Raw genomic sequence first — 56952 nt, 5'->3', positions numbered from 1 at the left:
GGCGGACCCGGTCCTCGTGCACTGCGTACGCAACGAGAAGGTCCGCAAGCTGGAGGGCGTCACCGGGGACGTCGTCCTGCGGGAGTCGATGTACGACCCGGTGGCCGATCTCCCGGTGCGCTCGGTGGTGGAGATCACCATCGGCGAGAAGACCACCGACCAGCAGGGCCGCGTCGTCGAACGCGTCAGCGCCCAGGCCCTGCTGCCCTACGTCCACCAGCGCTACGACGACCCCGCGCAGATCCTGGACGGACCGCCCGAGGGGAGCGTGTGAGATGGAGCTGCGCGAAGGGCAGGTCGCCGTCGTCACGGGCGCGGCGAGCGGCATCGGGCTCGCCCTGGTGCGGCGGTTCGCCGCCCAGGGGCTGAAGGTGGTCCTCGCGGACGTCGAGGAGGGCGCCCTGGAGAAGGCGGCCGCGTCGCTGCGCGAGGACGGGGCGACGGTGCACGCGCGCGTGGTCGACGTCGGCTCGCGCGAGCAGGTCTTCGCGCTCGCCGATGAGGCGTACGAGACGTTCGGCGCCGTCCACGTGCTGTGCAACAACGCGGGCGTCGGCTCGGGCGCCGAGGGCCGCATGTGGGAGCACGAGCCCAACGACTGGAAGTGGGCCTTCGAGGTCAACGTGTGGGGCGTCTTCCACGGCATCCAGGCGTTCGTGCCCCGCATGATCGCGGGCGGTGAGCCGGGGCACGTCGTCAACACCTCCTCCGGCGACGGCGGGATCGCGCCGCTGCCCACCGCTTCCGTGTACGCGGTCACCAAGGCCGCCGTGGTGACGATGACCGAGTCGCTGTACGCGCACCTGAAGGCCGAGGGCGCGCGCGTGGGCGCGTCCGTGCTCTTCCCGGGCCCGCACATGCTGCGCACCGGCCTGTGGGAGTCGCACCGCAACCGTCCCGACCGCTACGCCAAGTCCCGCCCCCGCAAGTCCCCCTACCGCAGCCTCGACCAGTGGGAGGCCGCGATGAAGGACGCGGGCCAGGAGGCCGAGTTCACGCCCGTCGAGCAGGTCGCGGACTTCGTGGCGGAGGGGATCGGGGCCGGGCGTTTCTGGCTGCTTCCGGAGAGCGAGCACAGCGACCGGCAGATCAGGGCACGGTCGCGCTCGATGCTGGAGCGGGCCGACCCGGCGTACCTGGAGAGCTTCATCCTGGACTGAAGGGGCGTGTGACCGATGACCGACCAGGACCGACAGAACCCGCTCGATCCGTACCTGATCATCTCCTCCGACTGCCACGCCGGGCTCCCCACCGAGCGGTACCGGCCCTATCTCGACAGCCGATTCCACCGTCAGTTCGACGAATTCCTCGGCCAGGCGCAGGCCCGTCGCGAGGAGTCGACCCGCCTCGGCATCCGCAACGACGCCTTCGCCGAGAAGTGGTTCCACGACAACGAAGAGGGCCTGCGCGGGGGTTGGGACGCCGCGCAGCGCGTGAAGGAGCTGGACGGCGACGGGGTGGCCGCCGAGGTCGTCTTCCCCGACGCGGACGCCGTGGACAGCCAGACGGCCGCGCCCTTCGGGGTCGGCCTCGGCCTCTCCGGAGACCAGGACCCCGAACTCGGCATGGCGGGCGCGCAGGCGCACAACCGCTGGCTCGCCGACTTCGTCTCCGAGCACCCCGAACGGCACTGCGGCGTCGCCCTGCTGCCCCTCACCGGCGAGGTCGACCGGGTCGTCGCCGAGGTGCGCCGCGCCAAGGAGTCGGGGCTCGGCGCGCTGATGATCCCCTCCATGTGGGTCGACAAGGCGCCCTACCACGACCGGCGTTACGACCCCGTGTGGGCGGCGGCCGCCGAGTGCGCGATGCCCGTGGTCACCCACTCCGGAGCGGCACCACGGCACGAGTACGGCGATCACCTGGGGATCTACGTCTCCGAAGTGACGTGGTGGCCCGCGCGGCCGCTGTGGTTCCTGCTCTGGTCGGGCGTCTTCGAGCGCCACCCGGGCCTGAAGTTCGGCGTCGCGGAGTCCGGTTGCTGGTGGCTGCCGAACCTCCTGTGGTTCATGGACCGCCTCTACCTGGGCGCGCACGGCGGCAAGAAGCTCTCCCCGTTCGCCGAGCTGAAGCGCCCGCCGCACGAGTACCTGGACCGTCAGATCTTCGTCTGCGCCACCAACACCAAGCGCCGCGAACTCGCCCAGCGCTACGAGATCGGCGTCGACAACATCCTCTGGGGCAGCGACTTCCCGCACCCCGAAGGCACCTGGCCCGACACGCGCGCGTGGCTGAAGAGGACCTTCCACGACATCCCGGTGACGGAGACTCGCAGGATGCTGGGCCTGGCGGCCGCCGAGGTCTTCGGCTTCGACACCGGGAAGCTGGCGCCGCTGGCCCAGCGGATCGGCCCGACGCCCGCCGACCTCGGCCAGTCCGCCGATGCCGCGGCCCAGGCGGCCGTCGAGGCGTCCTGGGCGCGCTCGCGCGAGGTGGGCCGCCACTGGCTGACCGACCACGACTTCCCGGTACTGGGGGCGGACGCATGAGCGCACAGGACACCACTGAGGACCGTTACACCGTCATCTCCGCCGACTGCCACGCGGGCGCCGATCTCCTGGACTACAAGCCGTACTTGGAGTCCCGCCACCACGACGCGTTCGACGCGTGGGCGGCCACCTACGTCAATCCGTACGAGGACCTGCTCGCCGACACCGCCGACCGCAACTGGAACTCGGAGCGCCGCCTCGCCGAGCTCGAAGCGGACGGCATCGTCGCCGAGGTCGTCTTCCCGAACACCATCCCGCCGTTCTTCCCCTCGGCCTCGCTGATGGCCCCCGCGCCGACCCGCGAGGAGTTCGAACAGCGCTGGGCGGGCCTGCGCGCCCACAACCGCTGGCTCGCCGACTTCTGCGCGGCGGCCCCCGGACGCAGGGCGGGCGTCTTCCAGATCCTCCTGAACGACGTCGACCTGGCCGTCGAGGAGATCCGCCGGTCGGTGAAGGCGGGCCTCACCGGCGGCGTCATGTTGCCGGGCACCCCGCCGGGCTCGGGCCTCCCAGAGCTCTACTCCTCGGCGTACGACCCGATCTGGGCGGCCTGCGCCGAGCTCGGCGTGCCGGTCAACCACCACGCGGGCTCGGCGTCGCCGCCGCTGGGCGAGGAACCGGCCGCGCGCGCGGTGTTCATGGTCGAGACGACGTGGTTCTCGCACCGGGCGCTGTGGCACCTCGTCTTCGGCGGGGCCTTCCGCCGCCACCCCGAGCTCAAGCTGGTCCTCACCGAACAGGGCTCGGGCTGGATCCCCGGCGTCCTCGACATGCTGGACTACTACCACGGGCGCCTGGTCGCCGCGGCCACCAAGGCCGACACCGCGGAGTCCAAGTTCGGTGCGGGGCTCGCCGATTCGATGGGCAGGGGACCCTCCCAGGTGTGGCGCGAGAACTGCTTCGTGGGCGCCAGCTTCATGCGCCCGCACGAGGCGGCCCTGCGCGACCGCATCGGCCTCGACAAGATCATGTGGGGCAGCGACTACCCCCACGACGAAGGCACCCACCCGTACTCCCGCGAGGGCCTGCGCCTCACCTACGCGGGCCTGCCGAGGGACGAGATCGCGGCCATGGTCGGCGGCAACGCGGCCCGCGTCTACGGCTTCGACCTGGACCGACTCGGCGAGATCGCCGCCCGCGTCGGCCCGACGGTCCGGGAACTGGACGAACCCCTCAAGGAGGCACCGGCCGACGCGACGAGCCCGGTGTTCGCGCAGGGAGGGTCGGTACGCATCTGGTGACCCCTGTGGTGCGATGCTCCCTGCGTGACTGACGCAACGCACGACGAAGCGCACGGCGGCGCCCTCGGCTCACGGCTCAACTGGCTGCGGGCCGCCGTGCTCGGGGCCAACGACGGCATCGTGTCCACCGCGGGCCTCGTCGTCGGTGTCGCGGGGGCCACCGACGACCGGAGCGCCCTGCTCACCGCGGGCCTCGCCGGGCTGCTCGCGGGCTCCATGTCGATGGCCGCGGGCGAGTACGTCTCCGTGTCCACGCAGCGCGACTCGGAGAAGGCCGCCCTGGCCATGGAGAAGCGCGAGCTGCGCGAGCAGCCCGAGGCGGAACTCGCCGAGCTGACCGACCTGTTGGCCGAGCGCGGGCTCAGCCGCGAGGTGGCGCGCGAGGCCGCCGAGCAGCTCACCGAGCGGGACGCGCTGCGGGCCCACGCGCGCGTGGAGCTCGGCATCGACCCCGACGCGCTCACCAACCCCTGGCACGCGGCCTGGGCCAGCTTCGTCGCCTTCACCGCGGGCGCGCTGCTCCCGCTCCTCGCGATCGTGCTGCCGCCGCCGGACTGGCGCCTTTGCGTCACCGTCCTCTCGGTCCTCGGCGCCCTCGCGCTGACGGGTTGGAGCAGCGCCCGGCTCGGCTCGGCGGACGCGCGCCGCGCGGTCCTGCGGAACGTGGCGGGCGGCGCGCTCGCGATGGCGGTGACCTACGGGGCGGGGGCGCTCCTCGGCGCGGTCGGCGTGTGAGGGGCCGCCTCCTGCGCCGCCCGGGTCCGCGGTCTTTGGTGAGGATCACCAACAACCAGCCCCGTACCGCCGGTAATACTTGTCGGTAACAACCCCTAGTCGCGAGCAACCAGCCGTTCTACGGTGCACGCATGTCCCCGAACCTGCCCGATGTCGTGCTGTGGTCCATACCTGCGTTCGTGCTGCTCACCGTGGTCGAGATCGTGAGCCACCGGATCCATCCCGACGAGGACGCGGCGGGGTACGAGACCAAGGACGCGGCCACCAGCGTCACCATGGGGCTCGGCAGCCTCGTCTTCGACTTCCTGTGGAAGATCCCCATCGTCGCGATCTACTCGGGCGTGTACGCGCTGACCCCGCTGCGCGTGCCCGTCCTGTGGTGGACCGTCCCGCTGATGCTGCTCGCGCAGGACTTCTTCTACTACTGGTCGCACCGGGGCCACCACGTCATCCGCATCCTGTGGGCCTGCCACGTGGTGCACCACTCCAGCCGCAAGTTCAACCTCACGACGGCGCTGCGCCAGCCCTGGACGAGCCTCACGGTCTGGCCGTTCTACCTGCCGCTCATCGCCTGCGGCGTGCACCCCGCCGCGCTCGCGTTCTGTTCCTCGACCAACCTGGTCTACCAGTTCTGGGTCCACACCGAGCGCATCAACAAGCTGCCAAGGCCCTTCGAGTACGTGCTCAACACGCCCTCGCACCACCGCGTGCACCACGCCTCCCAAGGCGGCTACCTGGACCGCAACTTCGGCGGCATCCTGATCATCTGGGACCGGATGTTCGGCTCGTGGGTCGCGGAGACGGACCGCCCCGTGTACGGCCTGACGAAGAACATCGCGACCCACAACCCGCTGCGCGTCGCCACGCACGAGTACGCGGCCATCGCCAAGGACCTCAAGGCGGCCACGAGTTGGCGCGTGCGGGCCGGACACGTCTTCCGTGGACCGGGGTGGCGGCCCCAGGCGTCCGAGGCGGCAGAGGCCGCCACGGCGCCCGCGCTGACCGCCGACGCGACGGTCCCCGAGCGTGCGGCGTGACGCGGCCGCCCGCCTCCCCCCTGCTCATCGGCGCCTTCGCCGTCGCCGCGGCCGGCGATCTCGGCGCGCTCCTCGCGGACTTCGACCCCGGCCACGCCGTCTGCAAACCGCTGCTCATGCCGCTGCTCGCGGCGTACGTCGCGGTGCGCGGCGGACCACGGCTGCTGGTCGCCGCCCTGCTGTGCGGCTGGGGCGGCGACACCTTCCTGCTCCTGGACGCCGACCCCGCCTTCCTCGCGGGGATGGGCTCCTTCGCGGCCGGGCACGTCTGCTACCTCGTGCTCTTCAGGAGGCACGGGGACTTCAGGAGGTACGGCGACCTCAGGCGGTACGCGGACGGGAGCGGGGCCGCACGCGCGCGTGGCACCGCGCTCGTGGCCGGGTACGCCCTCGCGCTCGCCGTCACCGTGGCGCTCCTCTGGCCCGACCTGCCCGCCGACATGCGGGGCCCCGTCGCGGGCTACAGCCTGCTGCTCACCGCGATGGCCTTCGGCGCGACCGCCATCGGCCCCGCGGCGGCCGCGGGAGGGGCGCTCTTCCTGCTCTCCGACACCCTCATCGCGACCGGCGTCGCCGAGTGGCCGCAACTGCCGAGGCCCGACTTCGCGATCATGCTCACCTATATCGCGGCGCAGTTCCTGCTGGTCAGGGGCGTACTGACGGTGACCGGTGGACGACAGGAGTCCGGCCGGGCGTACGGTGAAAGGCGTATGACCAGTACGACCTCCTGAACCGCACGACCTCCTGAACCGCACGAAGGATCACCCATGCGCGCCACCACCATCCACGCCCCGTTCGACATGCGCGTGGAGGACGTGCCCGAGCCGGTGGTCCAGCTCCCCACCGACGCGGTCGTCCGCGTCCTGCGGGCCTGCATCTGCGGCAGCGACCTGTGGGCCTACCGGGGCGAGGCCAAGCGGCAGCCCGGCCAGCGGATCGGGCACGAGTTCCTCGGCATCGTCGAGGAGACCGGGTCCGAGGTGAGCGGGGTGCGCCGCGGTGACCTCGTCGTGGCGCCCTTCATGTGGTCGGACGGCGTCTGCGACTACTGCGCCGAGGGCCTCACCACCTCCTGCGAGCACGGCGGGTTCTGGGGCTCCGTGGGCTACGACGGCGGCCAGGGCGAGGCCGTCAGGGTGCCGTTCGCCGACGGCACCCTGGTCCGGCTGCCCGCCGAGGCCGCGTCCGACGAGCACCTGCTCTCCGGCCTCCTGACCCTCTCGGACGTCCTGGGCACGGGCCACCACGCGGCGCTCGGCGCGGGCGCCCGCCCGGGAGCCACGGTCGTGGTCGTCGGCGACGGCGCGGTCGGCCTGTGCGCGGTCCTCGCGGCCAAGCGGCTCGGCGCCGAGCGGATCATCGCGCTCGGCCGCCACACGGCCCGTACGGACATCGCGCGCCGCTTCGGCGCCACGGACGTCGTCGCCGAGCGCGGGGACGCCGCGGTGGCCGCCGTCCGCGAGCTCACCCGCGGCCAGGGCGCGCACTCCGTGATCGAGGCGGTCGGCACCGAGCAGTCGATGCGTACGGCCGTGGACATCACGCGCGACGGCGGCGCGATCGGCTTCGTCGGCGTCCCGCACGGCAGCGGCACCGGTCTCGACCTGGGCGTCATGTTCAACAGGAACATCGCCCTGCGCGGCGGCGTCGCGCCGGTGCGCACCTACATCCCCGAGCTGCTGCCCGACGTCCTGGACGGCACCATCGACCCCTCGCCCGTCTTCGACCTGACGATCGGCGTCGAGCACGTGCCGCAGGGCTACAAGGCGATGGACGAGCGCACCGCGCTCAAGGTCCAGATCGCCTTCTGACCGGGCGGCGCGGGAGCAGGCGGCGGGTCACCAGCGGATCGGCACCGGTACCGCGGTGAGCAGCGCCGAGAGGGCCACGACGGCAGCCAGCGCGACCACCTCCCCGCGCGCGGGGACGTAGGCGCCGACGCGGTCCCCGGCGCCCCGCAGCCGCTGTCTGGCGCACAGGGCGAGCACCGCGACGACGGCCACCACGAGCACCTTGGCGAGCAGGGTGCGGCCGTAGGCCGTCTCGGTCAGCTGGTCCACGACCGTGCCCGGCGGCATCCGGCGCAGCGTGCTGACGACGCCGGTCGCCGTGATCGCGGCGAACAGCACGGCGGCCACGCGCGCGTAGAGCCCGAGGACCGCGATGCCCGCCTCCGGAGCGGACGTCCGCCATCGCCGCAGCAGGCGAAGGACGTACAGCAGACCGCCCGCCCACAGTGCCGCGCAGGTCAGATGCACCAGCGTGAGGCCGCTGCCGATGAGCGCGGAGTCCTCCGCCGGAGGGTGTGCCCGCAGCGCCTCGGCGACGATCACCGCCGCCAGCGGGAGTGCCGCTCCCGCCGGGCGCCGCGAGCGGGCGCACAGCGCCGCCGCGATGAAGGCGTTGACCTCCAGGAGGGCGAGCCTGCCGTCCCGTGTGTCGTACAGGCGCCCGATGTCCAGGTCGGAGAGCTGCTGCGGGACGAGGTTGCCGTTCGCCACGATCGCGGCGAGCCCGAGCGCCGCGGCGAACCCCGCCCACGCCGCGTAGGGACCCCAGCCGCGCGGTTCGCCCGCCCTGCCGCGCGGCGCCCCCGGTACCCGGCGGGCGAGCCGGGTCGCGAACACCTCGCCCAGCTGCACGCAGAGCGCGCCGAACAGGACCCCGCGCAGCAACGTGATCCCCGCCGTGCCGGGGGCCTCCGCCTCGCCGGTGCCGTCCAGTACGGCCGAGGGGCCGAGCAACGGGATCAGCGCGGCGACGGCCACGAGGACGAGCACGGCCGCGGCACGTCCCACCGAAGGGCGGCGGCGCGGCGCGCGGTGCGATGCGGCGGCGGTGGCCGGTATGCCGGCGGCATCGCCTCCGGGCTCGGCGGACGGTCGTATGGAGCTCACCACATGATCTTCACCAGGGGTCCCCTCGACGGGCAAGTCCTGGGGGACAACTGGTGCAAAGGCGTTCCGATCGGACCGTAACGCTCGCCGCCGTGCCCGCCGCCTCACCGCCACCGGGGCCGGTCGGTGCCCCAACGCCCGGGCGGGTACGCCCAGTTGGCGGGCCCGCCGGTGAAGGAGACGGGCGGCAGGGCGTACCGGAGCCGCCCCAGCGGGCTGTCGCTCTCGGTGAGCCAGGGCGCGGGGCCGTCGTAGGCGTCCTCGCACCGCCCGCCGGATTCCGCGGCGCCGAGCGACATCAGCCATGCCGCCGTACGGGCGAGGGAGAGGCGTACGCACCCGGTACCGCCCCGCGACGCCTGCTCGCTCACGGTCCGCAGCACGGCCGCCGCGAGCAGATATCCGGTGCCGTGGTCCAGGGCCTGCGCGGGCAGCGCGCCCGGCCGGTCCGGTTCCCCCTCGACGGCGGCGATCCCGGTGGCCACCTGCACGAGACTGTCGAAGCCGCGCCGTCGCGCCCACGGGCCCGCCGCGCCCCACGCCGACAACTGCGCGACGACGAGGCCCGGCCTGCGCGCGGCCAGTTCCCCGGGCGAGAGCCCGAACCGGTCCAGGGCGCCGGGCCGGTACCCCGTGACGACGACGTCGGCCGCGGCGAGCAGGCCGTCGAAGACGCGCCGGTCCGCACGGTCCCCGAGGTCGAGCGTCGCCGACCGCTTCCCGAAGCCGGTGTCCGCGTGCTGATCGGCGAGTTCGGGCAGCCCCGGCGGGTCGACGCGCAGCACGTCCGCGCCGAGCAGCGCCAGCGTGCGGGTCGCCACGGGCCCCGCGATGACCCGGGTGAGGTCGAGCACGCGCAGTCCTTCGGCGGGCCGCGCGGGGGAGCCGGTGAGCCGGGCGAGGCCACGCGCGGGCGCGGGCCCGAGCCGTTCCCTGTGCACCAGCGGCTGCCCGGCCGACGCCGCCCCCTGTGGATGCGCCGCCCACTCCTCGGGCGTCCGCAGCGCGACGGCGAGCCCACCGGCGGCGTACACCGCGTCCTCGACGTACCTGGCGGGCAGTTCCGCGAGGCGCGCGGCCACCGCGTCCTCGGACCCGGGGGCGTCGAGGGCGGCGAGCAACGCCGCCCTGTGGTGCGGATAGTTGGCGTGGGTGCGCACCCAGCCGTCCGCGGTGCGCCAGAACCGGGACAGCGGGGCGAAGTTCACCGGCTTCCCGCCGTCCACCGACAGGTGCCGCTCGCTGGTGAAGGCCGTGGCCACCGCGCCGTCGTCGACCAGGACCCGGGGCACGTCGCCCCCGGTGCGCAGCGCGGTCAACTCGGCGGCGGCCAGCGCGCAGGCGCCCACGCAGGCGCGGGCGAGTCCGCCGACGGGCAGACGTCCTGGCAGCGCGCCGGCACGGGTGACGGCGGAGAGCCGGTCGAGGAGGGCGGGCGCGCCGTCGAGCGCGGCCCATGCGGCGTAGGTGGCGCGGGTGGCTTCCACTCCTCGCGGCGGTATGTGCGTCATGCGTGCACTATGCCGCGCGCGCGAGGGCCGGGCGACCCTCGGCCGCCCGGCCCTCCCGTGCGCCACTCACACCTGGATGAGCGCTACTTCCGTACGGCGTCCAACGCGTCGGCCATGCCCACGCCGTAGAAGCCGTTCTTGTTCTTGCCGCCCTCGCAGACCGCGTCGACCTTGCCGTCACCGTCGAAGTCGTACGGATCGGTGCACGCCATCCGGTCCGCCTGGCGGTACATGAGCTCCTTGACCCGTGCCGCCGAGGCGTGCGGGTGCGTGGACTTGATCAGCGCGGCGAGGCCCGCGACGTGCGGGGACGCCATCGACGTGCCCGCCTTGTAGCCGAACTTGCCGCCCGGCAGCGTCGACAGGATCCGGCCGTCGACGGCCGGTGCCTGCGGAGCCTGGTACTTGGTGGAGTCGCCGCCCGGCGCCGCGATGTCGATGACGCCCTTGCCGTAGTTCGAGTACGACGACTTGATGCCCTTCGCGCCGGTGGCGGAGACCGTCACGACGCCCGGCAGCTGCGACGGGATGTCGAAGCAGTCCTTGGTCTTGACGGTCCGCGGCACCGGAGTGGTGTCGTCGGGGCTGGATTCGTCGAGTATCTCGTCCTGGGCCAGGTCGGTCTTGGCGTTGCCCGCGGCCGCGACGTTCACCGCGCCCTTGCGCTCGGCGTACTTCGTGGCCCGCCCGACGGCGTCGACGAGCGCCTTCTGGTCGTCGTCCGTCGTGCAGTTGAACAGCCACGGGTCGGTGTAGTAGCTGCTGTTGGTGACGTCGACGCCGTGGTCGGCCGCCCACATGAAGCCGCAGACCACGGCCTCCGTGTAGTACATGCCGGTCGCCGGCTCGGCCACCTTCAGGCTCGCCACCTTCACGCCGGGCGCCACGCCCGTGACGCCGGTGCCGTTCTTCGCGGCGGCGATCGTGCCCGCCACGTGCATGCCGTGGTCGCTCTCCTTGGCCACCGGACGCCACGCGGCGTCCTTCTGCACCGGCACGCCGCCCAGGCAGCTCGCCGACGCCGCGCGGTCGAAGTTCGGCGCGATGTCGGGGTGCGTGTCGTCGACCCCGGAGTCCAGGACGCCGACGGTGACCTTCGGGCTGCCGAGCGAGACCTCGTGGGCCTTGTCCGCCTTCATGGCGGGCAGGTCCCACTGCAGCGGCTCCAACTCGTCCTGCCCCGCCGACGCCTTGCCCGCCGCGGCCTTCGCCTCGGCGGCGCTCAGCGGCCGCTCGGACTCGATCGCGTCGTCGGACTGGGCCGACAGCGGCGCGGTGCGCGTGGCGCCCGCCGACTGGACGCCCTTGGCCTTGCGGATCGTCTGCGCGAACCCGGCCTCCGAGGAGTGGACGACGATGACGCCGATCTTGTCGTACGCGATGACGACGGTGCCGCCCGCCTTGGCGATGGCCTTCTTCGCCCACGCGGAACTCGCCGTGCCGGGGCGGACGTTGACGACGTAGCTCATCGGTGTGCCGTCCGCGGCGGGCGCGGCCGACGGGCTCGCGCCGGGCAGGTCGGCGGGCCTTGCGGAGGCCGTCGCGGGCAGCAGGGCGACGGCCGCGACCACCGCGACACCGAGCGGAAGGGCCAGCGCGCGCCGCGAGCGCGCGCCGGGAGCGGCACTCTTCAGGGACCTGTTCACGTTCGTTCTCCCCATCACTTCTTCACGGCGGCGAGCGCGTCGACGAGACCGCTGCCGTAGAAGCCGTTCTTGTTCTTGCCGCCGTCCTGGCAGATCGCGTCGACGTCGCCGTCACCGTCCGGGTCGTAGGACTCGGGGCAGGAGAGCCTGTCGGCCTGCTTCTTGAGCAGCCGCTGGAGTTCGGCGGGGCCCGCCTTGGGGTGCGTGGACTTGATCAGCGCGGCGACGCCCGCGGCGTGCGGCGATGCCATCGAGGTGCCCTGCAGCCAGCCGTACTCGCCGCCCGGCATCGTGGAGAGGATGCGGCCGTTCTTGGACGGGGTGTCGGCCGGGATCTGGAACTTGTCGCCGCCCGGCGCCGCGACGTCGATGACGCCCTTGCCGTAGCTGGAGTAGATCGACTTCAGGTCCTTGACGCCCGTCGCGCTGACGGTGACGACGCCGGGGAGCTGGGTGGGGACGTCCAGGCACTCGTGCGGGTCGATGGTGCGCGGCACCGGGGTGGAGTCGTCCGGGCTCGACGTGTCGACGATCGCGTCCGAGTCCAGGTCGTGGTTGGAGTTGCCCGCGGAGGCCAGGCTGAGCGTGCCCTTGCGCTGCGCGTACAGCTGCGCGCGGTTGACCGCGTCGACGATGGCCCGCTGGTCCGGGTCGTCCTTGCAGTTGTACAGCCACGGGTCCACGTAGTAGCTGTTGTTGGTGATCTCCACGCCGTGGTCGGCGGCGAACACGAAGGCGCAGACCACGCTCTCCGGGTAGAACAGCTCGTTGACCGGGTCGGCCACCTTGATGCCCGAGACCTTGACGCCGGGCGCCACGCCCGCGACGCCGACGCCGTTGCGCGCGGCGGCGATCTCACCGGCCACGTGCGTGCCGTGGTAGGAGTCCTTGTTCGCCGGGCGCCAGGCGCCGGGGGAGGTGTCGGCCTTGCCGCCGACACAGCTCGCCGACTGCGAGGCCGAGAAGTTGGGCGCGAGGTCGGGGTGGGTGTCGTCCACGCCCGTGTCGATCACGCCGACGGTGACCTTCCGGCTGCCCGGGTTGATCTTGGCGGCCTTGTCGGCGCCGATCGCCCGCAGGTCCCACTGGTCGGCCTCGAGCGGCTCGTCGCCCGGAGCGGCGGCGGCCTTCAGGGACTTGGCGGCGGCCTTGGAGAGGGGCGTCGGCGCGCCGTCCTCGGTGGTGCCCGCGGCGGTGAGCGGCGCGGTGCGGGTCGCGCCCGCGGTCTGCACGCCGCGCACCTGGCGTATCTGCTTGCCGAAGTCCGGGTTCGACGAATGCGCGACGATCACGCCGATCTTCTCGTACGCGACGACCACGGATCCGCCGTTCTCGGCGATCGCCTTCTTCACGTACTGGATCGTCTTGTGGTCCGCACGGGTGTTGACGACGTACGCGAGGGCGGGGGCGTCCTTCGCGGCCTGTGCCGACACGGGGGCGGGCGACTCGTTCGAGGCCGCGGAGGCGGCGCCGGGCAGGAACCCGACCGAGGCGGCGAGGGCGATGCCGAGCGGCAGGGCGAGCGCCGTACGACGTCTGGAACGCAGATGAGCCATGGGATCTCCACATCATCCGGAGACGGAACCGCACACGGAATCGCATACGGAACTGCCCGAACACAGGTGGTGCTCGGGCAGGTACATGACGGGTGGTTCAGGGTGAAGCTAACCCGGGAAGTCCCAGGCCAGCAATGACTTGCCGAAGAAACCGGGGAGTTGGGCCGCGTCGCACGTGTCGCCCCGACGTTGAGTACGTCACAGAAGCAACATCAACCCCCTGTCGGATCACGCCTCCATGGCCTTAGCATCGCCATCCGTGGCTCACGTGATCCGCGTCACTGTCGGAGCGAGAGATCAGAGCCCATGGAACAACTGTCCGTCCCCACCCCACCCGCACCACGAGGAGACTCCGTGGCCACCGACGCCCCGCCACCTTCGAAGGGCGGCTCAGAACCCACTCCCCACGCGCCCTCCACGGAGGAGTTCATCGAGGTGCAGGAGAGTGCGGAATTCGGTGAACTGCGCCAAGCGCACCGCTCGTTCGCCTTCCCGCTCACCATCGCCTTCATCACCTGGTACCTGGTGTACGTCCTGCTCTCCAACTACGCGGGCGACTTCATGGGCACCAAGCTCTTCGGCAACATCAACGTCGCCCTCGCGCTCGGCCTCGGGCAGTTCCTGACCACGTTCCTCATCGCCTGGTTCTACTCCCGCCACGCCGCGTCGAAGCTCGACCCCAAGGCCGAGGCGATCAAGTCCCGTATGGAGGGAGCGGCATGAGCCCCGCGCACACCGCCGTCATCGACCTCGCGGCGGCCTCGGACGCCTCCGAGCACCGGCCACTGATCATCAGCCTCTTCGCGGCCTTCGTCGTCGCGACGCTGGTCATCACCGTCTGGGCGGGACGGCAGACCAAGAGCGCCGCCGACTTCTACGCGGGCGGGCGCCAGTTCACCGGCTTCCAGAACGGCCTGGCGATCTCCGGCGACTACATGTCCGCCGCGTCCTTCCTCGGCATCGCGGGCGCCATCGCGCTCTTCGGGTACGACGGGTTCCTCTACTCCATCGGCTTCCTCGTCGCCTGGCTCGTGGCGCTGCTCCTGGTCGCCGAGCCGCTGCGCAACTCCGGCCGCTACACGATGGGCGACGTCCTCGCCTACCGGATGCGCCAGCGCCCGGTCCGTACGGCGGCGGGCACCTCCACCATCGTCGTGTCGATCTTCTATCTGCTCGCGCAGATGGCGGGCGCGGGCGTCCTGGTCTCGCTCCTCCTCGGCATCACCTCCGACGCGGGCAAGGTCCTCATCGTCGCCCTCGTCGGCGTCCTGATGATCGTCTACGTGACCATCGGCGGCATGAAGGGCACCACCTGGGTGCAGATGGTCAAGGCCGTCCTGCTCATCACCGGCACCATCCTCATCACCTTCCTGATCCTGCTGAAGTTCCACTTCAACGTCTCCGACCTGCTCGGCTCGGCCGCCTCCAACAGCGGCCATGGCTCGAAGTTCCTCGAGCCCGGCCTCAAGTACGGCGCGAGCGGCACCTCGAAGCTGGACTTCATCTCGCTCGGCATCGCCCTGGTCCTCGGCACCGCGGGCCTGCCGCACATCCTGATCCGCTTCTACACGGTGCCCACGGCCAAGGCCGCCCGTAAGTCCGTGAACTGGGCGATCGGCATCATCGGCGCCTTCTACCTGATGACGATCGTCCTCGGCTTCGGCGCCGCCGCGCTGCTCAAGCCCGGCGACATCATCGCCTCGAACAAGGCGGGCAACACCGCGGCGCCGCTCGCCGCCCTGGAGATCGGCGGCGGTGGCGACTCGACCGGCGGCGCCATCCTGCTCGCGGTGATCTCCGCGGTCGCCTTCGCCACCATCCTCGCGGTCGTCGCGGGCCTCACCCTCGCCTCGTCGTCCTCGTTCGCGCACGACATCTACGCGAACGTCATCCGCAAGGGCAAGGCCACCGAGAAGGAGGAGATGAAGGCGGCCCGCTGGTCGACCGTCTTCATCGGCATCGTCTCCATCGCGCTCGGCGCCCTCGCCCGCGACCTGAACGTCGCGGGGCTCGTCGCCCTCGCCTTCGCGGTCGCGGCATCGGCGAACCTGCCGACGATCCTCTACAGCCTGTTCTGGAAGCGGTTCACCACGCAGGGCGCGCTCTGGTCGATCTACGGCGGTCTGGTCGCCGCCGTCGGGCTCGTGCTGTTCTCGCCGGTGGTCTCCGGCAAGCCCTCCTCGATGTTCCCCGACGCGAACTTCGACTTCTTCCCGCTGGAGAACCCGGGCCTGATCTCCATCCCGCTGGGCTTCCTGCTCGGCTGGATCGGCTCGCTCCTGTCCAAGGAGGAGCCGGACAAGGGCAAGTACGCCGAGCTGGAGGTCAAGTCCCTCACCGGCGTCGGAGCCCACTGACCGGTAGGTGTTCACGTGCTCGTAGCGGCCGCGTCGTAGAGTCCTACGACGCGGCCGCGCCGTTCCTCGTGTCAAATGGCCCATGGCGTTGTCAGAGGTCTGGCGTAGGGTCGTAGACGTCGGGAACATCAGCATCCAACCGCCGGGGAGGGGGCCGCAGTGCTCATCGATACCTTTGGCCGAGTAGCCACTGACCTGCGCGTTTCACTGACCGACCGCTGCAATCTGCGCTGCACGTACTGCATGCCCGAAGAGGGCCTCCAGTGGCTTGCCAAGCCGGATCTGCTCACCGACGACGAGATCGTCCGGCTTGTCCGCATCGCCGTCACCCAGCTGGGCATCACCGAGATCCGCTTCACCGGCGGCGAGCCGCTGCTCCGTCCCGGCCTCGTCGGCATCGTGGAGCGCTGCGCGCAGTTGGAGCCGCGCCCCAAGATGTCCCTGACGACGAACGGCATCGGCCTCAAGCGCACCGCCAAGGCCCTCAAGGCGGCGGGCCTCGACCGGGTCAACGTCTCCCTGGACACCCTGCGCCCCGACGTCTTCAAGACACTCACCCGTCGTGACCGCCACAAGGACGTCCTCGAAGGACTCGAAGCGGCCCGCGACGCGGGCCTGACCCCGGTCAAGGTGAACACCGTCCTGATGCCGGGCCTGAACGACGACGAGGCCCCGGACCTGCTCGCCTGGGCCGTGGAGAACGACTACGAGCTGCGTTTCATCGAGCAGATGCCGCTCGACGCCCAGCACGGCTGGAAGCGCGACGGCATGATCACGGCCGGTGACATCCTGGAGTCCCTGCGGACGCGCTTCGAGCTCACCGAAGAGGGCTCCACGGAGCGCGGCTCGGCCCCCGCCGAGCGCTGGATCGTGGACGGCGGCCCGCACCGCGTCGGCGTCATCGCCTCCGTCACCCGCCCCTTCTGCTCGGCCTGCGACCGTACGAGACTGACGGCCGACGGCCAGGTGCGCACCTGCCTGTTCGCCACCGAGGAGACCGACCTGCGAGGAGCCCTCCGCGCGGCCCCCGAGGACAGCACGGACGGCTCGGACGAGGCGATCGCCCGCATCTGGAAGCTGGCGATGTGGGGCAAGAAGGCGGGCTCGGGCCTGGACGACCCGTCGTTCCTGCAGCCGGAGCGGCCGATGTCGGCGATCGGCGGCTAGCGGGCAATGACTCTTATGACTTAACCCAGGGGCGCCGCGACCTGTAGTATTTCCAGGGTCATGAGCGGTTGTCACCGGGCATGACGAAGGGCCCCAACTCCTGCCAGAGTGAGGCCCTTCGCGCAGTAGTTCACGAGCCCGGTCGCCTAAGACTCGACCGGGCTCGCTGCTTGTGCAGCAGGACCGGCGCGACCGCGTCTCTCGTGGGTGGGCGCCCTACTGGACGAACTGCCCCACACATCCGGTGATCGTTGCGAGTAAGCCGAGCAATCCGATGCAGACCTGCCACTTCTCGGGACCGGTCCAGCGCTTGCGCGGCTGCCACTGACGATCATTCATTTATCCACCCCCCTTCGTCACGGAAATGACCGCACGGAACCACGCGCAGGGGTGTTGGCTTGTGGGTCCGTCGCTCCGACGGGGGATGCGGAGCGCGTACGAAGTATGTCACGGGGGGCCCGGCAACCGGCACCGGAACTACATGATTGATCTGAGGTTTTCTTGAGGTTTGCCAGGTCAGGAAGGTCCTCAACGGGCCTTGAGGGGTGGGGAGTTGGTGAGAACGGGCCCGGAAACGGCTGCTCGCTCGAGTTGCTCGGCGCTCCGGAGCGGATTCCGCTCGGCGGACCATGGCAGGTTCGACCCAGTGGTCCACGGAGGGTGCCGCTCAGCACTCGACGGAAGCTTCCGCTCAGTGGTCGGCGGCCGAGCCGCTGTCGCGGGACTCCCATTCGGGCAGCGTCACGACGTCCTTGAGCATCCCGCGCACCCCCAGGAACTGGGAGAGATGCTCCCGGTGCTCCTCGCACGCGAGCCACGTCTTGCGGCGCTCCGGGGTGTGGATCTTGGGGTTGTTCCAGGCGAGCACCCAGACCGCGGCGACGCGGCAGCCCTTGGCGGAACAGATGGGGGTTTCGTCACTCACAGTCGCGTCCAAGTGCTTCGCAGTCGTGGTCAACTGCCCATGGAACAAGGCGACGCCGAGCAGCCACGGGGGGAGCTGCCCGGCGTCGGTCTGTCGCTCCGACGGGGGATGCGGAGCGCGTACGAAGTATGTCATGGAGGGCCCGGCAACTGGCACCGGAACTACATGATTGATCTGAGGTTTTCTTGAGCTTGGCGGAACGTCGACGGTCAGTTCTGATCACGCGATGAGCCGCGCCGCTGGTCGTGGGCGGGCCCCAGGGGATCTTCCGGGACGGATTCCGCGGCGGCCGCGGGAGCGGGCGGCGCGAGCATTGGCCGAGAAGGAGCGGGTACGAACGTCGAAGGAAGCGCGGGATTGCTCTCGCGACCGGCGTTGGCGATCACCACGGAGATGTACGGGAGGAGAACTCCGAGTACCAGAGCGACGAGGGCGACATGCCGCTCGACGTTCCACAGCGTCGCCGCCGCGACGACCGACAGGGTCCTGATCGACATCGAGATCACGTACCGCCGCTGCCTGCCGCGGACGTCCTCGGCGAGCCCCTGCCTGGCTCCCGTGATCCGGAAGACCTCGGCGCCGCTCCGCTTCCGCATCACGTTCCACCACCTGCCCGTTCCGCCGAGCTCTCCCCGGCCCGGACCGCGTTCCACGTTACGCCGGGGCTCCGTCGCCTACGAGACCGGGGGACGCCCCACCTCGGTGTACTTCCTGCGCCTCGCCACGTATGGCGGTGCCCGACATGCGCCGTACGGGGGACGGACAGACACTTGCGTTACTGCTCATGTCGAGCCGTACGAGGAGGCAGTGATGGGCTGGTTGTGGGCGATCATCGTGGGATTCGTGCTGGGGCTGATCGCCAAGGCGATCCTGCCCGGCAAGCAGCACAGTCCGCTCTGGCTGACCACCGTGTTCGGCATCATCGGCGCGGTCGTGGGCAACTGGCTCGCGACGAAGTTCGGCATCAACGAGACCCGGGGCATCGACTGGGGCCGGCACGCGTTGCAGCTGGTCGCGGCGGTCGTCGTGGTCGGTGTCGGTGACGCGGCGTACAAGATGATCAAGGGCAACAGACAGACGACCTGAACCACGCGGACGGCGAGGGCCCGACCCCCTGGTGAAGGGGGCCGGGCCCTCGCCGTCGTACGCAGGCCCTCGCCGTCGTACGGAACGCTCCGGACGTCAGCCCGCGGTGACCTCGACCGCGGCCAGGTTCTTCTTGCCGCGGCGCAGGACGAGCCAGCGGCCGTGCAGCAGCTCGTCCCTGCCGGGGACGGCGTCCTCGGCGGCGACCTTGACGTTGTTCACGTAGGCACCGCCCTCCTTCACCGTGCGCCGGGCGGCGGACTTGCTCGCCACCAGGCCGACCTCGGCGAGCAGGTCCACGACCTGGCCGAGCTCGGCGACCTGGACGCGCGGCAGCTCCGAGAGCGCCGCGCTCAGCGTGGCCTCGTCGAGATCGGTGAGGTCGCCCTGCCCGAAGAGGGCCTTGGACGCGGCGATCACCGCGGCGCACTGGTCGGCGCCGTGCACCAGCGTCGTCAGCTCCTCGGCGAGCGCGCGCTGCGCGGCCCGCGCCTGCGGACGCTCCTCGGTCTGCTTCTCGATCTCCTCCAGCTCCTCGCGGGACTTGAAGGAGAGGATCCGCAGGTAGGTCGAGATGTCCCGGTCGTCCACGTTCAGCCAGAACTGGTAGAACGCGTACGGCGTGGTCAGCTCGGGGTCGAGCCAGACGGCGCCGCCCTCGGTCTTGCCGAACTTGGTGCCGTCCGCCTTGACCATCAGCGGCGTGCCCATGGCGTGCACCGTGGCGTCCGGCTCCAGGCGGTGGATCAGGTCGATGCCCGCCGTGAGGTTGCCCCACTGGTCGCTGCCGCCGGTCTGCAGCGTGCAGCCGTACCGCCGGTAGAGCTCAAGGAAGTCCATGCCCTGGAGGAGCTGGTAGCTGAACTCCGTGTAGGAGATGCCCTCCTGGGACTCCAGGCGGCGGGCGACCGACTCCTTGGTGAGCATCTTGTTCACCCGGAAGTGCTTGCCGATGTCGCGCAGGAACTCGATGGCGGAGAGGCCCGCCGTCCAGTCCAGGTTGTTGACCATGGTCGCGGCGTTCTCGCCCTCGAAGGACAGGAACGGCTCGATCTGGGTGCGCAGCCTGCCCACCCAGTTCGCGATCGTCTCGGGGTCGTTCAGGGTGCGCTCGGCGGTCGGTCGGGGGTCACCGATCTGCCCCGTCGCGCCGCCGACCAGGGCCAGCGGACGGTGCCCCGCCTGCTGGAGCCGGCGGATGGTGAGGACCTGCACGAGGTGTCCCACGTGCAGGCTCGCCGCGGTCGGGTCGAAGCCGCAATAGAACGTGACGGGACCGTCCGCGAGCGCCTTGCGCAGTGCGTCTTCATCGGTGGACAGGGCGAAGAGCCCCCGCCACTTCAGCTCGTCGACGATGTCCGTCACGGGTCTCGCGTCTCCTTGGGTGTGCTTAATGGGTGCACTGACGTGCACGGTCCGAGGTTATACGCCCTGGCTGACCGAACTCATATTGAAATCCGGGACGCGCAGCGCGGGCATCGCGGCCCGGGTGAAGTAGTCGCCCCATTCGCGCGGCAGCGTCTTCTCCGTGCGGCCCGCCTCGGTGGCCCGGCCGAGCAGCCCGACCGGCGACTCGTTGAACCGGAAGTTGTTCACCTCGCCCACCACCTCGCCGTTCTCCACGAGGTAGACGCCGTCCCTGGTCAGCCCTGTGAGCAGCAGCGTCGCCGGGTCGACCTCGCGGATGTACCAGAGGCAGGTCAGCAGGAGACCGCGCTCCGTGGCCGCGACCATCTCGTCCAGGGAGCGGTCGCCGCCCCCGTCGAGGATGAGGTTGTCGATGGCGGGGGCCACCGGCAGGCCGGTCAGCGCCGCGCTGTGCCTGCTGGTGGCGAGGTGGGCCAGCTCACCCTCGCGGATCCAGTCGGTGGGACCGACCGGCAGTCCGTTGTCGAAGACCGAGGAGTCCCCGCCCGAGGAGTGCGCGAGCACGAAGGGCGCCGACTCCAGGCCCGGCTCGTGCGGGTCGCTGCGCATGGTCAGCGGCAGCTCGGCGAGCCGGTCGCCAAGACGCGTGGCACCGCCCGGCTTGGAGAAGACCGTGCGGCCCTCGGCGGCGTCCCGGGCCGATGAGGACCACATCTGGTAGATCAGCAGGTCCGCGACGGCCGTGGAGGGCAGTAGCGTCTCGTACCGCCCCGCGGGCAGGTCGACGCGCCGCCGCGCCCAGTCCAGGCGCTGCGCGAGCTCCAGGTCGAGCGCCGCGGGGTCGACGTCCTTGAAGTCCCGCGTCGCCCGCCCCGCCCACGCCGACTTGGTGCGGTCCGGCGACTTGGCGTTGAGTTCGAGGGTGCCGTTGGGCTGGTCGTGCCGCAGGCGCAGGCCCGTCGACGTACCGAGGTAGCTCGACACCATCTCGTGGTTCGCGAAGCCGTAGAGCTCGCGGCCGCCCGCGCGGGCCCTGGCGAACGCCTCGCCGAGCGCGGGCGCGAAGTCCGCGAAGACGGCGGACGTGGTCTCCGCGGGGGCTTCCGTGAAGTCCGGGGACGCGGGGGTGCCGGTCACCAGGGGCTGCGCGTCCTCGGCGGGCCCGGCGCCCCGCGCGGCCTCCTCGGCGGCCCGCACCAGCGGCTCCAGGTCGTCGGCGGTCACGGCCGCGCGCGTCACGACGCCAGACGCGGTGCCCTCCTTGCCGTCGACGGTCGCGATGACGGTCAGGGTGCGGCCCCGGGTGACGCCGTTGGTGGTCAGGGCGTTGCCCGCCCAGCGCAGGTTCGCCGTGGACTCCTCGTCGGCGATCACCACGCAGCCATCTGCGGTGGACAGTTCGAGTGCGCGCTCGACGATCTCGTGCGGCTTGGTGGCGCTGCGGCTCATCGACCGGCCTCCTGCGTGGTGTTCAGAATGTTCACGCCCCGGAACAGGGCGGACGGGCAGCCGTGCGAGACCGCGGCGATCTGGCCCGGCTGGGCCTTCCCGCAGTTGAAGGCGCCCCCGAGCACATAGGTCCCCGGGCCGCCGACCGAGGTCATCGAACCCCAGAAGTCGGTGGTGCTCGCCTGGTAGGCGACATCGCGCAGCTGCCCGGCGAGCCGACCGTTCTCGATCTTGTAGAAGCGCTGGCCGGTGAACTGGAAGTTGTAGCGCTGCATGTCGATGGACCACGACCGGTCGCCCACGACATAGATCCCGCGGTCCACGCCAGCGATCAGGTCCTCCGTGGAGAGCCCGCCCGGGTCCGGCCGCAGCGAGACGTTCGCCATGCGCTGCACGGGCACGTGGCCGGGGGAGTCGGCGTACGCGCAGCCGTTGGACCGCTCGAAGCCGGTGAGCTTCGCGATGCGCCGGTCCAGCTGGTAGCCGACGAGCGTGCCGTCCTTGACCAGGTCCCAGGACTGGGCGGCCACGCCCTCGTCGTCGTACCCGATGGTGGCGAGCCCGTGCTCGGCCGTCCTGTCGCCGGTCACGTTCATGATCGACGAGCCGTACGCGAGCTTGCCGAGCTGGTCGAAGGTGGCGAATGAGGTCCCCGCGTACGCCGCCTCGTAGCCGAGCGCGCGGTCCAGCTCGGTGGCGTGGCCGATGGACTCGTGGATGGTCAGCCAGAGGTTCGACGGGTCGACGACCAGGTCGTACGAGCCCGCCCGCACGCTCGGCGCCCGCATCTTCTCGGCCAACTGCTCCGGGATCTGGGCCAGTTCGCCCTCCCAGTCCCAGCCGGTCCCCGTCAGGTACTCCCAACCGCGGCCGACCGGCGGCGCGATCGTGCGCATCGAGTCGAACTCGCCGCTCGACTCGTCGACGGCCACCGCGGTCAGCTGCGGGTGCAGCCGCACCCGCTGCTGCCTGGTCACCGTCCCCGCCGTATCCGCGTAGAACTTGTTCTCGTGCACGGTGAGCAGCGAGGCGTCGACGTGCGCGACCCCGTCGGCCGCGAGCAGCCGCGCGCTCCAGTCGGCGAGCAGCCCCGCCTTCTCCTCGTCCGGCACGGAGAAGGGATCGATCTCGTACGACGAGATCCACGTCTTGTCCGCGTGCACCGGCTCGGCCGCGAGCTCCACCCGCTCGTCGGACCCCGCGGCCTTGATGACCTGCGCGGACAGCTTCGCCATCGCCACGGCCTGCGAGGCGACCCGGGCCGCCGCGTCCATCGTCAGATCCACACCGGAGGCGAACCCCCAGGTGCCGCCGTGCACGACGCGGACCGCGTAGCCCAGGTCCGTGGTGTCGGAGGTGCCCGACGGCTTGGCGTCGCGCAGCCGCCAGGCCGCGCTGCGCACCCGCTCCAGGCGGAAGTCCGCGTGGTCGGCGCCGAGCGCACGCGCGCGGGCGAGCGCGGCGTCGGCGAGAGCCCGCAGCGGCAGCGCCGTGAAGGCTTCATCGAGGGTATGAGGCACGGATGTCTCCCTGCAGTCGGCACCGGGTCAGGTCCGATCATGTCGCGCCCGGCGGCCCGGCGGCCAGACCTTTCTGTAGGGATCCGACAGGGAGTCCCCTCAGCCACTGTCGGTCGCCGATTCTCCGTATCGCGGAAGGTACCGATAGGTTTTCGAGGTACCTGACCGCTATCGAAAGGGTGATCCGTTGAGCCGCTCGGTTCTCGTCACCGGAGGAAACCGGGGCATCGGCCTCGCCATCGCCCGCGCCTTTGCCGAAGCCGGCGACAAGGTCGCGATCACCTGCCGTTCCGGCGAGCCGCCGCAGCAGCTCGCCGAGCTCGGCGTCCTCGCCGTCAAGTGCGACATCACCGACGCCGAGCAGGTGGAGACGGCCTACAAGGAGATCGAGGAGAAGCACGGTCCCGTCGAGGTGCTCGTGGCCAACGCGGGCATCACCAAGGACCAGCTCCTGATGCGCATGACCGAGGAGGACTTCACGTCCGTCCTCGAGACCAACCTCACCGGCACCTTCCGGGTCGTCAAGCGCGCCAACCGCGGCATGCTGCGCGCCAGGAAGGGCCGCGTCGTCCTGATCTCCTCCGTCGTCGGACTGCTCGGCTCCGCGGGACAGGCGAACTACGCCGCCTCCAAGGCGGGTCTGGTCGGCTTCGCGCGCTCGCTCGCCCGCGAGCTCGGGTCGCGCAACCTCACCTTCAACGTCGTCGCGCCCGGTTTTGTCGACACCGACATGACCCAGGCGCTCACGGAGGAGCAGCGCAAGGGCATCGTCGCCCAGGTGCCGCTCGGCCGCTACGCGCAGCCGGACGAGATCGCCGCGGCGGTCAAGTTCCTGGCGTCGGACGACGCTTCGTACATCACTGGTGCCGTCATCCCCGTTGACGGCGGATTGGGCATGGGTCACTGATCACCATGAGCGGAATTCTCGACGGCAAGCGCATCCTCGTCACCGGCGTGCTGACGGAGGCGTCCATCGCCTTCCACGCGGCCAAGGTCGCGCAGGAGCAGGGCGCCGAGGTCATCCTGACCGCCTTCCCGCGGCCCACGCTCACCGAGCGCATCGCCAAGAAGCTCCCCGAGCCCGCCAAGGTCATCGAGCTCGACGTGACCAACCAGGAGCACCTCGACCGCCTCGCGGGCGTCGTCAAGGACGAGCTCGGCGGCCTCGACGGCATCGTGCACTCCATCGGATTCGCTCCGCAGGGCGCCTTCAACTTCCTGGAGGCGAGCTTCGAGGACGTCTCGACGGCGATGCACGTCTCGGCGTTCTCCCTGAAGTCGCTCACCATGGCCTGCCGCCCGCTGTTCGAGGACGGCGCCTCGGTCGTCGGCCTCACCTTCGACGCGCAGTACGCCTGGCCCAAGTACGACTGGATGGGCCCGGCCAAGGCCGCCCTCGAGGCCACCAGCCGCTACCTCGCCCGCGATCTGGGCAAGGAGAACGTCCGCTGCAACCTGATCTCCGCGGGCCCCCTCGGCTCCATGGCGGCCAAGTCCATCCCGGGCTTCGGTGAGCTCGCGGACGTCTGGAACACCCGCTCCCCGCTGAACTGGGACATGGCCGACCCGGAGCCCGCGGGCCGCGGCATCGTCGCGCTGCTCTCGGACTTCTTCCCGAAGACCACGGGCGAGATCATCCACGTCGACGGCGGCGTCCACATGATGGGTGCCTGACCAGGCACGTCGTACGCACGTGACGCCCCGTCCCCCGCAGCGTGCGGGAGGCGGGGCGTCGCCCGTTCGGCCCCCTTGCCGGGCGCCGCGGGGCGGTGCCGCGCACTCTGAAGTGTGCGTCTGTCACCTGTCGCGGTGCTCGCCGCCCTCTCCCTCGCGGTCGTCGCGCCGAGCGGCGTTCCCGAGCGGCCCTCCCACGCGCGCGTGCGGGCACCGGAGCCCCGCCCGTTCGGCTCGGAGTGCCGCACCAGCGTCGCGGGCTCGCGGGTGGTCGCGGACTGCCACAACCCCTACCCCGAGACCGACCGGGTGCGCCTCCACGTGGAGTGCGACCGGTGGTGGGACATCGACCTCGACAGCGCGCCCGTCGACGCGGGGCCCGCGCAGAGCGTGCGGCTGACCGGCCGGTGCTGGAAAGAGGTCCGCGCGGTGTGGGTCAGCCACCGGAAGTGACCGGGGCGGCCGCCCTACCGGTAGCGCGTATCAGCCGGTGACCGGGCGGCACAGGAACGGATAGCCCGCGGCCTCGGTCTCCGCCGCCTCCGCGTCCTGCGCGCGGATCGCCTCGACGAGCCGGGTGTGGTCCATGTGCGTCTCGGGGGTCAGCTCCGTGCCGATGTCCTCGCGCAGCCAGTCGCGCAGGACCTCGCCGAGGTCCGCGTAGAGCGCCGTCATCACGTCGTTGTGGGAGGCCGCCACCACGGCCATGTGGAACGTCGCGTCGGCCGTCACGAAGGCTTCCGTGTCCCCCGAGGCCCAGACCTCCTCGCGCCGGGCGAGGAGGGCGTCGAGCTGCTTGAGGTCGCGCTCCGTGCGCCGCTGGGCGGCCAGCTTCGCCGCGCTCGACTCCAGCGTGCTGCGCAGCTCCGCGATGTGCCGGGGCTCGGCGTCGGCGAACCTGCGCTGCATGACGCCCGCCAGCTCGCTGGTCGCCACGACGTAGGTGCCCGAGCCCTGCCGGATGTCGAGCAGCCCGTTGTGCGCGAGGGCGCGCACGGCCTCCCTGACCGTGTTCCTCGCCACTCCCAGCTGCTCGACGAGCTCGGGTTCGGTGGGGATGCGGGAGCCGACCGGCCATTCGCCCGACGAGATCTGGTTGCGCAGCTCGGAGATGACCTGTTCGGAGAGTGCCGAACGGCGAGGGGTGGTCAGCGGCATGACGTTCCTTCGTGCGTGGCCGGGGGCGTGTGGCGCGGCGGACGGCTCGGGTGGCGGGCCGTGTGACGTGAACGGACTGGACAGCCAATCATCCCATGATTCTATGATGGCTCCATGGCTAGTGAGGAAACCGAGACGATGACACCGACAGACACACCCCCCATACGGACCGGCGCCACGGAGAAACAAGCCCCCACGCGCGCGTGGGGCACGCGGCTCGTCATCGTCGGCATCGTCCTCGCCGCCATGAACCTGCGCCCCGCGATCACCAGCCTCGGCGCCCTCCTCGAAGAGGTGCGCGACGGCCTCGGCATGAGCGGCACCCTCGCGGGCCTGCTCACCTCCGTACCGCCGCTCTGCTTCGCGTTCTTCGGTGTGATGGCTCCGAGGCTCGCCCGGCGCTTCGGCCCGAGCGCGGTGGTCTGCGTCGGCATGGCGGCCATCGCCACCGGCCTGGTGATCAGGCCCTTCATCGGCGGCACCGCGGGCTTCCTGGCCGCCACCGCCCTCGCCCTCATGGGCATCGCGGTCAGCAACGTCCTGATGCCGGTGATCGTCAAGCGCTGGTTCCCCGACCGGGTCGGCTCGATGACCGGCCTGTACTCGATGGCGCTCGCGCTCGGCACGTCCCTGGCGGCGGCCGTCACCGTGCCCATGACCGACGCCCTCGGAGGCCGCTGGCAGACCGGCCTCGCCGTCTGGGCGGTCCTCGCCGCCGTCGCCGTCCTGCCGTGGATCCCGCTCGTCCGCGACCGGGGCGCCGCCGCCGCGGCCGCTCCGGAGCACATCAGCAAGACCGTCCAGCGCGAGGACGCCGAGCTGCGCATCACCCACAGCCGTACGGCCTGGGCGCTGGCCGTCTTCTTCGGGCTCCAGGCCACCGCCGCGTACATCACGATGGGCTGGATGCCGCAGATCTTCCGCGACGCGGGCGTGCCCGCGGGTGAGGCGGGCGTGCTGCTCGCCGTCACCATGGCGATGGGCGTCCCGCTGGCCTTCGTCATCCCCCGGGTCGCCACGCGCCTGCCCAATCAGGGCCCGGTCGTGGTCGTCCTCGGCGCGTGCGGCCTCGCCGGATACGCGGGCCTCTACCTCGCGCCCGCCGGTGGCGCCTGGGCGTGGGCCCTGCTGCTCGGCATCTCCAACTGTTCCTTCCCGCTCGCCCTCACCATGGTCGGGATGCGCGCCAAGAGCAGCGTGGGCGTGGCGAAGCTGTCCGCCTTCGCGCAGAGCACCGGCTATCTGATCTCGATCCCGGGCCCGCTCCTGATCGGCGTGCTCAACCAGCACAGCGGCGGCTGGAGCCTCCCGATCGCGCTCATGGCGGGCCTGATGGTGCCGCAGATCGTGGTCGGCACCCTGGCGGGCCGCAACCGCACCGTCGAGGACGAGGTCGAGGCGAAGGCCGCCGCGGCGGCGCGCGTCGCCGCCTGAGGGGCCCACCCCACCGGAGGGGGTTCGGGCAAAGGGTGCGAGACTGGCCGTATGCCCGTCCTCGACCCGAACCCCCAGAACGGCCAGAAGAAGTTCCTCATCGTGCTCGGCGCGATGCTGGCCATCACCGTGATCATCGGCATCGTCGCGTCCGTCGCCTCACCGTGAACCGGCCCCCGACGGGCGGATGGTGGGGTTAGCACCACCATCCCCTAGGGGGCCAGTCTCAGGGTCAAGTGGGTGGATCACCGGATGGGCTGAGGGTCGCCGATCGCCTAACTTCGAGCTGTGCCCGCGACGACGCGGCACGGACGATCTCGAAGACCACGGAGGCGGCATGTCGGCCCGTTCGCACACCCGGCGCGACCCGGCGGAGACCGGCAGCGTCGAGGTCCAGCTTCCCTGGTGGGCGGTCGCCCTCCCCGCCCTCGCCTTCGCCGCCCTGCTCCTGCTGATCCTGAACCCGGCGGACGCGCACGCCGCGAGCAGCGAGCCGATGGTCACCCAGCTGCTCGAGCGCATACAGGAGACGGTCCTGCGGCTGACGCCCTGACCCCCGGCCGACCGGTGCTGTCACCCGTCCCGCCACCCGTCTCGTCACCCGTGCCGGGCCACCGCTCCAACTCCCTGCGCCCCGTGGCGCGTTTCATGCGAAGCTGGACAGCATGAGCGTCGCAGAACCCCGCAGGATTGTCCTTTTCCGGCATGCGAAGGCCGACTGGCCGCAGGTCTCCGACCACGAGAGGCCCCTCGCCGAGCGAGGCCGCAGGGACGCCCCCGTCGCCGGACGCAAGCTGGCCGACAGCGGCATCCCCTTCGACCTGGCCCTGTGCTCGACTGCCGCCCGCACCCGCGAGACGTGGAAGCTGGCCGTCCAGGAGCTGCCGCAGCGGCCGAAGACCGTCTACGAAGACCGGTTGTACGAGGCGTCTCCCGGCGAGCTGATCGCCGTGCTCAACGAGACCCCGGACGACGTGCAGAACGTCGTCCTGATCGGCCACAACCCGGGAGTGCAGGGACTGACCGACGTCCTCTCCGGGGACTCCGAGGGCGATGCGAGGACCCGGCTGAACCGCCGCGGCTTCCCGACCGCCACCTTCGCCGTCCTGACGTACTCCGGTTCGTGGAAGGCACTTGAGCCCGGCGTGGCCACGCTCGTCGACTACTGGGCCCCCTCCGAGTAGCTCTCTCACCTCCGCATCCGACGACGGGGCCCGGCACCGCGATGGTGCCGGGCCCCGTCGACGTACGAGAGGCGCGGTGGCGTCAGTCGGCGTGCGTGTCCGCCGCCTCGACCTCTTCGCGCGTGATGCCGAGGAGATAGAGGACGGTGTCGAGGAAGGGGACGTTGACGGCGGTGTGCGCGGCCTCGCGGACCACCGGCTTGGCGTTGAAGGCGACCCCGAGACCGGCCGCGTTCAGCATGTCGAGGTCGTTCGCGCCGTCGCCGATCGCGACGGTCTGCTCCAGCGGGACGGCCGCCTCCGTGGCGAAGCGGCGAAGGAGACGCGCCTTGCCCGCCCGGTCGACGATCTCGCCGGTCACCTTGCCGGTGAGCTTGCCGTCGACGATCTCCAGGGTGTTGGCCTGGGCGAAGTCGAGGCCGAGACGTTCCTTCAGGTCATCGGTGACCTGGGTGAACCCGCCCGAGACGACGCCCACTTGGTAGCCCAGGCGCTTGAGCGTACGAATCAGGGTGCGGGCGCCAGGCGTGAGCCGGACCTCGGAGCGGACCTTCTCGACGACCGAGGCGTCCAGGCCCGCGAGGAGCTCCACGCGCGCGTGCAGCGACTGCTCGAAGTCCAGCTCGCCGCGCATCGCGGCGGCCGTCACCTCGGCGACCTCGGCCTCGCATCCGGCGTGCGCCGCGAAGAGCTCGATGACCTCGTCCTGGATGAGCGTCGAGTCGACGTCCATCACGACCAGGCGCTGGGCGCGGCGGTGCAGGCCCGCCGCGACGACCGCGACGTCCACGCCGAGCCGCGCCGCTTCCAGGGCGAGGGCGGTGCGCAGGGGCTCCGTCTCCGTGCCGGACACCGCGAACTCCACGGCGGTGACCGGGTACTTGGCGAGACGGAAGATGCGGTCGATGTTGCCGCCGGTCGCCGTGATGCGGGCGGCGATCGCGGCCGTCGACTCCGAGGTCAGCGGGTGGCCGAGGACGGTCACCAGCGAACGCCCGAGCCCGCGGGGCCGGTTGTCGCCGATGCCGGAGATGATCTCGGCCTGCATCTTCATGGATTCCGCCCAGCTGTGGACGGTGGAACGCAGGTCACCCTCCAGGCCGGCGGGCGGCTCGGTCACGAGCGCGCACAGCACGATGCGGCCGCGGGTGACGACCTGCTCGATGTCGACGACGTCGACGGAGTAGGCGGCGAGGGTGTCGAAGAGGCCGGCGGTGATGCCGGGGCGGTCCTTGCCGAAGATCTTGACGAGGAGCGTCGGGACGTCGGCAGACTGAGGGGGCTGCGAAGCACTCATGGTGATCCCTACGGTATCCGCCCGCCTCTCCTGGGCGTCCGGGCGGTCCGCGTGCCGGACAGGTTGTCGCTTCGCGTTGCCGCTTCTGTCTTCTTGCGTCGTTGTTCTGTTGTTTCGCGTCCGCCGCTCTAGCGGGGCCCGCGTGGCTTCCCCGGGGGAGGCGGGCCCTGCTCCGGTGGCGGTGGGGGAGGGGGCGGCGGGGGAGGCCAGTCCGTCGAGCGGGAGCGCGGTCGCGGGGGCGGTACGACGGGGCCCACCACGGTCGGCGCTCCCGAGACGTCCCGGGGCGGCCGCCCGGAGGAGTCGCCCGGCGGGGGAGCGCCGCCCGCGCGCGGCGGCGGCTTGAGATAGGGGTTCGTGTCGGGGTTCGGCGGCCGGTGCGGAGCGCCGGGCTGATACGGCCCGGTCCCGGCCGGCGCCGCGGCCCCGTACGCCGACCCGGCCCGCGCCTCGTGCCCCGTCCGCGCCTCGTGCCCGGTCAGCGCCAGCGGCGCCACGCTGCCGCCCGCCGCCCCCGACGCCACCGCGAGCAACGCTCCCGCGACCCCGGCGCCGAACCCCCACGCCGCCCCGAGCAGCACCGCGGGCCCCAGCCGCCCGTGCAGTTCGATCCCCGCGCCGAACGCGTCGACGCCGAACACGGACAGCGAGGCGTCGGCAGAGACCCCGGTCAGCCACACGAGGAGCGGAAGCCCGAGCGCCGTCACGATCCCGAGCCGCACACCGCACCGCCCCGCGAACCCCACCGCGCCCACCGCCCCACGCACCCAAGGAGTCCGCACGGCGGTGAGCACCCCCGCGAACAGCATCATCAGGGCCGCCGCCACTCCCAGGAGCCAGACCCGGCCGTCGAGTTCGGCGAGCCTGCCGAGCGTGACCGCCTTGTCGGAAGGGCCGGTCAGCAGGTCGTCCACCGGATCCGGCAGGAACTGGGTGAGCGCCCCCGTCGCCCTGCCGTCCCACGGCACGAAGAGCCCGACGGGAACCCCGAGCCAGACGCCGTTGGGCGCCCCGAGCAGCGCGGCACCGGCGATGCGCTTGGGGTGGTCGTCGCCCACCATCGCGTACGCGGCCGCGGCGAGGCCCGCGACGACCGCCACCACGACCACCGCGACCAGCGCGGAGACCGCGGGCCGCACGACCCGGTGGAGCGCGTCGAGCCCGCGCGGCAGCGGAGCGCGGCGCGAGGCGAGCAGCGCGATGAGCAGCACCCCGGCCACCCAGACCGCACCGCCGAGCAGCGTCGGCGCGGTGTCCACCGTGAACCCGACCGCGGCCTTGGCCTTCGCGAGGTCGCCGAGCCTGTCGGGCAGCAGGCCGCCGATCCCGCCGGGCAGTTTGTCGCCGATGCCGCCCGGCAGTTCGTCGAGTCCCTTGTCGATCCCCTTGTCGATGCCGAGCTTCTCGCCGTCGATCGTGATGATGTCGTGTCCCGCCCAGGCGAGCCCCGCGAGCATCGCGAGGAAGAGGGCGATCACCGCGCCCAGGCGCGCGGCGAGCTCGCCGCGCGAGATGACCGATCCGGCGCCGCGCAGGGAGCGTAAGAAGAAGAGGGCGAGCAGGAGCGCGCCCACGAGACCCACGCCGAGTGGCGCGATGTCGATCGCCGTGGCCGCTTCCGCGCCCTTGAGGCCGAACGCGGAGACGTCGCCGGACGGCGTGACCGAGCCTCCCGCGCCGAGCGCCACCGTCGCCGCCGTCATCGGTCCGAGCGAGCCCACGTCGTCCGCGCCGAGCAGATGCAGCCCGAGCGCGGCCGTCCCCGCCATGCCGACCAGGGCCCAGCTGACCGCGGCGATCGCCGAGAGCAGCACGTCACCCCAGCGCACGCCCCGGCTTTCACGTCGGTACTCGTCGGTCTGCATCAGGACCCCCCGAACCGCAGTGCGTCGCCCCACATGCACGTAATGGCGCCAATGCGCATGATCCGTATGCACTGATGGGCGCTTACTACTCTCCGGGGCGATATCTTCCTCGTCAACGGGACGGCCGTAGAGGCCCGTACGCAGTCTTCACAAGGCCCGACTTTCGGTCAGAGCCCTCCGCCTGAAATAGTTCCTCCCGATGTTCGACATCCCTAGACTCCCCATCGATGGGGGCTAGCTCGGGGGACAACTCAGTGGGGCATGGAGTGCCGGAACTCGTACTGGAATTGAATGGAAGGACCTGGACGCTCGACCCGTCCAGGCCATACACCCTCGGACGTGATCCGCAGGGAGATATCTCGCTCGACGACGCCAGGGTGTCCTGGCGTCACGCCACGATCAGCTGGAGCGGTCGCAGTTGGGTCATTGAGGACCACGGCAGCACCAACGGCACCTTCGTGCAGGGCCAGCGGATCCACCAGATGGAAATCGGCCCTGGTTCGGCCGTGCACCTCGGCAACGCGACCGACGGTCCGCGGGTGAACGTGTCCGGCAGCGCGCAGGGCGCCGCCGCGGCCGCCGTCTCGGCACCGCAGCAGCAGGCACCCCAGCAGCAGGCCGCGCACCAGCAGGCTCCGCACGCGCAGGCACCTCATGCGCAGGCCCCGCACCAGCAGGCCCCGCAGCCGCAGGCCCCTCATCAGGCACAGCAGCCGCCGCAGCAGCAGAGCTGGCAGCAACAGCAACAACAGCAGCACCAGGCGCCGCAGCAGCAAGGCTGGCAGCAGCAGCCGCACGTGCCCCCGCAGCAGGGCGGCCCGTCGCAGCCGTACGCGCAGCAGGCTCCGGGTTCCGGCGGTGCCGCGGGGGCCCCGCCGGTCTACGGCGACCGCAGCCCGACGACGTTCCACCAGCTGGCACTCGGCCGCAAGATGCGCATCGGCCGTGCCCTGGAGAACGAGCTCGTCGTCTCCGACCTCCAGGTCTCGCGCCACCACGCCGAGTTCACCGCGACGCCCGACGGCCGCTTCGAGCTCCACGACCTCGGGTCGCACAACGGCACGTACGTCAACGGCCAGCCGATCGCGAAGTCCTCGACCGCCCTGATCGGCCCGAACGACATCGTCGGCGTCGGCCACTCGACCTTCCGCATCGTCGGCGGACAGCTCGAGGAGTTCGTCGACACCGGTGACGTCTCCTTCTCGGCCCGCCACCTCACGGTCACGGTCGACGGCGGCAAGCAGATCCTCAAGGACGTCTCCTTCGGCGTCCCCGAGAAGTCGCTCATCGCGGTCATCGGCCCCTCCGGTTCCGGCAAGTCCACCCTGCTCAAGGCGCTCACCGGCTACCGGCCCGCCAACCAGGGCGACGTCCTCTACGACAACAGGAACCTCTACAAGCAGTTCGCCGAGCTGCGCCAGCGCATCGGTCTGGTCCCGCAGGACGACATCCTGCACAAGGAGCTGACCGTCAAGAAGGCCCTCAAGTACGCGGCCAAGCTGCGCTTCCCCGCGGACACCACGGAGGCCGAGCGCGAGTCCCGCATCGACGAGGTCCTGCGCGAGCTCAAGCTGGACATCCACAAGGAGAAGAAGGTCACCTCCCTCTCCGGTGGCCAGCGCAAGCGCGTCTCGGTGGCCCTGGAGCTCCTGACCAAGCCGTCGCTGATCTTCCTCGACGAGCCGACCTCCGGCCTCGACCCGGGCATGGACCGCGACGTCATGCAGCTCCTGCGCGGCCTCGCCGACGACGGCCGCACCGTCCTGGTCGTCACGCACTCGGTCGCCGAGCTGGCGATCTGCGACAAGCTCCTGGTGATGGCGCCCGGCGGTTCGGTGGCGTACTTCGGCCCGCCGGAGGAAGCCCTCAACTTCTTCGGCTACAGCACCTGGGCCGATGTCTTCTCCGCCTTCGAGAACTACCGCGACTACGACTGGGCGGGCCGCTGGAAGGGCTCGCAGCACTACCAGATGTACGCCGCGGATATCGACGCCGTCGCCGCGCAGTCGGTGCAGATGCCGCCGCCGCAAGCGGTCCGGCCGCCGAAGCCGCAAGGCTGGGGTTCGCAGCTGTGGACCCTGATCCGCCGCTACGTCTCGGTGATCGCCTCCGACCGGGGCTTCCTGGGCCTGATGGTGATCCTGCCCGCGGTCCTCGGCATCGTCAGCGTCGTGATCCCCGCCGACTTCGGCCTCGGCCCGCCGAAGCCCCCGGCCAAGTTCAACGGGGACGCGGGCACGATCATGCTGATCCTCGCGGTCGGCATGTGCTTCTCCGGCGCGGCCAACTCCGTCCGTGAGCTGATCAAGGAACGGGTCATCTACGAACGGGAACGGGCCACCGGCCTCTCCCGCTCGGCGTACCTGATGTCCAAGGTCATCGTCCTCGGCCTGATCACGGCCTTCCAGGGCGTCATCATCTGCGGCATCGGCTTCGCCCCGCGCGAGCTGCCGGAGGAGGGGCTGATCATGCCCCCCGCCGTGGAGATCTGCCTGGTCATCATCGCGCTCGGCTTCACGTCGATGATGTTCGGCCTGGTCATCTCCTCGCTGGTGAAGACTTCCGAGAAGACCATGCCGCTCCTGGTGATGTTCGCGATCGTCCAGGTCGTGTTCACCGGCGTCCTCTTCCAGATCTACGGCTCGCCGGGTCTCGAGCAGTTCGCCTGGCTGATGCCGTCCCGCTGGGCCATCGCGGGCGCGGGCGCCACGCTCGACCTCGCGCACCTGATGCCGCCGTGGGACCCGAAGAAGCCGAACGACCTGGACCCGCTCTGGGAGCACTCGGTCGGCCAGTGGGGCCTCAACATCACGGTCCTCCTGCTGCTCGGCGTCGCCTGCGGCTTCGCGGTCGCCCGTCTGCTGCGGCGCCACGAGCCCGAGGTCATGCGCAAGTAACCGGCCGGGACACACCGGACACACGAAGAAGGGCGGCACCCCGCACGGGGTGCCGCCCTTCGGCGTCGTTCGCTGAGCCTCGCTGAAGAGGTCCCCTGTTCAGGGGCTCAGTAGGCGCCGTTCACGTTGTCCATCGAGCCGTACTTGTCGGCCGCGTAGTTGGCCGCGGCGGTGATGTTGGCGACCGGGTCGTAGATGTTCGTCGACGTGCCCTCGACGTGGTACGCGTTGAACGTCGGCTGGATGACCTGGAGCAGGCCGATCGACGGGGTGCCGTTCTGGGCGTTGACGTCCCAGCCGTTCATGGCGTTCGGGTTGCCCGTCGACTCGCGCATGATGTTGCGGTGCAGGCCCTCGTAGGAACCGGGGATGCCCTTGGCCTTCATGATGTCCAGGGACTGGCGGATCCAGCCGTCGAGGTTGTTGGCGTAGACGGGCTTGCGGGCGGCGGCGCGGCTGGCGGCCTCCTTGACCTTGCGCTCGTCCTCGGCCTTCTTCTTCGCGGCGGCCTCGTCGGCGGCCTTCTTGGCCTCGTCGGCCTTCTTCTTGTCCGCGGCGGCCTTCGCGGCGGCGTCCTTGGCCTGCTTGTCGGCGTTGGACTGCTGCTTGGTGACGCTGGCGTGGACCGTCTGCTGCGCGCTCGTCGACGCGGCGAAGGCCACGGGGGAGACGTCGGCGGCCTGGGCCCCGGCCTCGGAGCTGCCCGGCACGAGGGAGAACGCGAGGGCGGCGGCGCCGAGCGTGGCGACACCGGCGATCGAGAACTTCTGGGCCTTGGTCACGGTGGAGCGACTATGACCAGGGGTGGTGTGCTGGGACATGCGAGTGGGACCTCTTCGAATAGGGGAGGTCGCTCTGGTCCGGCGGGGACGACTGCTTCCGGCACAAACGCCGCGGTGCGAGACCGCGGCGCCGAGCGACGGGAGCAATTCTTAGCGGCAGCAAAATTCTGTGGCAAAGACGTGACGTACGATCCCGGGTAGTGGATCAGGGGGTGCGCCGATGCCGGGGACACCCTCGCACCCCCCACGTATTAAGGGATTCCTTATCCACTAGGGACCTTCGTACGTGATGTGCGTCCTATGCGCGGGCTCACATCGACCGCGTAACAGTCTCACCAGGAGTTGCCTCAGCAACGCTCACAGTGAGGAGCGTCCTCCCGGAGGATGAGGTGCGCGTCGCCGAACTCGTGCCAAAGGTAGAGACGGCGTACCGCCTCCGCGTAGCCACGGTCGACCGCCGCGCGCCCCGCGACCGCCTCCAGCATCAGCAGATGTGAGGCCGCCGGCTCGTGCAGCCCCGTGAGCAGCCCGTCCACCACGCGCACCCCGCGCTCCGGTGTCACCAGGAGATCGGTGCGGCCCGCCGCCGCGCGGACCACGCCGTCGGAGCCCGCCGCGGACTCCACGGCCCGCACGGCCGTCGTCCCGACCGCCACGACCCGGCCCCCGCCCGCCTTCGCCGCGTTGATCAGCCGTGCCGAAGGCAGCGGCACCTCGAAGAGCTCCGGGTAGGGCGGCTCGTGCGCCTCCTGCGACGCGACGCCGGTGTGCAGCGTGACGGGCGCGAACTGCACGCCCCTGCTCACCAGCTCCGCCACGAGTGCGGCCGTGAAGGGCCGCCCCGCGCTCGGCATCTCCGCGCTGCCCGCGCCGTCCGGCGACGGCAGCGCGAAGACGGTCTGGTGCGCGGAGAGCGGCTGGTCCCTGTCCGTATAGGAGTACCGGATGGGCCGCCCGTGCCGCCGCAGCAGCCCGGGCACGTCCGCCGACACCCGCACCCACCACAGCCGCCCGCTCCCCTCCGCGAGCCGCTCCTCACAGACAAGGGGTACGTCCCCGGGCAGTCGCACCACCGCACCGGCCGGACCACCCGCACGCGCGCGTGTCGTGCCCTTCCCGTCCGGATCACGCAGCTCCACCGCCCAGCGGCCGCCCTCGCCCCGCGTGGAGAAGTGCACCACCACGCGCGCGTGCCCGAGCCGCCCGTCGACGGCGGCGGGCAGGGTGCGCGACGTATTGACGACGAGCAGGTCCCCGGCGCGCAGCAGCGTGGGCAGCTCGGCGAACGCGTGATGGCTCACCGCGGTGCCGCGCGACACGAGCAGCCGCACCGCGTCCCTGCCGAGCCCGGGCCCCCGTTGCTCGGCGGGCACCCGGGCGAGCAGCGCGGCGGGCACGTGCCGCGCGGCACCGAGCATGCTCATCGGGCACCCGCGAGCAGGGCGGGAGCCGTGTAGCGCCCGCTGGCGGGACGCCGGGTGATGACGTCGAGGAAGGCGGGCACCACCTCCTCAGGGAGCGGCCGCCCGGAAGGATCGTCGGCGGGCACCGCCGCCCGGTACAGATCCGTCCGCATGTCCCCGGGGTCGAAGGACCACACCCGGATCCCCGGCTCCTCCACCCCGAGCACCGCCGAGAGGTGGTCCAGAGCGGCCTTGGACGCGCCGTACCCGCCCCACGTCTCGTACGCGTCGACGGCCGCGTCCGAGCTGACGTTCAGCACCGCGCCCCCGGACGCCCGCAGCAGCGGCAGCGCCTCCTGGACCAGGCCGAGCGCCGCCACCACGTTCGTCTCCAGGGCGGCCCGCAGCCCGTCGAGCGGGAGCCCCGCCAGGCGCACGAGCGGCTCGGCGCCCAGCGCGCTCGCGTTGTTCACCAGCAGGTCCAGGCCGCCCAGGCGGCGCGCGGCGGCCACCAGCGCGGCACGGTGCCCCGCGTCCTGGACGTCCCCGGCGAGCGCCTCCACGCGCGCGCCGTCCCTCGCACGCTCCCCTACATACGTCGCGGACTCCTGGAGCACCCCGGAGGTTCTGGCGTCGAGCACCAGATTCCAGCCGCTCTCCGCGAGCGCCGCGCCGAGCGCGCGCCCGAGCCCCTTGGAAGCCCCCGTAATGATCGCCACCGGCATGACATCGTCCCCTCGGTTCGTCCGGCCTTCACCGTAGGAACGGGCGCCCTCCTCACACCTCGTACGCGGGCCGTAACTCCCCGGGGCCCTTCGGACTAGGCCGGGCCCATGGGCCTAGTCCCCGGGCCCTAGGCGGGGGCCACCACAGGTCCGATACGCACCGTCACACCCCGCCGGTACGGTGAGGCCATGAGCCAAGGACCCCGATCAGGGCTGACCGCGGTGAGCTCCGCGCTGCTGGCCATGAGCAGGCAGCTGGAGGTGCGCGACGTCCTCAAGACGATCGTCGCCTCGGCCCGCGAGCTGCTCGACGCCGAGTACGCCGCCCTGGGGGTCCCCGACGACCACGGAGGGTTCGCCCAGTTCGTCGTCGACGGCGTGAGCGACGAGCAGTGGAAGGCGATCGGGCCGCTGCCCCGCCAGCACGGCATCCTCGCCGCGATGCTCCGCAAGGCGGAGCCCGAGCGCCTGGCCGACGTGCGCCAGGACCCGCGCTTCGAGGGCTGGCCCGCCGCGCACCCGGACATGTCCGACTTCCTCGGCCTGCCGATCCGCTACGGGGACGAGACCCTCGGCGCGCTCTTCCTCGCCAACAAGAAGTGCGTCAAGCCGCAGGGCGGCTGCGGCTTCACCGCGGACGACGAGGACCTGCTCTCCATCCTCGCCCAGCACGCGGCGATCGCCCTCACCAACGCCCGCCTCTACGAGCGCAGCCGCGAGCTGACCATCGCCGAGGAGCGCTCGCGCCTCGCCCACGAACTGCACGACGCCGTCAGCCAGAAGCTCTTCTCGCTGCGCCTGACGGCCCAGGCAGCGGCCGCCCTGGTGGACCGCGACCCGTCGCGGGCCAAGGGCGAACTGCAGCAGGTCGCGACCCTCGCGGCCGAGGCGGCGGACGAACTGCGCGCGGCCGTCGTGGAGTTGCGCCCCGCGGCCCTCGACGAGGACGGCCTGGTGGCCACGTTGCGTACGCACACCCAGGTGCTGCACCGCGCGCACTCCGCCCGGGTCACCTTCGAGAGCAACGGCGTACGGGCCCTGCCCGCCTCACAAGAGGAAGCCATGCTCCGGGTCGCCCAGGAGGCCCTGCACAACGCGCTGCGCCACTCGGCGGCCGGGCACGTGGCGGTGGTCCTGGAGAAGCGCGGCGCCGGAGCCGTCCTGCGCGTCATCGACGACGGCAGCGGCTTCGACCCGACCGCCATACGGCGCGCGGGGCGTCACTTGGGCCTGGTCTCCATGCGGGACAGGGCCGACGGGGTCGGCGGACGGCTGACCGTGGAATCGGAGCCCGGCAAGGGTACGACGATCGAGATGGAGGTCCCCGGTGGCTGACACTGCGCAGAACTCGAAGACCGGAATCCGGGTACTGCTGGTCGACGACCACCAGGTGGTCCGCCGCGGTCTGCGTACGTTCCTGGAGATCCAGGAGGACATCGAGGTCGTCGGCGAGGCGTCGGACGGCGCCGAAGGCGTGGCACGGGCCGAGGAGTTGAAGCCGGACGTCGTCCTGATGGACGTCAAGATGCCGGTCATGGACGGCGTCGAGGCGCTGCGCAAGCTCCGCGAACTGGCCAACCCCGCGCGCGTCCTCATCGTCACCAGCTTCACCGAGCAGCGCACGGTCGTCCCCGCCCTGCGCGCGGGCGCCGCGGGCTACGTCTACAAGGACGTCGACCCGGACGCCCTCGCAGGCGCCATCCGCTCGGTGCACGCGGGGCACGTGCTGCTCCAGCCCGAGGTGGCGGGCGCGCTGCTCACCCAGGAGGAGGCCAACGGCTCCCAGGGCAGGGGCGGTTCGCTCACCGAGCGCGAGCGCGAGGTCCTCGGGCTGATCGCCGACGGCCGCTCGAACCGCGAGATCGCCCGCGCCCTCGTCCTCTCCGAGAAGACCGTCAAGACCCACGTCTCGAACATCCTGATGAAACTGGACCTCGCCGACCGGACGCAGGCCGCGCTCTGGGCAGTTCGGCACGGAGTGACGGGCTGACGGGGCGGCTCCGGCGCACACGGAGCGGAGTCAGCGCGGACCGTCGCCTTCCGGTCTGAGATTCATACCGTCGTGTGAGTATTCCGCACACGGCGCATCCTGCGGCCCGCCCGACCGTTCTCCAGTGCGTGCCGCGACGGCTGGTCGCGGCGATCGCAAGGAGGGTCAAGAAGTGAAGAACCTGAAGAAGGCCGCGGCCGTCACGCTCGTAGCGGGTGGCCTCGTCGCCGCCGGTGCCGGTATGGCGTCCGCCACGAGCGGCGGCGCCCACGCGAACGGCGAGGCCGTCAAGTCGCCCGGCGTCGGCTCCGGCAACCTGGTTCAGGCCCCGGTGCACGTTCCCGTGAACGCGGTCGGCAACACCGTGTCCGTCATCGGCGCCCTCAACCCGGCCTTCGCGAACGACGGCGTCAACAGCTGACGCACGTCCCAGCGGCGACCACCGGCCCCCCGGAGCACGTCCCCGGGGGGCCGGTCCCGCGTGGTGGAGGGTCCTCGCGGGCGGCGCCCAACGCCTCACGCGCCCTCAAGTTCCGCTGTTCGCACGCTGATTGATCCGAACGAGGGCATCGCCCCGGCGCCCCGTGTCATCCGGACGGCCCAGGCGTTTCCCAGCGTGCGACCCCACGGCTGGGGTCGCGCACGACATTTTCCGCAGGAGGAACACTTCCCATGAACATCGCCAAGAAGGCCGCCCTGGCCGTCGCCGTCGCCGGCATCGCCGCGGGCGGCTCCGCCGGTGCCGCGTTCGCCGACGCGGACGCCAACGGCGCGGCCACCCAGTCCCCGGGCGTCGGCTCCGGCAACCACGCCGAGGTCCCGGTGCACGTCCCCGTCAACGTGACCGGCGACAGCGTCAACGTGATCGGTGTGCTCAACCCGGCCTTCGGCAACCACGCGGTCAACGACTGACGCACCGCCCCCCCCGGCACACGAGGCCCCGCGGACCGCACCCGGTCCCGGGGCCTTCGCCGTGCCGGGACTCAGTTCCGGTTCCGCTCCTCCACGTACGCGTTGTAGGCGGCCACCTGGGCCCGCCTGGCCGTCCGCTCCACCGGACGCAGAGCCTGCCCCCGCGCGGCCATCTCCGAGGCGCTCACGGCCCCGCCGTGCCCGTTCTCGTACGCCAGGGAAACCAGCAGCCCGACCCGCTGCGCCAGCTCCAACACCCGTACCGCACGCGGCGGATACCCGGGCGCGAGGATCTCGCGGCCCCGCTCGGCACGCGCCCGGTAGGCGTCGAGCGCCGCCTCGGCGACCGGGCCGGACCCGGCGACGTCGAGCCGGGAGAGGACCTCGGTCGCCTCCCGCAGCGCCTCCGCGAGCTCGCGCTCCGCCTCGCCGAGCGAGGGCACGTCCGCGGGCGGCGCCTCGCGCACCGGCAGACAGTGCCAGACGACCTCGACGTGCACGTCGCCGTCGGGCCCCGCCTCGTACACCTCGGGCACCAGGCCGTACGGCGCGCCGAACGCGACCACCGCCTCCTCCGCGTCGAGGGCCCGCGCGTTGAACTCGGGCGGGCCGCTCAGCCCGAGCGGATGCCCGGGCGCGGGCAGCGCCACCCGAAGACCTCTCACGCCGAGCCCCCGCAGGCGGCCCATCGCGAGCGTGAGTCCGACCGGGCCCGACTCCCCGGGGAGCCCTTCGACCCGGTGCAGCGCGTCCTCGCCGACCATGGCGAGCGCCGCGTCATCCGGTGAAACAAGTCCGGCCAATAGGGCATTTCCCCATGCGGCCAGGCGTCCTGAGCGTGGTTCCGAGAGCATGCACACAGCCTAAGGACCGGCCTCACGACAGGAACGGTCGGCCGGTGGCGTAGGTTTTATCCGGGGGCCGCGTCCACAGGCGCGAGCGACGACCGAGACTGCAATGGGAGACAGCGCGCTCATGAGCGATGTACTGGAGCTTGAGGACGTATCTGTGGTCCGCGAGGGCCGGGCTCTGGTGGACCAGGTCTCCTGGTCGGTCAAGGAAGGCGAGCGCTGGGTCATCCTCGGCCCGAACGGCGCGGGCAAGACCACCCTCCTGAACGTCGCCTCCAGCTACCTCTTCCCGAGCACCGGATCCGCCACCATCCTCGGCGAGACCCTCGGCAAGCCCGGCACCGACGTCTTCGAGCTGCGCCCGCGCATCGGCGTCGCCGGCATCGCGATGGCCGAGAAGCTCCCCAAGCGCCAGACCGTCCTGCAGACGGTCCTCACCGCCGCGTACGGCATGACCGCGGGCTGGCACGAGGACTACGAGGACGTGGACGAGCAGCGCGCCCGCGCCTTCCTCGACCGCCTCGGCATGAGCGACTACCTGGACCGCAGGTTCGGCACCCTCTCCGAGGGCGAGCGCAAGCGCACCCTGATCGCCCGCGCCCTGATGACCGACCCCGAGCTGCTGCTCCTCGACGAGCCCGCAGCCGGCCTCGACCTCGGCGGCCGCGAAGACCTCGTACGACGCCTCGGCCGCCTCGCCCGCGACCCGATCGCACCCTCGATGATCATGGTCACGCACCACGTCGAGGAGATCGCGCCCGGCTTCACGCACGTGCTCATGATCCGCCAGGGCAAGGTCATGGCCGCGGGCCCGCTGGAGCTCGAACTGACCTCGCGCAACCTCTCCCTCTGCTTCGGCCTCCCGCTGGTCGTCGAGCAGCGCAACGACCGCTGGACGGCCACGGGGCTCCCGCTCAGCTAGCCGCGCCCTGTCCCCGAAGGACCCGTGGTCCTACCATGACCATGTGGACATCGACGCATGGGTGTGGTGGCTGATCGGCGCTGCCGCGCTCGGAATCCCGCTGGTACTGACCGCCATGCCGGAACTCGGCATGCTGGCCGTGGGCGCCGTCGCGGGCGCCGTGACCGCGGGTCTCGGCGGGGACATGGTCCTCCAGGTCGTGGTCTTCGCCGCGGTCTCGGTCGCGCTCATCGGCGTCGTACGCCCGGTCGCCGCCAGGCACCGCGCCCAGCGTCCCGAACTGGCCACCGGAGTCGAGGCGTTGAAGGGCCGACAGGCCGTCGTCCTGGAGCGGGTCGACGCAGCGGGCGGCCGCATCAAGCTGGCGGGCGAGATCTGGTCGGCCCGCGCGCTCGACACGGACAGCGCCTACGAGGCCGGTCAGGAAGTCGACGTCGTCGAGATCGACGGAGCCACGGCGATCGTCATGTGATTGCCCCACGGGCGGTGCGATGGTCTGACAGACTCGACCAGCAAGATCTTCGCCGACGACGCGGGATCGTTCCGGAACACCGAGGCATGAAGGGTACGGGGAGTCACGATGGGGCCAATCGTCATCGTCCTGATCATTCTGGTGGTGCTGGTCTTCATCGCCCTGATCAAGACCATCCAGGTCATCCCGCAGGCCAGCGCCGCCATCGTCGAGCGGTTCGGGCGCTACACCCGCACGCTGAACGCGGGACTGAACATCGTCGTCCCGTTCATCGACTCGATCCGCAACCGCATCGACCTGCGTGAGCAGGTCGTCCCGTTCCCGCCGCAGCCGGTGATCACCCAGGACAACCTGGTGGTCAACATCGACACCGTCATCTACTACCAGGTGACCGACGCGCGGGCCGCGACGTACGAGGTCGCCAGCTACATCCAGGCGATCGAGCAACTCACCGTCACCACCCTGCGCAACATCATCGGTGGCATGGACCTGGAGCGCACCCTGACCTCCCGCGAGGAGATCAACGCGGCCCTGCGCGGCGTCCTCGACGAGGCCACCGGCAAGTGGGGCATCCGCGTCAACCGCGTCGAGCTCAAGGCGATCGAGCCGCCGACCTCCATCCAGGACTCGATGGAGAAGCAGATGCGCGCCGACCGGGACAAGCGCGCCGCGATCCTCCAGGCCGAAGGTGTACGACAGTCGGAGATCCTGCGCGCCGAGGGTGAGAAGCAGTCCGCGATCCTGCGCGCCGAAGGTGAGGCCAAGGCCGCGGCACTGCGCGCGGAGGGCGAGGCCCAGGCGATCCGTACGGTCTTCGAGTCCATCCACGCCGGAGACCCGGACCAGAAGCTCCTCTCCTACCAGTACCTCCAGATGCTCCCGAAGATCGCCGAGGGCGACGCGAACAAGCTCTGGATCGTGCCCAGCGAGATCGGCGACGCCCTCAAGGGCCTGGGCGGCGCCCTCGGCAACTTCGGCCCGATGGGCGGCGGTCCGAGCGGCGGCGCCTCCGGCAAGGAGCGCCGCGAACAGCCGAAGATCGACTGACGTGATGACAGAACCCCGCGCCCCTCAGGGGGCGCGGGGTTCTGTTCTAGGGGCGCGGGGAACTGCGCGACCAGCCCAGAACAAGCTGCGGCCGAGCAACGGCCGGTGACCGACACGGCGGGCACGGAGCCCTACGCCGCAGGCTGAGCCAGCCACTCGGGCAACGAGGCCAACTCATTCCGCCCAAGAGACAAGAGCATCGCATCCGCGGGCGTCGGCTCGAAGGGCTGCCGCAACAACGGCATGCCTGCCTCGTCCGGCGTCCGGTTCGCCTTGCGGTGATTGTCCATCGCGCACGAAGCCACCGTGTTCAGCCAGGAGTCCGCGCCGCCCTGCGACCGGGGCACCACGTGGTCGACCGTCGTGGCGCGCCTGCCGCAGTACGCGCACCGGTGCCCGTCCCTGACCAGCACACCCCGCCTGGACCATGGAGCCTGTCTTCGGAACGGCACCCGGACATACCGGCAGAGCCTGATCACCCGCGGCACCGGGATGTCGATCGCCGCGGCGCGCACGCGCAGTCCGGGGTGGGCGTGCTCGACCACGGCCTTGTCCTGGAGCACCAGAACGACGGCTCGGTTGAGCGACACCGTCGAGAGCGGCTCGAAGCTCGCGTTCAGCACCAGCGTGTCCCGCATCAACCTGCCCACCTCCCGTATGCACACCGGCCCACCGCCTGGCGGGCTGGGATCAACTCTGGCCGGGCACGCCGGGATGGACAACGCAATAAAAAATGCCCGTCTCTGATCACTTCCATGACCAGAGACGGGCAAACAACCGATGAACGCTCAGTTCTCCGCGGGGGCCGCGTACTCCGCGAGCACCTGCGCGCGCGCCAGCGTGTGGAACCGGAGGTTGAACCCGACGACCGCGGGCGAGGCGTCCGAGTCGGGACCCAGCTTCTCCTGGTCCACCGCGTACACGGTGAACACATAGCGGTGGGCCGGATCGCCGGGCGGCGGGGCGGCGCCCCCGAAGTCCTTCGTCCCGTAGTCGTTGCGCACCTGCACCGCGCCCGCGGGCAGTCCTTCGAATGTGCCGCTGCCCGCGCCACCGGGCAGCTCCGTCACCGACACCGGGATGTCGAAGACGGTCCAGTGCCAGAACCCGCTGCCCGTAGGGGCGTCCGGGTCGAAGCACGTCACGGCGAAGCTTTTGGTCTCCGGCGGGAAGCCCTCCCACCGCAGCTGCGGCGAGGTGTTCCCGGCCGCGTAGACGTGAGCGTCCTTAAGGACCGCCCCCGGCTCGAAGTCCTCGCTCACGACCGTGAACGACGGCACGGGCGGATGGAAGTCATGGGGAAGCGGCGGCCTCTTGAGCTCGGTCACGTCGGCACCTCCTGGTTGGTTGCTGGTCCTCGCTGATCCTCTCCGAGCCTAGAACCAGTTGCGCTTGCTGCCGACCTGGGACAGCCACTCGTTGAGGTACGCCGCCCAGTCCGTGCCCTGGAAGTCGTTGAGACCGACCTGGAACGAGCGGAACGAGTCACTGCCCTCGCTGAACAGACCCGGCTTCTTGTCCATCTCCAGGACGACGTCCATCTCGCGGTCGTCCGCGACGAAGCTCAACTCGACCTGGTTGAGACCGCGGTACTGCTGCGGCGGGAAGAACTCGATCTCCTGGTAGAACGGCAGCTTCTGCCGCGTACCGCGGATGTGGCCGCGCTCCATGTCCGCGCTCTTGAAGCGGAAGCCCAGCTGGATGAAGGCGTCGAGGATGGCCTGCTGCGCGGGCAGCGGGTGCACGTTGATCGGGTCGAGGTCGCCCGAGTCCACGGCGCGCGCGATCTCCAGCTCGGTGGTCACACCGATGTTCATGCCGCGCAGCTGCTGCCCGTCGATGCTCGTGACCGGCGTCTCCCACGGGATCTCCAGGCCGAAGGGCACCGCGTGCACCTGTCCTGCCCGCAGGGTGAAGGCGCCACCGAGCCGCACCTTGGTGAACTCGATGTCCTGCTCGGTCTCCTGGTCGTTCCCCTCGACCTCGACCCGGGCCTGCAGGCCCACGGAGAGTCCTTCGATCTCCTGGTCCACGGACCCGCCCTGGATCCGGACCTCGCCCTGGACCACGCCGCCCGGCACCACGTTGACCTCGGTCAGCACGGTCTCGACCGAGGCACCACCGGCCCCCAGACTCGCGAGCAGCTTCTTGAACCCCATGACACTCCTCCCCAGGCCGCCGCCTGTGGCTCGTCTCGACTTGAATCCTTGATCGGTACAAACGCGAGGGGACCGTGCCCGGTTCCGCGCCCTCACCCGTCAATCGAGCGGTCCGAAGACCACGCGTGCCCACAGGACGGGTGCACTACGCTCGTACGACATGATCGCGGCCCCTGACCGTACGCCCCTGACCCGTGACTTCTTCGACCGGCCCGTCCTGGACGTGGCCCCGGATCTGCTGGGGCGCGTCCTCGTACGCGACTCGCAGGACGGTCCGATCGAACTCCGCCTGACAGAGGTGGAGGCGTACGCGGGGGAGGTCGACCCCGGCTCCCACGCCTATCGCGGTCGCACCGCGCGCAACGGCGTGATGTTCGAAGAGCCAGGACACGTGTACGTCTACTTCACCTACGGCATGTGGCACTGCATGAACCTGGTCTGCGGTCCACCGGGCATGGCGAGCGCGGTCCTGCTCCGCGCGGGAGAGATCACCGAGGGCGACGAGCTGGCCCGCAAACGTCGACTCTCGGCCCGTAACGACAAGGAACTGGCCAAAGGCCCCGCGCGCCTGGCCACGGCCCTCGATGTGGACCGGAGCCTCAACGGCAGCGACGCCTGTGGCGACCCGGACTCCCCGTTCACCGTCCTGTCCGGCACTCCGGCCCACCCCGACCAGGTCAGGAGCGGACCCCGGACGGGCGTATCGGGGGAGGGCGGCGTCCACCCGTGGCGCTTCTGGATCGCCAACGACCCTACGGTGAGCCCTTATCGGGCCCATACGCCCAGGCGTCGACGAACTTGACGCGTCCTTGGGGCATCCGTAATGTAGTCCGAGCCGCTGAACCGGTCACAGCAATCTGCTGACAGCCGGAGGCGGCCAACCACTACCTACGACTTCCCCTCGGCGGGGGCTTATTTCGCATGCTCGCATGTCGAAATTCGAACTCGCGGAACTCGATTATGAGTTGCGGAGGGAATCCGCTAAAGTAGTGAACACGCCGAAAGGCAAAGGCCCTCCAACGGCCACCGGAAATGAAATCCGAACCGGAAACGGAACGGAAAACGGATCTGGTAAGGTTGGAAACACGAAATACCGAAGGGAAGCGCCCGGAGGAAAGCCCCAGAGAATGTTCTGCGGGTGAGTACAAAGGAAGCGTCCGTTCCTTGAGAACTCAACAGCGTGCCAAAAGTCAACGCCAGATATGTTGATACCCCGACTCACTTCGGTGAGTTGAGGTTCCTTTGAAAAAGTCCTGTACGGCCCTTGAGGTTCGTGCAGGCAGCACAGCGAGGACGCTGTGAACCGGGGGGATTATTCCTCTCCTTGGTTCCGCTCTCGTGGTGTCGCACCGGATTACCGGTACACATTCACGGAGAGTTTGATCCTGGCTCAGGACGAACGCTGGCGGCGTGCTTAACACATGCAAGTCGAACGATGAAGCCCTTCGGGGTGGATTAGTGGCGAACGGGTGAGTAACACGTGGGCAATCTGCCCTTCACTCTGGGACAAGCCCTGGAAACGGGGTCTAATACCGGATAATACCGTCTCTCGCATGGGAGAGGGTTGAAAGCTCCGGCGGTGAAGGATGAGCCCGCGGCCTATCAGCTTGTTGGTGAGGTAGAAGCTCACCAAGGCGACGACGGGTAGCCGGCCTGAGAGGGCGACCGGCCACACTGGGACTGAGACACGGCCCAGACTCCTACGGGAGGCAGCAGTGGGGAATATTGCACAATGGGCGAAAGCCTGATGCAGCGACGCCGCGTGAGGGATGACGGCCTTCGGGTTGTAAACCTCTTTCAGCAGGGAAGAAGCGAAAGTGACGGTACCTGCAGAAGAAGCGCCGGCTAACTACGTGCCAGCAGCCGCGGTAATACGTAGGGCGCAAGCGTTGTCCGGAATTATTGGGCGTAAAGAGCTCGTAGGCGGCTTGTCACGTCGGTTGTGAAAGCCCGGGGCTTAACCCCGGGTCTGCAGTCGATACGGGCAGGCTAGAGTGTGGTAGGGGAGATCGGAATTCCTGGTGTAGCGGTGAAATGCGCAGATATCAGGAGGAACACCGGTGGCGAAGGCGGATCTCTGGGCCATTACTGACGCTGAGGAGCGAAAGCGTGGGGAGCGAACAGGATTAGATACCCTGGTAGTCCACGCCGTAAACGGTGGGAACTAGGTGTTGGCGACATTCCACGTCGTCGGTGCCGCAGCTAACGCATTAAGTTCCCCGCCTGGGGAGTACGGCCGCAAGGCTAAAACTCAAAGGAATTGACGGGGGCCCGCACAAGCAGCGGAGCATGTGGCTTAATTCGACGCAACGCGAAGAACCTTACCAAGGCTTGACATATACCGGAAAGCATCAGAGATGGTGCCCCCCTTGTGGTCGGTATACAGGTGGTGCATGGCTGTCGTCAGCTCGTGTCGTGAGATGTTGGGTTAAGTCCCGCAACGAGCGCAACCCTTGTTCTGTGTTGCCAGCATGCCCTTCGGGGTGATGGGGACTCACAGGAGACTGCCGGGGTCAACTCGGAGGAAGGTGGGGACGACGTCAAGTCATCATGCCCCTTATGTCTTGGGCTGCACACGTGCTACAATGGCAGGTACAATGAGCTGCGAAGCCGCGAGGCGGAGCGAATCTCAAAAAGCCTGTCTCAGTTCGGATTGGGGTCTGCAACTCGACCCCATGAAGTCGGAGTTGCTAGTAATCGCAGATCAGCATTGCTGCGGTGAATACGTTCCCGGGCCTTGTACACACCGCCCGTCACGTCACGAAAGTCGGTAACACCCGAAGCCGGTGGCCCAACCCCTTGTGGGAGGGAGCTGTCGAAGGTGGGACTGGCGATTGGGACGAAGTCGTAACAAGGTAGCCGTACCGGAAGGTGCGGCTGGATCACCTCCTTTCTAAGGAGCATCTAGATTCCGCAAGGAATCCAGAGCCACTACGTCGGCAAACGTTCGACGGTGGTTAGCTCATGGGTGGAACGTTGACTACTCGGCACGATGACTTGGCTTCACTAGTACTGCTTCGGCGTGGAACGTGTGAGTTGGGTGATCGGGTCGGGCACGCTGTTGGGTATCTGAAGGTACGGCCGGTTTCGGCTGCCTTCAGTGCCGACCCCAGTGCACTCGGATCTACTGGTTCGGGGTGATGGGTGGTTGGTCGTTGTTTGAGAACTGCACAGTGGACGCGAGCATCTGTGGCCAAGTTTTTAAGGGCGCACGGTGGATGCCTTGGCACCAGGAACCGATGAAGGACGTGGGAGGCCACGATAGTCCCCGGGGAGTCGTCAACCAGGCTTTGATCCGGGGGTTTCCGAATGGGGAAACCCGGCAGTCGTCATGGGCTGTCACCCGCTGCTGAACACATAGGCAGTGTGGAGGGAACGCGGGGAAGTGAAACATCTCAGTACCCGCAGGAAGAGAAAACAACCGTGATTCCGGGAGTAGTGGCGAGCGAAACCGGATGAGGCCAAACCGTATGCGTGTGAGACCCGGCAGGGGTTGCGCATGCGGGGTTGTGGGATCTCTCTTTCACAGTCTGCCGGCTGTGAGGCGAGTCAGAAACCGTTGATGTAGACGAAGGACATGCGAAAGGTCCGGCGTAGAGGGTAAGACCCCCGTAGTCGAAACATTAGCGGCTCGTTTGAGAGACACCCAAGTAGCACGGGGCCCGAGAAATCCCGTGTGAATCTGGCGGGACCACCCGTTAAGCCTAAATATTCCCTGGTGACCGATAGCGGATAGTACCGTGAGGGAATGGTGAAAAGTACCGCGGGAGCGGAGTGAAATAGTACCTGAAACCGTGTGCCTACAAGCCGTGGGAGCGTCGGATGGAAGCTTGCTTCCATCTCGTGACTGCGTGCCTTTTGAAGAATGAGCCTGCGAGTTTGCGGTGTGTTGCGAGGTTAACCCGTGTGGGGAAGCCGTAGCGAAAGCGAGTCCGAATAGGGCGATTTAGTAGCGCGCTCAAGACCCGAAGCGGAGTGATCTAGCCATGGGCAGGTTGAAGCGGCTGTAAGAGGTCGTGGAGGACCGAACCCACCAGGGTTGAAAACCTGGGGGATGACCTGTGGTTAGGGGTGAAAGGCCAATCAAACTCCGTGATAGCTGGTTCTCCCCGAAATGCATTTAGGTGCAGCGTCGTGTGTTTCTTGCCGGAGGTAGAGCACTGGATAGGCGATGGGCCCTACCGGGTTACTGACCTTAGCCAAACTCCGAATGCCGGTAAGTGAGAGCGCGGCAGTGAGACTGTGGGGGATAAGCTCCATGGTCGAGAGGGAAACAGCCCAGAGCATCGACTAAGGCCCCTAAGCGTACGCTAAGTGGGAAAGGATGTGGAGTCGCACAGACAACCAGGAGGTTGGCTTAGAAGCAGCCACCCTTGAAAGAGTGCGTAATAGCTCACTGGTCTAGTGATTCCGCGCCGACAATGTAGCGGGGCTCAAGCGTACCGCCGAAGTCGTGTCATTCATACAATAGGGCCAACGCCTGTATGGATGGGTAGGGGAGCGTCGTGTGCCGGGTGAAGCCGCGCCGGAAGGCAGTGGTGGACGGTTCACGAGTGAGAATGCAGGCATGAGTAGCGATACATACGTGAGAAACGTGTGCGCCGATTGACTAAGGGTTCCTGGGTCAAGCTGATCTGCCCAGGGTAAGTCGGGACCTAAGGCGAGGCCGACAGGCGTAGTCGATGGATAACCGGTTGATATTCCGGTACCCGCTGTGAAGCGTCAAACATCGAATCAGGCGATGCTAAGTCCGTGAAGCCGTCCCGATCTCTTCGGAGTTGAGGGAAGTGGTGGAGCCGACGGACCAGACTTGTAGTAGGTGAGTGATGGGGTGACGCAGGAAGGTAGTCCAGCCCGGGCGATGGTTGTCCCGGGGTAAGGGTGTAGGACGCAAGGTAGGCAAATCCGCCTTGCACATAGTCTGAGACCTGATGCCGAGCCGATTGTGGTGAAGTGGATGATCCTATGCTGTCGAGAAAAGCCTCTAGCGAGTTTCATGGCGGCCCGTACCCTAAACCGACTCAGGTGGTCAGGTAGAGAATACCGAGGCGTTCGGGTGAACTATGGTTAAGGAACTCGGCAAAATGCCCCCGTAACTTCGGGAGAAGGGGGGCCATCACCGGTGATGACATTTACTGTCTGAGCTGGGGGTGGCCGCAGAGACCAGCGAGAAGCGACTGTTTACTAAAAACACAGGTCCGTGCGAAGCCGTAAGGCGATGTATACGGACTGACGCCTGCCCGGTGCTGGAACGTTAAGGGGACCGGTTAGTGCGCTTTCGGGCGTGCGAAGCTGAGAACTTAAGCGCCAGTAAACGGCGGTGGTAACTATAACCATCCTAAGGTAGCGAAATTCCTTGTCGGGTAAGTTCCGACCTGCACGAATGGCGTAACGACTTCTCGACTGTCTCAACCATAGGCCCGGTGAAATTGCACTACGAGTAAAGATGCTCGTTTCGCGCAGAAGGACGGAAAGACCCCGGGACCTTTACTACAGTTTGATATTGGTGTTCGGTTCGGCTTGTGTAGGATAGGTGGGAGACTGTGAAGCGGGCACGCCAGTGTTCGTGGAGTCAACGTTGAAATACCACTCTGGTCGTGCTGGATGTCTAACCTCGGTCCGTGATCCGGATCAGGGACAGTGTCTGATGGGTAGTTTAACTGGGGCGGTTGCCTCCCAAAGAGTAACGGAGGCGCCCAAAGGTTCCCTCAGCCTGGTTGGTAATCAGGTGTTGAGTGTAAGTGCACAAGGGAGCTTGACTGTGAGACCGACGGGTCGAGCAGGGACGAAAGTCGGGACTAGTGATCCGGCGGTGGCTTGTGGAAGCGCCGTCGCTCAACGGATAAAAGGTACCCCGGGGATAACAGGCTGATCTTCCCCAAGAGTCCATATCGACGGGATGGTTTGGCACCTCGATGTCGGCTCGTCGCATCCTGGGGCTGGAGTCGGTCCCAAGGGTTGGGCTGTTCGCCCATTAAAGCGGTACGCGAGCTGGGTTTAGAACGTCGTGAGACAGTTCGGTCCCTATCCTCTGTGCGCGTAGGAATATTGAGAAGGGCTGTCCCTAGTACGAGAGGACCGGGACGGACGAACCTCTGGTGTGCCAGTTGTCCTGCCAAGGGCATGGCTGGTTGGCTACGTTCGGAAAGGATAACCGCTGAAAGCATCTAAGCGGGAAGCCTGCTTCGAGATGAGTATTCCCACCCCCTTTGAGGGGTTAAGGCTCCCAGTAGACGACTGGGTTGATAGGCCAGATCTGGAAGCCCGGTAACGGGTGGAGGTGACTGGTACTAATAGGCCGAGGGCTTGTCCTCAGTTGCTCGCGTCCACTGTGTTGGTTCTGAAACAACGAACAGTTGTGTCGGCTGAACAGCGTCACTAATTAATTGAAGAGTGTGCTTGTTCGCTGCCCTGTTTGAGATCCGGCGATTTCGCTGGATAATTCATAGGGTTTCGGTGGTCATAGCGTGAGGGAAACGCCCGGTTACATTCCGAACCCGGAAGCTAAGCCTCAAAGCGCCGATGGTACTGCAGGGGGGACCCTGTGGGAGAGTAGGACGCCGCCGAACAATTTTTGGAGGACCCCTGGTCCCAGCGTCCACGCTGGGACCAGGGGTCCTTTTGTTTTTGTCGAAGCGCGCCGGCATCCCGGCTGCGCGAGAATGACTGCGGTACCGAAGACTAGGAGTCACCGATGTCCACCAACTCTCCCGACGAGCGACCGGAGCGCGACCAGCGCGGCCGGGACGGTGGCGACCGGGGCGGGTACCGCGGTGCTCCGCGCCGGGACAACGACCGGCGTGACGACAACCGCGGCGGCGACCGTGGTGGTTTCCGTGGCCGTGACGATCGCCGCGATGACCGGCGTGACGACCGTCGTGACGACAACCGTGGTGGCGGCTTCCGTGGCCGTGACGACAACCGTGGTGGTGGCTACCGCGGGCGTGATGACAACCGTGGTGGTGGCGGCCGTCCGCCGTTCCGGCGCGATGACCGTCCCAGCGGGCCCCGCCGTGACGACCGCGGCGGCGACAGCCGCGGTGGCTTCCGGCGTGATGGTGACCGTCCCGGCTTCCGCCGCGACGGCGACCGCCCCGCCTTCCGCAGCGACGACCGCCGAGACGACCGCAGGGGCGGGGACCGTCCGGACCGTGGTGGCTTCCGCCGTGACGACAACCGTCGCGACGACAACCGCGGTGGCGGTTTCCGTGGGCGTGACGACCGGCGTGACGACAACCGTGGCGGCGACCGTGGTGGTTTCCGTGGCCGTGACGATCGCCGCGATGACCGCCGTGACGACCGTCGTGATGACAACCGTGGTGGCGGTTTCCGTGGCCGCGATGACAACCGTGGTGGTGGCTACCGCGGGCGTGATGACAACCGTGGTGGTGGCGGGCGTCCGCCGTTCCGGCGCGATGACCGTCCCAGCGGGCCCCGCCGTGACGACCGCGGCGGGGACAGCCGTGGCGGCGACCGTGGTGGCTTCCGGCGTGATGGCGACCGTCCCGGCTTCCGCCGCGACGGCGACCGCCCCGCCTTCCGCAGCGACGACCGCCGAGACGACAACCGCCGTGACGATCGTCGCGATGACCGTCGCGATGACCGTCGCGATGGCGACCGCGGTGGCTACCGTGGGCGTGACGACCGGCGCGACGACCGCAGGGACGACCGGCGCGATGGCGACCGCGGTGGCTTCCGGCGTGATGACAACCGTGGTGGTGGCGGGTTCCGGGGTCGGGACGACCGTGGGCGCGACGACCGCGGGCGTGGGCCGCGCCGTGACGACCGGGGCGGGCGTTCCAGCGGCGACCGAGGCGGCTTCCGTGGGCGTGATGACCGGCGTGACGACCGCAGGGACGACCGGCGCGACGGCGACCGCGGGGGCTACCGCGGGCGCGACGACCGTGACCGCGAGCCCATCAGGCGGCTGCCGATCCCGGACGACGTCACCGGGTACGAGATCGACAAGGACGTGCAGCAGGAGCTGCAGAGCCTTCCCAAGGGGCTCGCGGAGGACGTCGCCAGGAACCTGGTGATGGTCGCCAAGCTCATCGACGAGGACCCCGAGCAGGCGTACGCCTACTCGCGGATCGCGCTGCGGCTGGCCTCCAGGGTCGCCGCCGTGCGTGAGGCAGCGGGTTTCGCCGCGTACGCGAACCAGAAGTACAGCGAGGCACTGGCGGAGTTCCGTGCCGCGCGGCGGATGACCGGCAGCGTCGAGCTGTGGCCCGTCATGGCGGACTGCGAGCGTGGGCTCGGCCGGCCCGAGAAGGCGCTGGAGATGGCCGGTGCGCCGGAGGTGCAGAAGCTGGACAAGGCCGGTCAGGTCGAGATGCGGCTCGTGGCCGCGGGGGCCCGGCGCGACCTGGACCAGATCGATGCCGCCATCGTCACGTTGCAGAGCCCCGAGCTGGCCGCGAACTCCGTGCAGCCCTGGACGGCGCGACTGCGGTACGCGTACGCCGACGCGCTGCTGGCCGCGGGCCGTGAGGCCGAGGCGCGCGAGTGGTTCGCCAAGGCCGTCGAGTCCGACAAGGACGGCAGCACCGACGCCTCCGACCGGCTCGCCGAGCTGGACGGTGTCGAGTTCGTCGACGCGCTCGGTGACGACGAGGTCGACGGGACGGACGAGGTTGCCGAGGTCGTCGAGCGCCGGGTCTCCTCCGACGCCGAGGGCGACAAGAGCGCCGAGGGCGACAAGGACTGACGTCCTTCGCGCAAGCTGAGACGGGCGGGACTCCCTGAGGGGGGCCCGCCCGTTGTCGTAGGTCCGGAAGGTGCCCGGGGTCAGAAGTCCAGGCTGCGCAGGACCAGGCCGGTGGCCGGTTTGGGGCCGAAGGACGTGGACTTGCGGGGCATCGTGACGCCCTGGCGGGCCAGGTCGCGGACGACCTCCTCGCGGACCGGGTGCATCAGGACCGCCGTGCCGCCGTCGCGCTCCGCCTTCTCGACCGTCGCCGCGGTGTCGTGGATGTACGCGATGTGCTCGGGGTCGTCGGGGATCCGCCAGACGTGGTCGAGGAGCGTGGCGTGCAGGACCGTCGCGTCCAGGGTGCGCCATGCCTCGGGGAAGTCGGCGGGGACCGTGCGCGCGAGGAGGTCGGGGGCCGGGTGGTCGATGAGGTGGAAGGCGCCGTCACCCGCGAGGACGAACGCGTTGCCCTTGCCCGCGGCCTCGGCCAGGGCGCCGAGCGCGTGGTCGAGGGGGCCTTCCACCGTGCGTACGCGGAAGGAGTCGCCGAGGGCGGCGAGCGCGTCGGCGACCGGGAGGCGGTGCAGGTAGCGGTGGATGGCGCGGACCCGCAGCGGATAGCGGGCCGTGTCGACCAGGAGGACGAGGCCGTGGTCCCAGGCGCTGGGCGAAGGGTGCTCGGCGCGCAGCCGCAGATTGGTCGCCCAGCGGTGGTGGCCGTCCGCGATCAGGGCCTGGTGGCGGGCGAGATCTGACGCGATCTCGGCGATCTCGGCCGGGTCCCGCACGGACCACAGGCGGTGGCTGAAGCCGTCTTCCGTGGTCGTGGAGAGGAGCGGGTCGCGCAGGGCGGTGCGCTCGATGACGCCCAGGGCGCCCGTCGCCGAGCCGTCGCTGCGGTAGGTGAGGAGCAGCGGCTCCAGGTTGGCGGAGGTGGCGCGCATCAGGCCCGCGCGGTCCTCGACGACGTGCGGCATGACGTCCTCGTGCGGCAGGACGACGCCCTCCGCGGCCTCCGAGAGGCGCAGCGTGCCGATGATGCCGCGTTGCAGGATGTCGCCGTCGTGCTGTTCGTAGACGTACAGGCTGGGCTCGGTGTCGGGGGCGAGGATGCCCTCCGCGAGCCAGTTGCCGAGGGTGTCCGCGGCCTGCTGGTTGCGGGCGGCCGGGGTGGTGGCCTGCGGGAGGATCAGGCGGACGATGTTGTGCGGGTCGGCGGATTCCAGGTGGAGGAGGCCGTCCGGTCGTACGACCACGTCGTACGGGGGTGAGGTCACCGCGGCGAGACTGCCGACCCGTTCGGGAACGTAGCGCACCCCCCGGAATGGGCGCAGTTCGAGGCCGTTTGCGTCCGCGTGACCCACTGTGTTCATTAGGGCATCGTATGTGTGTCAGTGGCATAAGCGATGATCGGGGGAGTGGGATCGAGCGAGGAGCGATGTGTAATGAGCCAGACCGCAGACGGCGGCGCGGACCGGAGCGTCAGGACGCGGCCCGAGGGCAGCGCGCGGGCGCTGAGCGAGGGCTATGACACGGCGCTGCTCGATCTGGACGGGGTGGTCTACGCGGGCGGGCACGCCATCGCGCACGCCGTCGATTCGCTGGGCACCGCGCGCGAGGGCGGCATGCACCTGGCGTACGTCACGAACAACGCGCTGCGCACTCCGGACGCGGTGGCGGAGCATCTGACGGAGCTGGGGATCCCGACCGGGGCCTCGGACGTCATCACGTCCGCGCAGGCGGCCGCCCGGCTCGTGAGTGAGCAAGTGCCTGCCGGGGCCCGGGTGTTGGTGATCGGCGGGGAAGGGCTGCGGGTGGCGCTCCGGGAGCGGGGGCTGGAGCCCGTGGAGTCGGCGGACGACGATCCGGTGGCGGTCGTGCAGGGGTACGGCGGGCCCGACATGGCGTGGGGACGGTTCGCCGAGGCCAGTTACGCGATCACGCGCGGCCTTCCGTGGTTCGCGTCCAACACGGACCTGACGATTCCGAGCGCGCGGGGCATCGCGCCGGGCAATGGCGCGGCCGTCGAGGTCGTACGCATCGCGACGGGCGCGGAGCCGCAGGTCGCGGGGAAGCCGCTGCCCCCGATGCACCGGGAGACGATCCTGCGGACGGGCGCGGAGCGGCCGTTGGTCGTGGGCGACCGCCTGGACACGGACATCGAGGGGGCGTTCAACGGAGAGGTGGACTCGCTCCTCGTCCTGACCGGGGTCACGGACGGGGCGCAGCTCCTTGCCGCGCCGCCCGAGCACCGGCCGACGTATGTCGACGCCGATCTGCGCGGCATGCTCACCGGGCAGCCCGAAGTCGCCGCCGTGGAGGGCGGGTTCAGCTGTGGTGGGTGGACCGCTTCGGTGCGGGGCGACGAGCTCGGGCTCGACGGCGAGGGCGAGGTCATCGACGGGCTGCGGGCGCTGTGCGCGGCGGCCTGGACCGAGGCAGGGGAGGGCACGTGCGCGCTCGACGCGGGCAAGGCGCTGTCCCGGCTCGGGGTGTGAGCGGCGCGA

51 protein-coding genes and 3 rRNA genes (1 of these 54 cut by a window edge) are annotated in these 56952 nt (G+C 69.8%); 34 read left to right on the top strand and 20 right to left on the bottom strand.

All coding sequences use genetic code 11. The annotated features are described in order from the left end of the window. The 8 genes from KY5_RS08785 to KY5_RS08750 form a co-directional block, all read left to right on the top strand. Positions 1-274: the 3' portion of an acetoacetate decarboxylase family protein gene (locus KY5_RS08785; protein ID WP_098241694.1), read on the top strand. 524 nt of this gene lie to the left of the window's left edge; the window shows 274 of its 798 coding nt (coding positions 525-798); its start codon lies beyond the left edge, outside the window; its stop codon occupies positions 272-274. A gap of 1 nt (position 275) precedes the next feature. Continuing rightward, positions 276-1160 (top strand): SDR family NAD(P)-dependent oxidoreductase, encoded by an 885-nt coding sequence (locus tag KY5_RS08780; protein WP_098241693.1) that lies wholly within the window; start codon positions 276-278, stop codon positions 1158-1160. 15 nt (positions 1161-1175) lie between these two features. Beyond that, positions 1176-2486, top strand: coding sequence for an amidohydrolase family protein (locus KY5_RS08775; RefSeq protein ID WP_098241692.1), 1311 nt, complete (start codon positions 1176-1178; stop codon positions 2484-2486). Next, positions 2483-3727, top strand: coding sequence for an amidohydrolase family protein (locus tag KY5_RS08770; protein ID WP_098241691.1), 1245 nt, complete (start codon positions 2483-2485; stop codon positions 3725-3727). Before KY5_RS08775 ends, KY5_RS08770 begins: the two co-directional genes overlap by 4 nt. Before the next feature lie 24 nt (positions 3728-3751). Continuing rightward, positions 3752-4462 carry a VIT1/CCC1 transporter family protein gene (locus KY5_RS08765; RefSeq protein ID WP_098241690.1) on the top strand — a complete coding sequence of 237 codons (711 nt, stop codon included), beginning with the start codon at positions 3752-3754 and terminating at the stop codon, positions 4460-4462. Positions 4463-4593: 131 nt separating this feature from the next. Continuing rightward, positions 4594-5499: a sterol desaturase family protein gene (locus KY5_RS08760; RefSeq protein ID WP_234362660.1), complete on the top strand. Its 906-nt coding sequence runs from the start codon at positions 4594-4596 to the stop codon at positions 5497-5499. Next, entirely contained in the window at positions 5496-6230 is a 735-nt protein-coding gene (locus KY5_RS08755) for a lysoplasmalogenase (protein WP_098241689.1), read from the top strand. Before KY5_RS08760 ends, KY5_RS08755 begins: the two co-directional genes overlap by 4 nt. 36 nt (positions 6231-6266) lie before the next feature. Continuing rightward, positions 6267-7310: a zinc-dependent alcohol dehydrogenase family protein gene (locus KY5_RS08750; RefSeq protein ID WP_098241688.1), complete on the top strand. Its 1044-nt coding sequence runs from the start codon at positions 6267-6269 to the stop codon at positions 7308-7310. A 27-nt stretch (positions 7311-7337) separates the two neighbouring features. Here the strand turns inward: KY5_RS08750 and KY5_RS08745 are convergent, their stop codons facing one another. The 4 genes from KY5_RS08745 to KY5_RS08730 form a co-directional block, all read right to left on the bottom strand. Next, a complete protein-coding gene (locus KY5_RS08745) occupies positions 7338-8348 on the bottom strand; it encodes a CopD family protein (protein ID WP_418952864.1) in 1011 nt (336 codons plus the stop codon). A 152-nt stretch (positions 8349-8500) separates the two neighbouring features. Next, the gene (locus KY5_RS08740) at positions 8501-9907 is read right to left on the bottom strand and encodes a CoA transferase (protein ID WP_098241687.1); all 1407 of its coding nucleotides are present in this window, start codon (positions 9905-9907) and stop codon (positions 8501-8503) included. An 83-nt stretch (positions 9908-9990) separates the two neighbouring features. Next, positions 9991-11568 (bottom strand): S8 family serine peptidase, encoded by a 1578-nt coding sequence (locus KY5_RS08735; protein WP_098241686.1) that lies wholly within the window; start codon positions 11566-11568, stop codon positions 9991-9993. Further along, positions 11568-13109, bottom strand: coding sequence for a S8 family serine peptidase (locus KY5_RS08730; protein WP_098241685.1), 1542 nt, complete (start codon positions 13107-13109; stop codon positions 11568-11570). Before KY5_RS08730 ends, KY5_RS08735 begins: the two co-directional genes overlap by 1 nt. A 354-nt stretch (positions 13110-13463) precedes the next feature. Here KY5_RS08730 and KY5_RS08725 point away from each other — a divergent pair, with 354 nt between their 5' ends. From KY5_RS08725 to moaA, 3 genes are all read left to right on the top strand, one after another. After that, positions 13464-13832, top strand: coding sequence for a DUF485 domain-containing protein (locus tag KY5_RS08725; protein WP_234362658.1), 369 nt, complete (start codon positions 13464-13466; stop codon positions 13830-13832). After that, positions 13829-15466 (top strand): cation acetate symporter, encoded by a 1638-nt coding sequence (locus tag KY5_RS08720; RefSeq protein WP_098241683.1) that lies wholly within the window; start codon positions 13829-13831, stop codon positions 15464-15466. Before KY5_RS08725 ends, KY5_RS08720 begins: the two co-directional genes overlap by 4 nt. A 159-nt stretch (positions 15467-15625) precedes the next feature. Beyond that, positions 15626-16633, top strand: a complete 1008-nt coding sequence (gene moaA / locus KY5_RS08715; RefSeq protein WP_098241682.1) for a GTP 3',8-cyclase MoaA — start codon at positions 15626-15628, stop codon at positions 16631-16633. A gap of 691 nt (positions 16634-17324) precedes the next feature. On the opposite strand, the gene KY5_RS08710 is transcribed toward moaA, so the two are convergent. Together KY5_RS08710 and KY5_RS08705 are read right to left on the bottom strand one after the other, a co-directional pair. Continuing rightward, positions 17325-17558 (bottom strand): hypothetical protein, encoded by a 234-nt coding sequence (locus tag KY5_RS08710; protein WP_098247130.1) that lies wholly within the window; start codon positions 17556-17558, stop codon positions 17325-17327. A 209-nt stretch (positions 17559-17767) separates the two neighbouring features. Beyond that, a complete protein-coding gene (locus KY5_RS08705; RefSeq protein ID WP_098241681.1) occupies positions 17768-18154 on the bottom strand; it encodes a DUF3099 domain-containing protein in 387 nt (128 codons plus the stop codon). Between the two features lie 214 nt (positions 18155-18368). Here KY5_RS08705 and KY5_RS08700 point away from each other — a divergent pair, with 214 nt between their 5' ends. Then, positions 18369-18644 carry a GlsB/YeaQ/YmgE family stress response membrane protein gene (locus KY5_RS08700; protein WP_098241680.1) on the top strand — a complete coding sequence of 92 codons (276 nt, stop codon included), beginning with the start codon at positions 18369-18371 and terminating at the stop codon, positions 18642-18644. 96 nt (positions 18645-18740) lie between these two features. Here KY5_RS08700 and tyrS read toward each other — a convergent pair whose 3' ends face one another. The 3 genes from tyrS to KY5_RS08685 are packed head-to-tail and all read right to left on the bottom strand — an operon-like array spanning position 18741 to position 22981. After that, positions 18741-20009: a tyrosine--tRNA ligase gene (gene tyrS / locus KY5_RS08695; protein WP_098241679.1), complete on the bottom strand. Its 1269-nt coding sequence runs from the start codon at positions 20007-20009 to the stop codon at positions 18741-18743. 57 nt (positions 20010-20066) lie between these two features. Continuing rightward, a complete protein-coding gene (locus tag KY5_RS08690; RefSeq protein ID WP_098241678.1) occupies positions 20067-21461 on the bottom strand; it encodes a metallopeptidase TldD-related protein in 1395 nt (464 codons plus the stop codon). Continuing rightward, positions 21458-22981 carry a TldD/PmbA family protein gene (locus tag KY5_RS08685; protein WP_098241677.1) on the bottom strand — a complete coding sequence of 508 codons (1524 nt, stop codon included), beginning with the start codon at positions 22979-22981 and terminating at the stop codon, positions 21458-21460. Before KY5_RS08685 ends, KY5_RS08690 begins: the two co-directional genes overlap by 4 nt. Before the next feature lie 187 nt (positions 22982-23168). Here KY5_RS08685 and fabG point away from each other — a divergent pair, with 187 nt between their 5' ends. The 3 genes from fabG (at position 23169) to KY5_RS08670 (ending at position 25108) form a co-directional block, all read left to right on the top strand. Beyond that, complete coding sequence (gene fabG, locus KY5_RS08680) at positions 23169-23888, top strand: 3-oxoacyl-[acyl-carrier-protein] reductase (protein ID WP_055548577.1); 720 nt, start codon at positions 23169-23171, stop codon at positions 23886-23888. Positions 23889-23893: 5 nt separating this feature from the next. Next, positions 23894-24655: an enoyl-ACP reductase FabI gene (fabI, locus tag KY5_RS08675; protein WP_098241676.1), complete on the top strand. Its 762-nt coding sequence runs from the start codon at positions 23894-23896 to the stop codon at positions 24653-24655. 114 nt (positions 24656-24769) lie between these two features. Further along, complete coding sequence (locus tag KY5_RS08670) at positions 24770-25108, top strand: hypothetical protein (RefSeq protein WP_098241675.1); 339 nt, start codon at positions 24770-24772, stop codon at positions 25106-25108. Positions 25109-25138: 30 nt separating this feature from the next. On the opposite strand, the gene KY5_RS08665 is transcribed toward KY5_RS08670, so the two are convergent. Then, positions 25139-25813 carry a FadR/GntR family transcriptional regulator gene (locus KY5_RS08665; protein WP_098241674.1) on the bottom strand — a complete coding sequence of 225 codons (675 nt, stop codon included), beginning with the start codon at positions 25811-25813 and terminating at the stop codon, positions 25139-25141. A 114-nt stretch (positions 25814-25927) separates the two neighbouring features. Between KY5_RS08665 and KY5_RS08660 the strand changes: the two genes are divergently transcribed. The 4 genes from KY5_RS08660 to KY5_RS08645 all read left to right on the top strand — a co-directional run bounded on the left by KY5_RS08660 (position 25928) and on the right by KY5_RS08645 (position 28431). Beyond that, entirely contained in the window at positions 25928-27247 is a 1320-nt protein-coding gene (locus tag KY5_RS08660; protein ID WP_199842986.1) for a CynX/NimT family MFS transporter, read from the top strand. A gap of 51 nt (positions 27248-27298) precedes the next feature. Then, positions 27299-27415, top strand: a complete 117-nt coding sequence (locus KY5_RS42925) for an SGM_5486 family transporter-associated protein (RefSeq protein ID WP_098241672.1) — start codon at positions 27299-27301, stop codon at positions 27413-27415. Between the two features lie 169 nt (positions 27416-27584). Then, positions 27585-27800, top strand: coding sequence for a hypothetical protein (locus KY5_RS08650; RefSeq protein WP_098241671.1), 216 nt, complete (start codon positions 27585-27587; stop codon positions 27798-27800). A 112-nt stretch (positions 27801-27912) separates the two neighbouring features. Then, positions 27913-28431 carry a SixA phosphatase family protein gene (locus KY5_RS08645; RefSeq protein ID WP_098241670.1) on the top strand — a complete coding sequence of 173 codons (519 nt, stop codon included), beginning with the start codon at positions 27913-27915 and terminating at the stop codon, positions 28429-28431. 82 nt (positions 28432-28513) lie between these two features. On the opposite strand, the gene serB is transcribed toward KY5_RS08645, so the two are convergent. Further along, positions 28514-29728: a phosphoserine phosphatase SerB gene (gene serB, locus KY5_RS08640; RefSeq protein ID WP_098241669.1), complete on the bottom strand. Its 1215-nt coding sequence runs from the start codon at positions 29726-29728 to the stop codon at positions 28514-28516. A 128-nt stretch (positions 29729-29856) separates the two neighbouring features. Beyond that, entirely contained in the window at positions 29857-31593 is a 1737-nt protein-coding gene (locus tag KY5_RS08635; RefSeq protein ID WP_098241668.1) for a streptophobe family protein, read from the bottom strand. Positions 31594-31859: 266 nt separating this feature from the next. Between KY5_RS08635 and KY5_RS08630 the strand changes: the two genes are divergently transcribed. Further along, a complete protein-coding gene (locus KY5_RS08630) occupies positions 31860-34490 on the top strand; it encodes an FHA domain-containing protein (protein WP_098241667.1) in 2631 nt (876 codons plus the stop codon). 107 nt (positions 34491-34597) lie between these two features. On the opposite strand, the gene KY5_RS08625 is transcribed toward KY5_RS08630, so the two are convergent. The 3 genes from KY5_RS08625 to KY5_RS08615 form a co-directional block, all read right to left on the bottom strand. Beyond that, positions 34598-35311 carry a transglycosylase SLT domain-containing protein gene (locus KY5_RS08625; RefSeq protein WP_098241666.1) on the bottom strand — a complete coding sequence of 238 codons (714 nt, stop codon included), beginning with the start codon at positions 35309-35311 and terminating at the stop codon, positions 34598-34600. Between the two features lie 308 nt (positions 35312-35619). Then, positions 35620-36696, bottom strand: a complete 1077-nt coding sequence (locus KY5_RS08620; protein WP_234362656.1) for an S-adenosylmethionine:tRNA ribosyltransferase-isomerase — start codon at positions 36694-36696, stop codon at positions 35620-35622. Beyond that, the gene (locus KY5_RS08615) at positions 36693-37400 is read right to left on the bottom strand and encodes an SDR family NAD(P)-dependent oxidoreductase (RefSeq protein ID WP_098241664.1); all 708 of its coding nucleotides are present in this window, start codon (positions 37398-37400) and stop codon (positions 36693-36695) included. Before KY5_RS08615 ends, KY5_RS08620 begins: the two co-directional genes overlap by 4 nt. A 189-nt stretch (positions 37401-37589) precedes the next feature. Here KY5_RS08615 and KY5_RS08610 point away from each other — a divergent pair, with 189 nt between their 5' ends. The 4 genes from KY5_RS08610 to KY5_RS08595 all read left to right on the top strand — a co-directional run bounded on the left by KY5_RS08610 (position 37590) and on the right by KY5_RS08595 (position 40302). Next, on the top strand, positions 37590-38735 hold the full coding sequence (locus KY5_RS08610; RefSeq protein ID WP_098241663.1) for a GAF domain-containing sensor histidine kinase: 1146 nt from the start codon (positions 37590-37592) through the stop codon (positions 38733-38735). Continuing rightward, positions 38728-39390 (top strand): response regulator, encoded by a 663-nt coding sequence (locus tag KY5_RS08605; RefSeq protein WP_234362655.1) that lies wholly within the window; start codon positions 38728-38730, stop codon positions 39388-39390. Before KY5_RS08610 ends, KY5_RS08605 begins: the two co-directional genes overlap by 8 nt. A 172-nt stretch (positions 39391-39562) precedes the next feature. Beyond that, a complete protein-coding gene (locus KY5_RS08600) occupies positions 39563-39811 on the top strand; it encodes a chaplin (RefSeq protein ID WP_055544717.1) in 249 nt (82 codons plus the stop codon). Between the two features lie 251 nt (positions 39812-40062). Beyond that, positions 40063-40302 carry a chaplin gene (locus tag KY5_RS08595; protein ID WP_098241662.1) on the top strand — a complete coding sequence of 80 codons (240 nt, stop codon included), beginning with the start codon at positions 40063-40065 and terminating at the stop codon, positions 40300-40302. Positions 40303-40373: 71 nt separating this feature from the next. On the opposite strand, the gene KY5_RS08590 is transcribed toward KY5_RS08595, so the two are convergent. Further along, positions 40374-41156: a hypothetical protein gene (locus KY5_RS08590; protein ID WP_098241661.1), complete on the bottom strand. Its 783-nt coding sequence runs from the start codon at positions 41154-41156 to the stop codon at positions 40374-40376. Between the two features lie 121 nt (positions 41157-41277). Here KY5_RS08590 and KY5_RS08585 point away from each other — a divergent pair, with 121 nt between their 5' ends. From KY5_RS08585 to KY5_RS08575, 3 genes are all read left to right on the top strand, one after another. Beyond that, entirely contained in the window at positions 41278-42075 is a 798-nt protein-coding gene (locus tag KY5_RS08585; RefSeq protein WP_098247128.1) for an ABC transporter ATP-binding protein, read from the top strand. A 43-nt stretch (positions 42076-42118) separates the two neighbouring features. Next, positions 42119-42547: an NfeD family protein gene (locus tag KY5_RS08580; RefSeq protein ID WP_098241660.1), complete on the top strand. Its 429-nt coding sequence runs from the start codon at positions 42119-42121 to the stop codon at positions 42545-42547. A gap of 108 nt (positions 42548-42655) precedes the next feature. Then, positions 42656-43594 (top strand): SPFH domain-containing protein, encoded by a 939-nt coding sequence (locus KY5_RS08575; protein WP_098241659.1) that lies wholly within the window; start codon positions 42656-42658, stop codon positions 43592-43594. A gap of 131 nt (positions 43595-43725) precedes the next feature. Here KY5_RS08575 and KY5_RS08570 read toward each other — a convergent pair whose 3' ends face one another. From KY5_RS08570 to KY5_RS08560, 3 genes are all read right to left on the bottom strand, one after another. After that, positions 43726-44232, bottom strand: coding sequence for an HNH endonuclease (locus KY5_RS08570; RefSeq protein WP_098247127.1), 507 nt, complete (start codon positions 44230-44232; stop codon positions 43726-43728). 150 nt (positions 44233-44382) lie between these two features. Then, a complete protein-coding gene (locus tag KY5_RS08565; RefSeq protein WP_098241658.1) occupies positions 44383-44922 on the bottom strand; it encodes a YbhB/YbcL family Raf kinase inhibitor-like protein in 540 nt (179 codons plus the stop codon). Positions 44923-44970: 48 nt separating this feature from the next. Next, a complete protein-coding gene (locus tag KY5_RS08560; RefSeq protein WP_098241657.1) occupies positions 44971-45753 on the bottom strand; it encodes a sporulation protein in 783 nt (260 codons plus the stop codon). 160 nt (positions 45754-45913) lie between these two features. Between KY5_RS08560 and KY5_RS08555 the strand changes: the two genes are divergently transcribed. The 6 genes from KY5_RS08555 (at position 45914) to KY5_RS42100 (ending at position 54460) form a co-directional block, all read left to right on the top strand. Beyond that, positions 45914-46555 carry a DNA-3-methyladenine glycosylase gene (locus KY5_RS08555; RefSeq protein ID WP_098241656.1) on the top strand — a complete coding sequence of 214 codons (642 nt, stop codon included), beginning with the start codon at positions 45914-45916 and terminating at the stop codon, positions 46553-46555. 565 nt (positions 46556-47120) lie between these two features. Next, a 16S ribosomal RNA gene (locus tag KY5_RS08550) occupies positions 47121-48646 on the top strand. A 298-nt stretch (positions 48647-48944) separates the two neighbouring features. After that, a 23S ribosomal RNA gene (locus KY5_RS08545) occupies positions 48945-52067 on the top strand. A 138-nt stretch (positions 52068-52205) separates the two neighbouring features. Then, positions 52206-52322: ribosomal RNA gene (gene rrf / locus KY5_RS08540) — 5S ribosomal RNA — on the top strand. The 16S, 23S and 5S rRNA genes sit together here, the layout of an rRNA operon. Before the next feature lie 93 nt (positions 52323-52415). Beyond that, a complete protein-coding gene (locus KY5_RS42105) occupies positions 52416-53789 on the top strand; it encodes a hypothetical protein (RefSeq protein ID WP_199842984.1) in 1374 nt (457 codons plus the stop codon). Continuing rightward, complete coding sequence (locus KY5_RS42100) at positions 53726-54460, top strand: hypothetical protein (protein ID WP_199842982.1); 735 nt, start codon at positions 53726-53728, stop codon at positions 54458-54460. The genes KY5_RS42105 and KY5_RS42100 overlap by 64 nt, the downstream gene beginning before the upstream one ends. 80 nt (positions 54461-54540) lie before the next feature. On the opposite strand, the gene KY5_RS08530 is transcribed toward KY5_RS42100, so the two are convergent. Further along, a complete protein-coding gene (locus KY5_RS08530) occupies positions 54541-55818 on the bottom strand; it encodes a DUF1015 domain-containing protein (protein ID WP_098241654.1) in 1278 nt (425 codons plus the stop codon). Positions 55819-55890: 72 nt separating this feature from the next. On the opposite strand from KY5_RS08530, the gene KY5_RS08525 reads away from it, so the two are divergent. After that, positions 55891-56943 (top strand): HAD hydrolase-like protein, encoded by a 1053-nt coding sequence (locus tag KY5_RS08525; RefSeq protein WP_098241653.1) that lies wholly within the window; start codon positions 55891-55893, stop codon positions 56941-56943. Positions 56944-56952: the final 9 nt, after the last annotated feature.

The organism is Streptomyces formicae (genome assembly GCF_002556545.1).
Classification (GTDB): domain Bacteria; phylum Actinomycetota; class Actinomycetes; order Streptomycetales; family Streptomycetaceae; genus Streptomyces; species Streptomyces formicae_A.
This window is presented reverse-complemented; position numbering and strand designations above follow the sequence as displayed.

Excerpts from the sequence above, each read along its gene's own strand:
- KY5_RS08780 (WP_098241693.1), top strand. The coding sequence starts at position 276 with ATGGAGCTGCGCGAAGGGCAGGTCGCCGTCGTCACGGGCGCGGCGAGC.
- KY5_RS08775 (WP_098241692.1), top strand. The coding sequence starts at position 1,176 with ATGACCGACCAGGACCGACAGAACCCGCTCGATCCGTACCTGATCATC.
- KY5_RS08770 (WP_098241691.1), top strand. The coding sequence starts at position 2,483 with ATGAGCGCACAGGACACCACTGAGGACCGTTACACCGTCATCTCCGCC.
- KY5_RS08760 (WP_234362660.1), top strand. The coding sequence starts at position 4,594 with ATGTCCCCGAACCTGCCCGATGTCGTGCTGTGGTCCATACCTGCGTTC.
- KY5_RS08750 (WP_098241688.1), top strand. The coding sequence starts at position 6,267 with ATGCGCGCCACCACCATCCACGCCCCGTTCGACATGCGCGTGGAGGAC.
- KY5_RS08740 (WP_098241687.1), bottom strand. The coding sequence starts at position 9,907 with ATGACGCACATACCGCCGCGAGGAGTGGAAGCCACCCGCGCCACCTAC.
- KY5_RS08735 (WP_098241686.1), bottom strand. The coding sequence starts at position 11,568 with ATGGGGAGAACGAACGTGAACAGGTCCCTGAAGAGTGCCGCTCCCGGC.
- KY5_RS08730 (WP_098241685.1), bottom strand. The coding sequence starts at position 13,109 with ATGGCTCATCTGCGTTCCAGACGTCGTACGGCGCTCGCCCTGCCGCTC.
- KY5_RS08720 (WP_098241683.1), top strand. The coding sequence starts at position 13,829 with ATGAGCCCCGCGCACACCGCCGTCATCGACCTCGCGGCGGCCTCGGAC.
- KY5_RS08705 (WP_098241681.1), bottom strand. The coding sequence starts at position 18,154 with ATGCGGAAGCGGAGCGGCGCCGAGGTCTTCCGGATCACGGGAGCCAGG.
- KY5_RS08700 (WP_098241680.1), top strand. The coding sequence starts at position 18,369 with ATGGGCTGGTTGTGGGCGATCATCGTGGGATTCGTGCTGGGGCTGATC.
- KY5_RS08690 (WP_098241678.1), bottom strand. The coding sequence starts at position 21,461 with ATGAGCCGCAGCGCCACCAAGCCGCACGAGATCGTCGAGCGCGCACTC.
- fabI (WP_098241676.1), top strand. The coding sequence starts at position 23,894 with ATGAGCGGAATTCTCGACGGCAAGCGCATCCTCGTCACCGGCGTGCTG.
- KY5_RS08665 (WP_098241674.1), bottom strand. The coding sequence starts at position 25,813 with ATGCCGCTGACCACCCCTCGCCGTTCGGCACTCTCCGAACAGGTCATC.
- KY5_RS08660 (WP_199842986.1), top strand. The coding sequence starts at position 25,928 with ATGGCTAGTGAGGAAACCGAGACGATGACACCGACAGACACACCCCCC.
- KY5_RS42925 (WP_098241672.1), top strand. The coding sequence starts at position 27,299 with ATGCCCGTCCTCGACCCGAACCCCCAGAACGGCCAGAAGAAGTTCCTC.
- KY5_RS08650 (WP_098241671.1), top strand. The coding sequence starts at position 27,585 with ATGTCGGCCCGTTCGCACACCCGGCGCGACCCGGCGGAGACCGGCAGC.
- KY5_RS08645 (WP_098241670.1), top strand. The coding sequence starts at position 27,913 with ATGAGCGTCGCAGAACCCCGCAGGATTGTCCTTTTCCGGCATGCGAAG.
- serB (WP_098241669.1), bottom strand. The coding sequence starts at position 29,728 with ATGAGTGCTTCGCAGCCCCCTCAGTCTGCCGACGTCCCGACGCTCCTC.
- KY5_RS08635 (WP_098241668.1), bottom strand. The coding sequence starts at position 31,593 with ATGCAGACCGACGAGTACCGACGTGAAAGCCGGGGCGTGCGCTGGGGT.
- KY5_RS08625 (WP_098241666.1), bottom strand. The coding sequence starts at position 35,311 with ATGTCCCAGCACACCACCCCTGGTCATAGTCGCTCCACCGTGACCAAG.
- KY5_RS08620 (WP_234362656.1), bottom strand. The coding sequence starts at position 36,696 with ATGAGCATGCTCGGTGCCGCGCGGCACGTGCCCGCCGCGCTGCTCGCC.
- KY5_RS08615 (WP_098241664.1), bottom strand. The coding sequence starts at position 37,400 with ATGCCGGTGGCGATCATTACGGGGGCTTCCAAGGGGCTCGGGCGCGCG.
- KY5_RS08610 (WP_098241663.1), top strand. The coding sequence starts at position 37,590 with ATGAGCCAAGGACCCCGATCAGGGCTGACCGCGGTGAGCTCCGCGCTG.
- KY5_RS08595 (WP_098241662.1), top strand. The coding sequence starts at position 40,063 with ATGAACATCGCCAAGAAGGCCGCCCTGGCCGTCGCCGTCGCCGGCATC.
- KY5_RS08590 (WP_098241661.1), bottom strand. The coding sequence starts at position 41,156 with ATGCTCTCGGAACCACGCTCAGGACGCCTGGCCGCATGGGGAAATGCC.
- KY5_RS08585 (WP_098247128.1), top strand. The coding sequence starts at position 41,278 with ATGAGCGATGTACTGGAGCTTGAGGACGTATCTGTGGTCCGCGAGGGC.
- KY5_RS08575 (WP_098241659.1), top strand. The coding sequence starts at position 42,656 with ATGGGGCCAATCGTCATCGTCCTGATCATTCTGGTGGTGCTGGTCTTC.
- KY5_RS08570 (WP_098247127.1), bottom strand. The coding sequence starts at position 44,232 with ATGCGGGACACGCTGGTGCTGAACGCGAGCTTCGAGCCGCTCTCGACG.
- KY5_RS08560 (WP_098241657.1), bottom strand. The coding sequence starts at position 45,753 with ATGGGGTTCAAGAAGCTGCTCGCGAGTCTGGGGGCCGGTGGTGCCTCG.
- KY5_RS08555 (WP_098241656.1), top strand. The coding sequence starts at position 45,914 with ATGATCGCGGCCCCTGACCGTACGCCCCTGACCCGTGACTTCTTCGAC.
- KY5_RS42105 (WP_199842984.1), top strand. The coding sequence starts at position 52,416 with ATGACTGCGGTACCGAAGACTAGGAGTCACCGATGTCCACCAACTCTC.
- KY5_RS08530 (WP_098241654.1), bottom strand. The coding sequence starts at position 55,818 with ATGAACACAGTGGGTCACGCGGACGCAAACGGCCTCGAACTGCGCCCA.
- KY5_RS08525 (WP_098241653.1), top strand. The coding sequence starts at position 55,891 with ATGAGCCAGACCGCAGACGGCGGCGCGGACCGGAGCGTCAGGACGCGG.